Raw genomic sequence first — 50,089 nt, 5'->3', positions numbered from 1 at the left:
CCCCCCGCCCCGTCGTGCGCGGGCTACGCCCGCGGGGTCTTGATGGTGGCGCCCGCGACGAGGAAGACGATCGCCGCCGCCGGCTGGGCGGCGATCCAGACCGGACCGCTGAAGGGGAACGGGAAGACGGGGTTCCAGATCACCGCGATCGCCGCGAAGACGGGCACCCACCACCACTGACGCGCCTGCACCGCGAACCACAGCACGATCACGGCGAGGATCGCGACGACGAAGCGGATGAACAGGAACCAGTCGCCGCCGATCAGCAGCGGGGCCAGGAACAGCGCGATCGCGGCCAGCAGGCCGGGGGCGAGCGCGTTGCGCTGGAGCGAGGCGGCGGGTCGGTCGGCGCGGGTCATGCTCGAGCTCTCATGTGGCGGAGGATAGGGGATTCGAACCCCTGAGGGCTTGCACCCAACACGCTTTCCAAGCGTGCGCCATAGGCCACTAGGCGAATCCTCCAGGAGGCCCCGAAGGGCCGCCGACCATCCTACCCTGCCCGGCTACCCGGCCCGAACCGGTGCGGTGCCGGCATAGACGCTGCCGGGGCGGATCACCAGCGAACGCGGCGCCACGAGCGCCAGGATCCGGCGCCACGGCGACACCGAAGCCAGCAGCGCGGTGCGGACGGCGGCTGCCGCCTCGGCCGCCGCGTCGCCCATCCACTCCGAGCGCCGCCCGGCGCGGGAGTAGCTCGCCCGCTCGATCGCCCGCAGCACGGTGGACATGTCGGATGCCGGGGCCCCGTGATCCGCGATCAGCCTGTTCGCGAACGCGCGGGGAGTCTCGCTCGCGGGCACCGCGATGCCGACGTCGATCGCCGCCTCCTGCACGGACTGCCACGCGGCGGCGGCATCGCCCGCGCGGGCGGCCGCCTGCTGCTGGCGCCGGCGCAGCTCCCGAAGGAGGAAGGGCAGCGACAGCAGGAGCACGACGCCCACGACCATCCCGAGCGTCGGGAGCGGGTCGACCGGGGGACGCACCGAGCCCGCGCCGGCGCCCTGCTGCTGGCTCTCGGGGTCGATCTCGGCGGCGTCGCCGAGGGCGGTCGGCGTCGTCGTCGGCCGCGGGGCCCCGGTGCTCGGGTCGGTGGTCTGGCCGGGGAGGGTCGCGTCGGAGGAGAAGGTCGTGGGAACGCCCAGGCCCGACGTCGGCTCGAACGACACCCAGCCGACTCCCTCGAAGAACACCTCCGGCCAGGCGTGCAGCTGCGAGCTCATGACCGAGAACACCGGCTGGCCGTCGACGCTCTCGGTGGTCGGGTTGCCGGGAAGGTAGCCGACCACGACGCGCGACGGCATGTGCAGCGTGCGCGCCATGAGCGCGAAGGCCGACGCGAAATGGATGCAATAGCCCTCGCGCACGTCGAGGAACCGCGCCACGGCTTCGGCGCCGCTGCCGTCGAAGCCGTCTTCGACCGGCGACTCCAGCGAGTATGCGAAATCGCTGCCGCGGAACCAGCGCTGCAGCGCCGTCAGCCGGTCGTAGTCGGTCGGCTCGTCCGCCGTCACCTCGGCTGCCAGCTCGGCGATGATCGGCGGGATGTCGGCCGGCACCTGACTGGTCTCGTCCCGGGCCTGCGCGCCGACCGCCGAGGTTGCCCGCATCTGCTCCAGCGACGGCCGGGTGACCGCATAGTCGACCTGGTACGACTGGCCCTGCGTCGAGCCGTCGGTGGTCGCGACGGTGCGGTTGTAGGGCACCGCGCCCCACGGTCCGATCAGGCCCGACACGCCGACGGGCGAATAGGGCACCGGGGCCCACGGTGAATCGAGCTGGACCACGTCGATGTGCGCCGAGTAGTCGGTGACGCGGACGCCGTCCGCCGCCTCGACGCCGCCGAAGGCCCGGTCGCTCTCGAGCGACACCGTCTGCGAGCGGTCCGGCTTCCACGTGCCCCCCTCGAAGCGCGTCAGCGTCGTCGCCCGCAGATACGGGACGGTCGGGGAGTCGGTGCGCAGCCTCAGCACCTCGATCTCTTGCGGGCGCCGGAGGTCGTCGCCCAGCTGCAGGGTCGCGTCGATCCCGGGGCCCGCTCCGATGCCGGAGCCGGCCCGTGCGCCGGGCTGCGGCAGCACCGGCGTCGCGACGACCGCGATCACGATCGCGATCGCGCCGATGCCGACCGCCGTCGCCGGCACGCCGGCGGTGCGCTCGGCCTCGCGCTCCCGCGGCTTCTCGCGCGAGCGCGTCTCGGCACGGATGAGGAAGAGGATCGTCACGGCGAGGAAGACGAAGCCGACGACGTCCACGTCGCTCGGCGCGGCGATCGCCGGGATCAGCGACACCGCGATGATGCCGACGGACGCGAGCAGCGGCATCCGTGCGGTCACCACGACGTGATCCACGACGATCGTGAGGAGTCCCATCGCCCCGACCACCATGAACGCCAGCGCGAGGGTCGACTCCAGCGGTGCCGCGCCGACGGTGATCTCCTCCATCGCGGCCTCGACGAGGAGCGGCACGGTGCGCACGGTGTCGAGCGTGGGGATGACCCAGAGCAGCGCCGTCTCGCGCAGGAAGACGAGCGTCATGAACCCGACCCAGACGGCGGCCTCGATGAGGGTCACCGCGACGGCGGGGAGGCGATAGCGGCGTGCCCCGTAGCCGGCGGCGAGCACCAGCGCGGAGAGGAGGAGCGCGCCGACGAGCCACCAGCCCGGATCCACCACGCGCACCACCGGAAGCAGCGCCGCGAGCAGCGCCGCCAGGATCGCCAACGCCAGCAGCCGCTCGCCGCCACGGGCTCGCGTGCGGCGTCCCGCCTCAGCCGACGACATGATGCACCCCGCGTCCGACCGCGTTCGCCCACGCAAGGGCCAGGTCGCGCTCCGGGTCGATCGCGGCCACATGCCAGCCGTGATCGGCCGCGATCTCGAGGGCATCGCCGACCGGGGCGGCCGACAGCAGCACCGGCAGGGTGCTGTGGTGGGCGATCGGGCCGATGGCCGCGGCATCCGCCGGATCCAGGCGGCCGACGATCAGCACGACGGGACCCGTCGACACGCCCGCGAACAGCCGCGGCAGCCGGGGAAGCGCGTCATCGCGGCGCGCGGTGACGGTCGCGAACTGGACCAGCATGCGTTCGACGTCGGCCAGGTCACCGCCTTCGATGCGCTCGGTCAGGTCGCCCGACCCGAAGAGCGACGTGCCCTCCGTGTCGATCACCTCGACGGCGTAGCCGTCGCGCACGAGGCGGGCGACGGCCGAGACGCAGGCCGTGACCCCGGCCTCGAATCCCGGGTCTGCGCCCGGTGCGTGCAGCGCGTCGGTCGACCAGCGCAGCGCCGCACGGTCGAGCACGACGGCGGCCTCCGGCGTCGACTCCTGCTCCTCCTGCCGCACCATGAGCTCGTCGCGGTGCGCGGTGGCGCGCCAGTGGATGCGCCGCATCGAGTCGCCGGGGGCGTAGGGGCGGGCGACGAGGTTGTCGGACCCCTGGCCCAGGTGGTCGTTCGTGGTGTGGAGCACGCCGCCGGTCGCGCCGGCGTAGTCGATGAGCGGCGCCAGGTCGGTGACGGCGGGTGCCACGGTGACGGCGGTCCGCTGACCGAAGACGACCGTGCGACGCGCCAGGCCGAACGGGTCGGACGAGCGCACGGTGAGCGGGCCGAGGGAATGCACGCCGCGCTGCGTGCCGGTGACCGTGTAGGTGAGGTCGATGCTGCGCAGCCCGCCGCGCTCGCCGCCGCGCAGCCCGGATCCGAGCGCGGGGAACGCGCCCTCGGCCTTGCCGCGCAGCCCCTTGGGCAGCGTGTCGCGCCACGTGCCGGGCGCGGTCGGGAGCGCCGAGCGCACACCCACCCGCACCGCCACGCGCGACTCCTGCCCGACGGCGGCGACATCGGGTGAGAGCGAGCGGCTCACGGTGTCGGTGTGACGCCCCACGTACAGCGAGGCGATGCTCGCCGCCACGACGGCCAGCAGCAGCAGGCCGAAGTACATCAGCTCGACGAGGCCCGCCTCGTCGGCGACGATGAAGCACGCGATCGCGAGAATGAGCGCACCGGTGCCCCGGACGGTCAGGGGCCACACGCGTCTCATGACAGGCTCACTGGCGGGAGGCGATCGGCACCCGGACGCTCGCGGCGATGCGGTCCAGGATGGTGGCGATCGCGTCGGCGGCGCTCGCCGCCCGGGCGCCGCCTGCGGCGCGGGTCGGGATGAGCCGGTGCGCGAACACCGGGGCCAGCAGCGCGGTGATGTCGTCGGGGATGACGAAGCCGCGGCCGTCGAGGGCGGCCCACACCTTCGCCGCCCGCACCAGCTGCAGGGTGGCGCGCGGGCTCGCGCCGAGGCGCAGGTCGCTGTGGGTGCGCGTGGCCTGCGCGAGCGCCACGGCGTAGTCCTCGATCGCCGGGGCCACGTGCACCGCGCGCGCCCAGGCGATGAGCCCGGCCACCTCTTCGGCCGAGACGACCGGCGCGAGCTGGTCGAGAGGGTTCACGGTGTCGCGCTGGCGGAGCATGAGCGCCTCCGAGCGCGGATCGGGGTAGCCCATCGAGATGCGCATCATGAAGCGGTCGCGCTGCGCCTCGGGGAGCGCATACGTGCCCTCCATCTCTAGCGGGTTCTGGGTGGCGACCACCAGGAACGGGTCGGGCACGTAATGGGTGCGGCCGTCGACTGTCACCTGGCGCTCCTCCATCGCCTCCAGCAGTGCCGACTGCGTCTTGGGGGAGGAGCGGTTGATCTCGTCGGCGATGACGATGTTCGCGAAGATCGCGCCCTGCTTGAACTCGAACTCGCGCTCGACCGGGTTGTACACGCTCACACCCGTCACGTCGCCGGGCAGGAGGTCGGGCGTGAACTGGATGCGGCGCACCGTCGCGTCGACGGAGGTGGCCAGCGCCCGTGCGAGCATCGTCTTGCCCACGCCGGGCACGTCCTCGATCAGCAGGTGCCCCTCGGCCAGCAGGCAGACCAGCGCGCTGCGCACCGCGTCGGGCTTGCCGTCGATCACGCTGCCCACCGCGTCGAGGATCGCGTCGGTGACGCGCGCGAACCCCTCCGCCGTCAGCGCGCCGGCCGCCGAGGCGTCACCGGCTTCCATCGATCGGGCATCCGTCGCGGTGTCGACCATCGAGGCCTCCTGTTCCGCCTCCGCGGAGCCGGGTCGGGGGTGGCAGCGGGCGTCCTCGCCCACGGTTCTGATCCTAATCGCGGGGCGCGGGGGAGGGCACTGGGAGATCGCTGGATGCCGCGTCCCCGCGCGGTGCGGTCCGGCGGCGCGCGGCGGGGTCGTGCGGACGGGTTAGACTGGACGCAGCTCTCCGCGAGGCGGCATCCAGGCCAACTCCCCCAGGACGGAAACGTAGCAAGGGTAACCAGGCTCTGCCGGGTTCGCGGAGAGTCTTAATTTTTCCCCGCGCCTCCAGTTGCTCAGCGGCCGCCGGGTCAGCGACCGGCGGCGAAGGGGCCGTCGAGCACCGCCCACTGCAGCAGCATGATCGTCTTCGCGTCCTGGATGCGCCCGTCGCGGATCATCGCGAGCGCCTCGTCGATCGCGGGCTCGAGCAGCTCGATGTGCTCGCCCTCCTCCGCCAGCCCGCCGCGATCGCCGGTGCGCACCGAGCCGTCGTAGGGCGCCGCGAAGAAGTGCAGGCGCTCGGTGACCGAACCCGGGCTCATGTACACGTCCCACACGTGCTCCAGCTCGCCGATGTCGACGCCGGTCTCCTCCGCGGCCTCGCGCCGGATGGCGGTGGCCGGGTCGTCCTCGTCGAGGAGGCCCGCCGCCGTCTCGACGAGCACGCCGTCGGGGTGGTCGTTGACGTAGACCGGATAGCGGAACTGCCGGGTCAGCAGCACGGTGCGCCGGCGCGGGTCGTACAGCAGCACCGTCGCGCCGTTGCCCCGGTCGTACGTCTCGCGCTGCTGCGTCTCCCACTCGCCCGCTGGTCCCCGGTACTCGAGCGTCGTGCGCCGCAGCACGTGCCACGCCGAGGCGAGCACCTCGACGTCCGTGACGCGCACATCGGGGTTGCGGTCCAGATCGCGGCCGGTCCGGTCGAGGCCGGTCCTGCCGCGGTGGTCGGGGACGTCGATGCCGGGTCGCGAGGCTGTCATGGTCCGAGCGTAGGACGAGCGGGGACGGATGCCGGCGGCCCGGCGGCTTTGATCCGGCCGGTGCGCCTGGCCGCGGTGTCGCGCCCGCCCATAGGCTGGAGGGGTGGCGCAGAGCATCTACATCACGTCGGCAGAAGGCCACTCCGGAAAGTCCACGGTCGCGCTCGGGGTGCTCGACGCGCTGAGCCACGCGACTCCGCGCGTCGGCGTCTTCCGCGCCATCGCGCGATCCACGCTCGAGCGCGACTACGTGCTCGAGATGCTGCTCGACCACGACGGGGTCGACCTGCCCTACGACGAATGCGTCGGGGTCACCTACGACGACGTCCGGCAGGATCCGGATGCCGCGCTCGCGGCGATCGTCGAGCGCTACAAGGCCGTCGAGGCCCAGTGCGACGCGGTCGTCGTGCTCGGCAGCGACTACACCGACGTCGGCAGCCCCGCCGAGCTGGCGTACAACGCGCGCATCGCGGCCAACCTCGGGGCGCCCGTGCTGCTGGTGCTCGGCGGCCGCTCGGCCCAGAACGAGACGCAGCCCGAGGCGCTCGGCTCGTCGCTGGCGCGCACGCCCGCCGAGATGGGGCAGATCGCCGATCTCGCGCTCGCCGAGCTTGCGCACGGCCGCGCCAAGCTCTTCGCCGTCGTCGCCAACCGCGCCGACCCGGTGCGCGCCCACGAGACGGTCGCCGCGATCCGCCGGTCGGTCGACGCCCACGCGGGCGGGGGTGCGGCCTCGGCGACCACGACGGCGCCGGTGCCGGTGTGGGCGATCCCCGAGGACCGCTTCCTCGTCGCCCCCTCCATCCGCGGGATCATGCGCTCGGTCGACGGCGAGCTGCTCGCGGGCGACCCCGACCGCCTCACCCGCGAGGCGCTGGCGGTCGTCGTGGCGGGCATGTCGATGGTCAACGTGCTGCCACGGCTGCTCGAGGGAGCCGTCGTCATCATCCCGGCGGACCGCTCCGAGGTGCTGCTGGCGACCCTGCTCGCCAACGCGTCCGGCACGTTCCCGTCGATCTCGGGCATCGTGCTCAACGGCGGCTTCGAGCTGCCCGAGCCGGTGACGCGCCTCATCGACGGGCTCGGCTCGAAGGTGCCGATCATCACGACCGAGCTCGGCACGTACGAGACGGCCGTGCGCATCATGGGCACGCGCGGCCGGCTGGCCGCCGACTCGCAGCGGCGGTACGACACGGCGCTGGCGCTGTTCGAGCAGAGCGTCGACACCGACGAGCTCCTGGTCGCCTTCGGGCTCGCCCGCGCGACGGTCGTCACTCCGCTGATGTTCGAGTTCCAGCTCATCGAGCGCGCCCGCTCGCAGCGCAAGAAGATCGTGCTGCCCGAGGGCGACGACGACCGCGTGCTGCGGGCCGCGGCCACCGTGCTCAAGCGCGGCATCGCCGACCTCGTCATCCTCGGCGAGCCGTTCGAGGTGCGGGCGCGTGCCATCGAGCTGGGCATCGACATCCAGGGCGCCGAGGTGCTCTCGCCGCTGGACGCGGTGCACGTCCACAAGTTCGCCGAGGAGTACGCCCGGCTGCGGGCGCACAAGGGCGTCACGCAGGCGCAGGCGGCCGACACCGTCACCGACGTCTCGTACTTCGGCACTCTCATGGTGCACCTCGGCCTCGCCGACGGCATGGTGTCGGGCGCCGCGCACACCACCGCGCACACCATCCGGCCGGCGTTCGAGATCATCAAGACGAAGCCCGGCGTCTCGGTCGTCTCGAGCGTCTTCCTCATGGCGCTCGCCGACCGCGTGCTGGTCTACGGCGACTGCGCGGTCATCCCCGACCCGACAAGCGAGCAGCTTGCCGATATCGCGATATCGTCGGCCGCCACCGCCGCGCAGTTCGGCATCGATCCCCGCGTGGCGATGCTGTCGTACTCGACGGGGGAGTCCGGCACCGGCGCCGACGTCGAGAAGGTGCGCGAGGCGACGGCCCTCGTGCGCTCGCGGGCGCCGGAGCTGCCGGTCGAGGGGCCGATCCAGTACGACGCGGCCGCCGACGCCGCGGTCGCCGCCGCCAAGATGCCGGGATCGGCGGTGGCGGGGCGGGCCACGGTGTTCGTCTTCCCCGACCTCAACACCGGCAACAACACCTACAAGGCGGTGCAGCGCTCCGCCGGCGCCGTGGCGATCGGCCCGGTGCTGCAGGGGCTCAACAAGCCCATCAACGACCTGTCGCGCGGCGCGCTCGTCGACGACATCGTCAACACCATCGCGATCACCGCGATCCAGGCCCAGGGGGAGTAGCCGGTGCCCACGTCGCTGCGGGTGCCGAGGCATCCGTCGTCCATGTCCCGATTTCTCGCCTGCATGTCCCGAAATCGACCCCAGAACGCGCCTGGAATGGAAGAAATCGGGACATGCGCAGAGGCGGATGCCGTAACCGAGCTCAGAGGAGCAGCTGAATGACCCCGGTGCTCGTCATCAACAGCGGCTCGTCGTCGTTCAAGTACCAGCTGCTCGACATGGACACCGAGCGCACCCTCGCCTCGGGCCTCGTCGAGCGCATCGGCGAACCCGTCGGGGTCGCCCGGCACACGGTCTACGCCGCTTCCGGCGAGGGCCCCGCGCCGACCTTCCTCGACGCGACGCGCACGCGGGAGCTGCCGATCGCCGACCACACCGCGGGATTCGGGGTGATGCTCGACGCCTTCGCGTCCGACGGCCCGTCGCTCGCCGAGACGCCGCCGGTCGCCGTCGGCCATCGGGTCGTCCACGGCGGAGCGCGCTTCTTCGAGCCGACCCTCATCACGCCGCTCGTCGAGATCAACATCGACGAGCTCTCGGTGCTCGCGCCGCTGCACAATCCCGCCAACCTTGCGGGCATCCGCGCGGCGCGTGAGGCGTTCCCCGACGTGCCGCACGTCGCCGTGTTCGACACCGCCTTCCACGCCACCCTGGCTCCGGAGGCCTACACCTACGCGATCGACGCGGAGGTGGCTGCATCCCACCGCATCCGGCGCTACGGCTTCCACGGCACGTCGCACAAGTTCGTCAGCGAGGCGGCGGCCGCCTTCGTCGGGCGGCCGCTCGCCGATCTCAAGCAGATCGTGTTCCACCTCGGCAACGGCGCGTCGGTCACGGCGATCGACGGCGGACGCTCGATCGACACGTCGATGGGCTTCACGCCGCTGGAGGGACTCGTGATGGGCACCCGCTCGGGCGACATCGACCCGGCGGTGCTGTTCCAGCTCGCGCGCCGCGCCAGCATGTCGATCGACGACCTCGACGACCTGCTGAACAAGCGGAGCGGTCTGCTGGGCCTGGCCGGATCGAACGACCTGCGCGACATCCGGGCCGCGATCCAGCGCGGCGAGCCGCGCGCCATCCTCGCCTTCGAGGTCTACGTGCACCGGCTGCGGTCGTACGCCGGCGCCTACCTCGCGCAGCTCGGCGGCGCCGACGTCATCTCGTTCACCGCCGGGGTGGGCGAGAACGCCCCGCACGTGCGCGCCCGCGCCCTCGAGACGCTCGGCTTCGCCGGGGTCGAGATCGACCCGCAGCGCAATGAGAGCCCGGATCGCGGCATCCGGATCATCTCGACGGATGCCTCGGCCGTGACTGTCCTGGTGGTTCCGACCGACGAGGAGCTCGAGATCGCCCGTCAGGCGATGAGCATCGCCGGGGCGTGAGCGTCACGGGTGTCGACCGGACACCCGCCCGCATTACGCTTGCTGGACGGCCCGAGGACGCGCCGACGCACACCCACCCGCTCCCGGAGGTTCTGTGGCCCACGACGCCTTGCCCGATCTGACCGCCTTCGACGCCGTGCTGTTCGATCTGGACGGCGTCCTGACGCCCACCGCCGAGGTGCACATGCACGCCTGGCAGTCGATGTTCGAAGAGCTCTTCGCCGCATGGGACATCACCCCGCCGTACACCGAGCGGGACTACTTCGATCACCTCGACGGCAAGAAGAGGTACGACGGGGTCGCGAGCCTGCTGCGCTCGCGCGACGTCGAGGTGCCGTGGGGAGACCCGTCGGACGACCCGGCCGCCGACACCGTCTGCGGCATCGGCAACCGCAAGAACGCCGTCTTCGAGCGCGTGCTGCGCGCCGAGGGCATCGCCGCCTACCCCGGCTCGCTGCGGCTGCTCGACGTGCTGGGCGCCGCGGGCACGCCGGTCGCGGTCGTCTCGAGCTCGAAGAACGCCGAGGAGGTGCTCGCCGCCGCGGGCATCCGCGAGCGCTTCGCCGTCGTGATGGACGGCGTCATCGCCGAGCGCGACCACCTCGCCTCCAAGCCCGCACCGGACGTCTTCGTCGAGGCGGCGCGGATGCTGGGGGTCGACCCCGCGCGCAGCGCCGCGGTCGAAGATGCGCTGAGCGGCGTCCAGTCGGCGGCCGCCGGCGGATTCGCACTCGTCGTGGGCGTGGACCGGGGCGCGGGCGCGGAGGCGCTCGCGGAGGCCGGCGCCCATGTCGTGGTCCAGGACCTGGAGGAGTTCGTACGATGATCGACCGCGACCGCTTCCCCGTCGACCCGTGGCGGCTCGTCGAGACGTCGTTCGACCTCGCCGACGCCGGTGTGACCGAGACCCTGTTCGCCGTCGGCAACGGCTACCTGGGCCTCCGGGGCAATCACTCCGAGGGGCGCTTCGCCCACGAAGAGGGAACCTTCATCAACGGGTTCCACGAGACGTTCCCCATCCGGCACGCCGAGCAGGCGTACGGGTTCGCCGAGGTGGGCCAGACCATCATCAACGCGCCCGACGCGAAGGTCATGCGCGTGTACGTCGACGACGAGCCGCTCTCGCTCGACATCGCCGACCTGCGCCAGTACGAGCGCGTCCTCGACATGCGCGACGGCGTGCTGCGCCGCCACCTGCTCTGGATGACGCCCTCGGGCAAAGAGGTGCAGATCGACGTCGAGCGGCTGGTGTCGTTCGAGGAGAAGCACCTCGCGGTCCTCAGCGTCGAGGTGACGGTGCTCAACGCCGACGCCCCGGTCACGATCAGCTGCCAGCTCATCAACCGCCAGGACGGCGAGGACGTGTACGGCGGCACGCCGCTGGCGGCCACGCGGGCTTCCGCCAAGGCCACCTTCGACCCCCGCAAGACCGAGAAGCTGCACGAGCGCGTGATGCAGCCGCAGGAGTACTGGCAGGCCAAGCTCCGCTCCGCGCTGTCGTATCGCGTCACCGACTCGGGCATGACGATCGCCGTCGTCGCCGACCACGTCGTCGACACCGACAACGAGTACAGCGCCCGCACGCTGATCGAGCCCGACATCGCCAAGAACGTCTTCCGCGTACAGGCGCGCGCGGGGGTGCCCGTGCGGGTGACCAAGCTCGTGAGCTACCACACGTCGCGCGGCGTGCCGGCGCGGGAGCTCGTCGACCGCGGCCGCCGCACCCTCGACCGGGCGCTCGCGGTCGGGGTCGACGCGCTCCGCGCGCAGCAGCGCGCGTGGCTTGACGGCTTCTGGGAGCGCTCGGACGTGCGCATCGGCGGCCACGACGATCTGCAGCAGGCGACCCGGTGGTGCCTGTTCCAGCTCGCGCAGGCCGCGGCGCGCGCCGACGGCCTGGGCGTGCCGGCGAAGGGCATGACCGGCTCGGGCTACTCGGGACACTACTTCTGGGACACCGAGATCTACGTGCTGCCGTTCCTCGCGTACACGACGCCGCTCTGGGCGCGCAACGCGCTGCGCATGCGCTACCTCATGCTGCCGGCGGCACGGCGGCGCGCGTTCCAGCTCAACGAGGCCGGCGCCCTCTTCCCGTGGCGCACCATCAACGGCGAGGAGGCGTCGGCGTACTATGCCGCCGGCACCGCGCAGTACCACATCAACGCCGACGTCAGCTATGCGCTCGCGAAGTACATCCGCGCCACCGGCGACGACGAGTTCCTCTTCCGGGAGGGCGTCGACATCGCGGTCGAGACCGCACGGCTCTGGGCGACGCTCGGCTTCTGGCGCTCCAACGACGGCGTGCTGGACGGGGAGGGCGACACCTTCCACATCCACGGCGTGACGGGTCCCGACGAGTACACGACGGTCGTCAACGACAACCTCTTCACCAACGTCATGGCGCGCTTCAACCTGCGCTTCGCCGCCCGGACGGTGCGCGAGATGGCCGAGGTCGACGGCGACGTGTACCGGCAGATGGTCGATCGCCTGTCGCTGGAGCCCGGCGAGCCCGAGGCCTGGGAGCGGGCCGCCGAGGCCATGCACATCCCGTTCAGCCCGGGTCTCGGCATCCACCCTCAGGACCACGTGTTCCTGGAACGCGAGATCTGGGATCTCGAGAACACCCCGCCCGACAAGCGGCCGCTGCTGCTGCACTTCCACCCGCTGGTGATCTACCGGTATCAGGTGCTCAAGCAGGCCGACGTCGTGCTGGCGCTGTTCCTGCAGGGCAACCACTTCTCCGACGAGGACAAGCTCGCCGACTTCGAGTACTACGACCCGCTGACGACGGGCGACTCCACGCTGTCAGCGGTCGTGCAGGCGATCCTCGCCGCGGAGGTCGGGTACCAGGATCTCGCCCTGGAGTATTTCCGGCAGTCGATCTTCGTCGACCTCGGCGACCTGCACCACAACGCCGCGGACGGCGTGCACGTCGCGTCGGCGGGCGGTGTGTGGACCGCCCTGGTCTCGGGCTTCGGCGGCATGCGCGATCATTTCGGCGAGCTGTCGTTCGACCCACGCCTGCCCGCCGACTGGCCGTCGCTCGAGTTCGTGCTGCACTGGCACGGAACCCGCCTCGAGGTGACCCTGACGCGCGACGAGCTGCGCGTGCGCGCGGCCGACGGCGACCCGGTCGGCTTCAGCGTGCGCGGCGTCGGCTACGTCGTCGGCCCGGGCGAGGACACCGTGGTCGCGCTCGACGGCCAGGGGCCGGTGATCGCCGGTCGCCCGACGCTCCGCGAGCTCGGCGACGCACGGCGCGAGGACGGCTCGCTGCTGTCGGCGTCGGTGCCCACCGTCACCTCGGCGATCCCGATCGTGGTGGGTGCCGCCGACGTGGAGTACGGCGCCGACGTCTAGCGGCGCCCGTCGACGTCGGAGATCCGGCGGGAGAAGGACCGATTCGCCGCAATCCGTCCTCCTCTCGCCGGATCTCCTTCTTCCGCGGGCGAGCCCTCGTCCCAACCGCGCGCCGGCGGCTTCACGCGCCAGCGCGCCCGCCCGCCGGTGTCACGCGCGGGCGAAGAACTCCCGCTCGTGCGTCATCGACGTCGCGAACGCCGCGCTCATGCGCTGCCGCTCGCGGGGGCCGGCCCCGCGAGCGGCCGCGTCGGCGATCTCGATCGCGCGCGCGGTCGCGGCGGTGAACGCGGGGGCGGCGTACATCGCGAGCCAGTCGTCGTACGGATGCCCGTCGTGGCGCCGCGCCGCGAGCCGAACCCCGAGGTCGGTGTACAGCCAGAAGCACGGCAGCAGCGCCGCCACGAGTTCGCCGTAGGAACGTGCCGACGCGTGCAGGTGGTTCGTGTAGGCGAGCGTCTGCGGCGCCGGGGCGACGGTCGCCGAGCCCAGGTGCGCCTCGTGCAGCCGCCGCTCCTCGACGATCGAGGACTCCGCCGACCGCGCCCAGAAGGCCTGCTCCTCGGGCGTGGGGGCGAGCGCGCTCGCCGTCGCCAGCACGCGCGAGTACTCGCCGAGGTAGAGCGCGTCCTGCGCCAGGTAGCGCCGGAACGTCGCGCGGGGCAGCGTCCCGTCGCCGAGCCCGCGCACGAACGCCAGGTCGTCCACCTGCGCGCGCACGGCCGCGGCCTCCTCCCACGCCCGTGCGGTCCACGACTCGACGTCGGCCGAGGTGCGCAGCTCGTGGAAGTGATCGATCGGCCCGTTCCCCTCGCCCACGCGCAGCGCGTCGGCGTGCTCCAGCGCGCCGGTGAGCCAGGTCTTGGCCCGGTCGAGCGCCTGCGGCCAGGTCGCACCGCCCGCGCCGAGGGTCGCCATCGCCGACGAGAGCGAGCATCCCGTGCCGTGGTTGTTGCGCGTCGCGACACGGGCGCCGGCGATCTCGCGCACGCCGCCGCCGGGGGTGACGATCGCGTCGGGGCAGTCGGCGCCGGCGAGGTGCCCGCCCTTGAGCAGCACGGTGGTGCCGGTCTCGGCTGCGAGCGAGCGCGCGTCCTCGACCGCCTGCGCCCACGTCGTCGCCCGGGCCCGCCCGGCGAGCACCGCGAGCTCCGCGAGGTTCGGGGTGACGAGATCGACCTCGCCGGTGAGCCGGCGCAGGGCGTCCTCGGCCGCCGGATCGAGCAGGCGATCACCGCTCGTGGCCACCATGACCGGATCCAGCACCACGACCGGCGGGCGCACGCGACCGAGCCAGTCCCGCACCGCGGCGATGATGTCGGCCGACTGCAGCATGCCGATCTTCACCGCGTCGATCTCGACGTCGTCCGACACGGCCTCGAGCTGGGAGACCAGGAACGCCACCGGCGGCACGTGCAGCTCGCGCACGCCGCGCGTGTTCTGCGCCACGAGCGCGGTCACGACGGCCATGCCGTACCCGCCGAGGGCGCCGATCGACTTGAGGTCGGCCTGCACGCCGGCTCCGCCCGTGGGGTCGGTGCCCGCGATGCTGAGCACGCGCGGGATCGTCGCCCGGCGCCGGGCGGCGATGGGCGCGACGACGGCGGTGTCGGTCATCGCGTCACCGTCGCAGCCTCGAGCGCGAGAGCTGCCGCGGCCTCGAGCGCGGACGCGTCGGCCTCGAGCGCGGGCGCGTCGGCCGCCTCCCGCAGGGCGCGGGTCGCCGCCGCCGGGTCTTCGGCCCCGCAGATCGCCGACACCACGGCGATTCCGGCCGCGCCCGCGGCGCGAAGGCCGGGAATGTCGTCGATCCCCACCCCGCCGATCGCGACGCACGGCAGCGGCGAGCCGTCGGCGAACGACGCGAAGCCGTCGACCCCGAGTGCCGGCGGATGGTCGGGCTTCGTCGAGGTGGGCCGGATCACCCCGACCCCGAGGTAGTCGAGGGTGCCCGGAGGGAGAGCGGATGCCGCCTCCCGATGCCCAGCGGAGTTCGCGGTCCAGCCCACCACCGCGTGCGCGCCGAGCAGGCGCCGGGCGGTCTCGGGCGGGAGGTCGGTCTGGCCGAGGTGCACGCCGTCCACGCGTGCGCCGGCGTCGCGCGCGGCGACGGCGACATCGACGCGGTCGTTCACGACCAGCAGGCAGCGGCGGTCCACGACGTCCGAGAGCACCAGCGCCTGGCGCAGCAGCTCGCGCGCGGTGACGGACTTCGCCCGCAGCTGCACGACGTCGACCCCCGCACCGGCGGCGGCGTCGACCACCTCCCGCAGCCGGTCGAAGGGCAGCCGGTCGTCGGTCACGAGGTGCAGCGCGAGGCGCGCGCCCGGCCCGCTCATCGAAGCGCCGGCGCGTCGGCGACGCGCGCGTCGAGTTCGGCCGGTGCCGCGGCCACGGCGTCGAGGGCGTCGAGGAAGGCGACGGCGAACGATCCCGGGCCCTTCGCCTGGGACGCCGCCCGTTCCGACGCGACGGCGTAGAGGGCGGATGCCGCCACCGCCGCCTCCAGCGAAGTGCACACGCCGACGAGCCCCGCCATGACGGCGCCCAGCGAGCAGCCGCCACCGGTCACCCGGGTGAGCAGCGCGTCGCCGCCGTGGACCCGGATCGCCCGCTCGCCGTCGGTGATGAGGTCGACGGGACCCGACACTGCGACGACGCCGCCCGTGCGGAGCGCGAGGGTCCGCGCCGCGGCGGCTGCGGCATCCGTCCCGTCCGTCGCGTCGACCCCGCGACCGCCGGCGGCCTCGCCCGCCAGCGCGAGGATCTCGGAGGCGTTCCCGCGGATGATCGCGGGGCGGTGGTCGAGCAGCTCGGCGGCGAGGGCCGTGCGCACCGGCAGCACACCGACCGCCACGGGGTCGAGCACCCACGGGGTGCCGGCGCGGACGGCCTCGCGGGCGGCGTCGCGCTGCTCGGCGGTCGGGGTGCCGAGGTTCACCAGCACGCCGTCGGCGATGCCGGCGAACAGCCCGGCCTCGCCGGGGATGTCGCACATCGCCGGGGCGGCGCCGACGGCGAGCAGCGCGTTGGCGGTGAAGTTCGTCACCACCGTGTTGGTGATGCACTGCACCAGTGGGGCGTTCTCCCGCAGCGCCGTCAGCGCGGCGGCGGGGGAGAGGCGGTCGGACAGGTGGTCTTCGGCGCGCGCGTTCATCGCGACATCCCTTCGCTCGCATGATCGAGATCAGGTTCGACGGGTGTGCTCTCAGCCCGCTCGCGCGGGCACCCCGTGTCACTGCCGAGCAATCTAGCAGGCGATCCCGGCCGTCGAAGGGCGTGTTTCGGGCGGTCGCGGGCGATCGAAGCGCGCGGTCGCGATGCGGTGCGCGGAGCCCGGCAGCGCCCTCGTGACGCCGGGTCGACCGCGCGGTCGCGATGTCTGCCCCACGCCGTAGGCTGGGGGAGTGACCACCGCCCTCTATCGCCGCTACCGACCCGAGTCGTTCGGCGAGATGATCGGGCAGTCGCAGGTCACCGAGCCGCTCATGACGGCGCTGCGGGGTGACCGGGTGGGTCACGCCTACCTGTTCTCAGGCCCCCGCGGGTGCGGAAAGACCACGTCGGCCCGTATTCTCGCGCGTTGCCTCAACTGTGCGCAGGGTCCGACCGACACCCCGTGCGGCGAGTGCGACAGCTGCGTCGAGCTCGGTCGTGGCGGCGGCGGATCGCTCGACGTCGTCGAGATCGACGCCGCCAGCCACAACGGCGTCGACGACGCCCGCGACCTGCGCGAGCGGGCGGTGTTCGCTCCTGCGCGCGACCGGTTCAAGATCTTCATCCTCGACGAGGCGCACATGGTCACGCCGCAGGGTTTCAACGCCCTGCTGAAGCTCGTCGAAGAGCCTCCCGACCACGTCAAGTTCATCTTCGCCACGACCGAGCCCGAGAAGGTCATCGGCACCATCCGCTCGCGCACCCACCACTATCCGTTCCGCCTCGTGCCGCCCGCCGCCATGCTCGAGTACGTCGAGCAGCTGTGCGCCACCGAGGGCGTCGAGGTCGAGGCGGGCGTGCTGCCCCTGGTGGTGCGCGCGGGCGGGGGATCGCCGCGAGACACGCTGTCGCTGCTCGACCAGCTCATCGCGGGGTCCGATGCCGCGGCCGGATCCGACACCGTGCGCGTGCAGTACGCCCGGGCCGTCGCGCTGCTGGGCTACACCCACGCCGAGCTGCTCGACGAGGCCGTCGACGCGTTCGCCGCCGCCGATGCGCCCGCCGCGTTCGCCGCGGTCGACCGGGTCGTGCAGACGGGTCAGGACCCCCGCCGGTTCGTCGACGACCTGCTCGAGCGACTGCGCGATCTCATCGTCGTCGGCGCCACCGGCCAGGGCGCGGCCGCCGTGCTGCGCGGCGTCTCGAGCGACGACCTCGCGCGCATGCAGCGCCAGGCCGACGCGTTCGGTCCGTCCCGCCTCTCGCACATCGCCGACCTGGTCATCGCGACGCTCGACGACATGACCGGCGCGACCTCGCCGCGGCTGCAGCTCGAGCTGATGGTCGCCCGCGTGCTCGCGCGGGGAGCGGATGCCGCAGCCCCCGCTGGTGCGCCCGTGACTGCGGTCCCGGCCGCCGCCGTGCCCGCCGCGAGCGCCCCCGCCGCGCCGGCGGCCACACCGCCCGCTGCGGTCGCGCCCGCCGTCGGAGCCCCGACGGCTGCCGCTGCCGCCGGCGGAACCCCGACGCCCGCCGTTGCCGCCGCACCTCCCTCGGCCGCGCGCGAACGTCCGACGCCGGCGCCCGCCCCGGCGGCGCCCGCGCCGGTGCCCTCGGGTCCCGTGACCCTGGAGCGCCTGCAGGAGGCGTGGCCGCAGGTCCTCGGTCGCCTCGGTGACGTCAGCCGCTCGTCGTGGATGCTCGCCTCGGCCGCGCGCATCGTCGCCCTCGACGACGACGTGCTCACCCTGGCGTTCTCGAGCCAGGGCGACGTCGCCAAGTTCAAGCAGCTCGCCGCCGGCAAGGGGCCGAGCGAAGACCTGCGTCAGGCGATCCTCGCCGTGCTCGGCATCCGCGTGAAGTACATCGCCCGGCACGACCCCGCCGGCGGTGGGGGCGGCGCCGGGGGCTCCACGCCGGGCGGGCCCGGTGTTCCGCCCGCGGGCGCGTCACGCGAGCCGCAGGCCGCCCCGCCGGCCGCAGAGCCCGCGCGCTCCGGCGCTCCGGCGTCCGCGGTCGGGTCGTCGCCTTCCGCCTCGTCGGCGTCGGCGACCTCGCGTCCCTCAGCTGCGGCAGCGCCTCGGCCCTCGGCATCCGCTCCGCCGGCCGCCGCGCCCGCGCCTCGCGCGTCGGCGCCCGCGGCGCCGCGAGGTTCCACGGCCGGGGCGCCGGGTGCACCTCGGGGTGCGGCATCCGTTCCCGCCGCCGCGGCGCCCGTGACCGACTGGGCCGTCGCGCCCATCCCGTCCGACGACGACGCGCCGCCGCCCGACCCGGGTCCCGCCGCGATGCCGGCGATGGCACCGGGACAGTTCGCGGTCGACGACGAGCCCGAAGAGGCCGCGGCCGCCTCGCAAGGGCGCGTCGCGACCCTCGCCCCTCCCCGCGAGGGCGAGGTTCTCGCGCCCGCGGAGGTCGCCCCGTCGCTCGAACGCGACGACGACGAAGACGAGCTCTCCGAGACGGATGCCGCAGCCGACGTCCCGGTTCCCCCGACGGTGGCTCCGCCGCTGGCGCCGGTCGTGACCACGCGCAACGGGGGCGTGCAGCGCTACGGCGAAGCGGTCGTGCGGCAGGTGCTCGGCGCCACGTTCGTGCGCGAGGAGCCCTACGAGCCGCCGACGAGGTTCAGCTAGCCCATGTACGACGGCATCGTCCAAGATCTGATCGACGAGTTCGGCCGCCTTCCGGGCATCGGGCCGAAGTCCGCGCAGCGGATCGCGTTCCACATCCTGCAGACCCCGAACTTCGACGTGTCGCATCTCGCCGAGCTGCTCCGCGACGTGCGCGAGAAGGTGCGCTTCTGCGAGGTCTGCGGCAACGTGTCGGAGCAGGAGCGCTGCTCCATCTGCCGCGACCCCCGGCGCAACCAGACGCTCATCTGCGTCGTCGAAGACGCGAAGGACGTCGCCGCCATCGAGCGCACGCGCGAGTTCCGCGGGCTCTACCACGTGCTCGGCGGCGCGATCAGTCCCATCGCCGGAATCGGCCCCGACGACCTGCGCATCACCCAGCTCATGCAGCGGCTCGCCGACGGCACCGTGCAGGAGGTCATCCTCGCGACCAACCCCAACCTCGAGGGCGAGGCGACGGCGACCTACCTCAGCCGGCTGCTCCACACTCTCGAGATCGCGGTGACGCGCCTCGCCTCGGGGCTTCCGGTCGGCGGCGACCTCGAGTACGCCGACGAGGTCACGCTCGGCCGGGCGTTCGAGGGACGCCGCTCGGTGTGAGCCGCGGGGCCCCCGCGCTGTGCGAGCCGCCCGGGCCGTGCGGGCCGTGCGGGCCGTGCGAGCGCCCCGCGCTGCGGGCCGTGCGAGCGACCCGCGCCGCGCGCGGGGAGGAAGGCGCAAGCTGACGATGTCGGATCCCCGTCGTAGATTGGCGGTCGACCGCATCGCGCGCGGCGTCCTCGTCGCGCAAGCTGTGACGGTGACGACCTGGCACCACGCCCGCGGGCGGGCCCCGCACTTCCCTCGGAGACGCACCCATGAACACCTCGCAGCGCTTCGACACGCGGGCCTGGCTCCTGTTCGCCGCGATGGCGGTGCTGTGGGGCATCCCCTACCTCTTCATCAGCATCGCGGTGGAGACGTACTCCCCGGCCGCCGTCGTGGCAGGCCGCACCTTGCTCGGCGGACTGCTGCTGCTCCCGTTCGCGCTGCGGCAGAAGGCGCTCCGGCCCGCGTTCGCCAAGATCGGCTGGGTGCTGCTGTTCGGCGCCATCGAGATGGCCGGGCCCTTCCTCCTCCTGGGCCACGCCGAACAGACGCTGCCGTCGGGGCTCACCGGGCTCCTGGTCGCCACCGTGCCGCTCTTCGCCGCCATCATCGCGCTGGGCGGCGGAGACCGATCGGTGCTCAGCCCGGCGCGGGCGATCGGGCTCCTGATCGGGTTCATCGGCGTGTTCGTCATCGTCGCCGGCCCGGGTCTCGCCGTGGAGGGCGGGGGCGGCCTCATCGCGGTCGGCGAGGTGCTCCTCGTCGCGCTGCTGTACGCCATCGCCCCGTTCGTGATCGCGACCAAGCTGCGCGACGTGCCGGCCCTGGGCTCGATCACCCTGGCGCTGTTCGCGGTCGGATTGTTCTACACGCCCATCGCGTTCCTGACGCAGCACCAGGTGCCGACGGTCGAGAGCACGGTGTCGCTCGTCGCCCTCGCGGTGCTCTGCACGGCCGTCGCGTTCATCGTGTTCTTCGCGCTGATCGCCCGGGTCGGGCCGGTGCGCGCGCCGCTCTTCACGTACGTCAATCCCGTCGTCGCGATCCTGCTCGGCACGATCATCCTGAACGAGCCGCTGACGGTGGGGCTGCTGATCGGCTTCCCGCTCGTCATCGCCGGCTGCTGGCTCGCGGCCACGGGCGGCACGCTGCGGGCGCGCAAGTCCGAGGCCGACCTGCCGCCGATCGCCCCGAGCTGATCACGCGCCCGACCCGGCGCCGGCGTGCGGCCGCGGCATCCGATGTCAGCGGAGCACCTCGACGAGCACGATCCACGACACGAGCAGTGCGGTGACGATGGCGACGATCGAGCCGATCGCGAACCACACCAGACCCACCGGCTGGCCGGCCGCGAGCATGACGCCGCCGGCCAGGTACGCCGCCGGTGCGACGAAGCCGACGAGGGCTTTCACCCACCGGAGGCGATTGGCCGGATGCCGGTTCGCGAAGATCTGCCGCGACGCCTGCACCTGGAACGCCCCGGCGCCGACCGCGAACGCGATCATCGCCACACCGTAGGCGACGGGCCCGACCTCGGGGATGAGTCCGATCGCAGAGCCCACGAGAGCCAGCACGAGCCCAGCGATCCCGGCCGCGAGGCGGGCCGTGAGCGAGGCGGCCTTGATGATGTCGCCGATGTTGACGCTGGCGGCGACGATCACGAGACCGGCCAGCGCGGCCGTCGCGCCCACCATGGCCACGTTGAAGTCCGACCACGTCTCGATCTGCTCCATGCTCGGATGCTAGCGACGACGCGCCCCGGTGCCCAGGATCGGAACCTTTCGCCGACACGCCGGCCCGAGGCTGCCGCACGCGGCGTGTCGCCGCAGAGTTCCGATGTTGTGCCGCGCCTCGGGTCGGCCCTGTCACATGGCCGGGGGCGCATGAGCGCGTCCGTAAGATGGGACGTCGGGTGCGGCATCCGTTCTCGCCCACCCCTCGAGACACGCGTGGAGACTCATCGTGGCGCTGATCGTCCAGAAGTACGGCGGATCGTCGGTCGCGGATGCCGAGAGCATCAAGCGCGTCGCCAAGCGCATCGTCGACGCCCGCCGGGCCGGTCATGACGTCGTCGTGGCCGTGAGCGCCATGGGCGACACGACCGACGAGCTGCTCGACCTCGCGGCCCAGGTCGCGCCCATCCCCGCGCCGCGCGAGCTCGACATGCTGCTGTCGAGCGGTGAGCGCATCTCGATGGCCCTTCTCGCGATGGCGATCCACTCGATGGGGTTCGAGGCGCGGTCCTTCACCGGCAGCCAGGCCGGTATGATCACCACCGCCGACCACGGCTCGGCGCGCATCGTCGACGTCACCCCGATCCGGCTGCGCGAAGCGCTCGACGAGGGCGCCATCGTCATCGTCGCCGGGTTCCAGGGTTTCAACCGCGACACCCGTGACATCACGACGCTCGGCCGTGGCGGCTCCGACACGACGGCCGTCGCCCTGGCCGCCGCGCTGAACGCCGACGTCTGCGAGATCTACAGCGACGTCGACGGCATCTTCACCGCCGACCCGCGCGTCGTGCCGAAGGCCCGCAAGCTCGGCGTCGTCTCGGCCGAAGAGATGCTCGAGCTCGCCGCGAACGGCGCGAAGGTGCTCTACATCCGCGCCGTCGAGTACGCGCGCCGCCACGGCGTGCTGATCCACGCCCGCTCCACGTTCAGCTCGAGCGTGGGGACCTATGTGCTCGGCCCGGGGATGAGCATCCCCGACGGCCAAGAGGGAGAAGAGATGGAAGAGCCCATCGTCGCCGGAGTCGCCACCGACCTCGGCCAGGCCAAGATCACCGTCATCGGCGTGCCCGACGTCCCCGGCAAGGCGGCCGAGATCTTCAAGGTGGTCGCGAAGTCCGGCGCGAACGTCGACATGATCGTGCAGAACGTGTCGGCGGCCACCACCGGCCGCACCGACATCTCGTTCACCCTCCCGAAGACCGACGCGGCGACGGCGCTGAAGGCGCTCGCCGGGGATCAGCCCGAGATCGGCTTCGAGAGCCTCGTGCACGACGACCAGATCGGCAAGCTGTCGGTCGTCGGCGCGGGCATGCGCACGCACTCGGGCGTCTCGGCGACCCTCTTCGAGGCGCTCAGCGTCGCGGGCATCAACATCGAGATGATCTCGACGTCCGAGATCCGCATCTCGGTCGTGGTGCGCGGCGATGACCTCGCCGAGGCCGCCCGCGTCGTCCACACGGCGTACGGCCTCGACGGCGACGTCGAAGCGGTCGTGCACGCCGGCACCGGCCGCTGATCCACATCTGACGAAGACGGATGCCGCGGCCCGCGGCATCCGCTCCTCATCGGCGTCCGCTCGCGTCACCGCCCAGCAGGCCGGCCACGAAGGCTTCGACGATCTCGTCCGTCGACGTGTCGGGGTCGATCGACACCGTGAGCCGGTCGAGGATCAGGCCCTCGATCGCGTAGTGGAAGAGCGCGATCTCGAACGCCCCGCCCGGGAGCCCCGCATCCCGGTTGAACGCCACGTCGGCGGCGAAACCCGTCCGCATCCAGTCGCCGAGCGCTGCGGCGATCCCGGGGGAGCGCGCTGCTTCGAGCCGCAGCGTGAACAGCGCCAGGGTGACCTCGCGCTCCGACGTCAGCCGTCGCACGATGTCTCTCGTGTAGTCGGCGAAGAGTGCGGGGTCCGGCGCGCGGTCGCGCCACTGGGCATGAACCGCGGGATCGGGCGCGAGGCGCTCGCCGATCCGCTCCACCAGCGCGCCGACGAGCGCGTCCCTGGTGCGGAAGTAGTTGGAGGCGGTCCCGGTGGGCACCGCGGCGCGCGCGTCGACCGCCCGGTGCGTCAGCCCTCGCATCCCTTCCGCGGCCAGGACGGCGATGCCGGCGTCGGCCAGCAGCCGGCGTCTGTCCTCATTGCGTGCCATGCAGCCACGCTAGCGCAACCACGACATATGTCGTAGTCTCGATAATCACTACACATGTCGTGAAAGGACTTCCATGCGCGAACTCGTCTACTACGCCGCCGTCTCGCTGGACGGCCGCATCGCTGCGCCGGACGGGGCTTTCGACGCCTTCCCGATCGAAGGCGACCACATCGACGCCATCAACGCCGAGTGGGCCGACACTGTCCCCGGGCCGCTGTACGACGCGCTCGGGCTGACCGCGCCGCGCGGTCGCTTCTCGACGGTCCTCATGGGCTGGAACACGTTCGCAGCGGGGCTGCCGTTGACAGACGATCCCTACCCCCACCTCGAACAGATCGTCTTCTCGCGAACGCGCACTGCCGCCGACGTCGGCGCGGGCGTGCGCCTCACCGCCGACGACCCTCGCGGTGTGGTCGCGGACCTCAAGGCCCAGGACGGCGCAGACATCTGGCTGTGCGGCGGGGGAGTGCTCGCCGCACAGCTGCGTGACCAGATCGACCGGCTCGTGCTGAAGGTCAATCCCGTCGTGTTCGGCGACGGCCTGCCGCTCTTCGCCGGCGGCTACGCTCCCGACGTGTTCGTGCGCGAGCGCTCGCGTGCGTTCGACTCCGGCGTCGTGATGAACGAATACCGACGGGCCTGACACTGCGTCGCGGGCGGCGGGCCTGTTCGCGCCCGCCGCCTGCCGCGCGAAACGGCAGGAATCGCGCGCACCGTGGCCGTCGCGGGCGGTAACACCCGCGTCCCCGCCGGAGCGGCGGCGGTAGAATCGCCCAAACCCCGCGCGTCCGACGGCGTCCGCGCGTCCGCTCCACGCTTGTGCCCACGCTGAGGAACACCATGACCCGCATCTCTGACTCAGGAATCTCCGTCGCCGTCGTCGGCGCCACCGGCCAGGTCGGGACGGTCATGCGCGAGATCCTCGCCGAGCGCCGCTTCCCGATCCGCGAGCTGCGTCTGTTCGCGACCGCCCGCTCCGCCGGCACCGCCGTCGAGTTCGGCGGCCAGACCGTGATCATCGAAGACGTCGCGACCGCCGACCCGTCGGGCATCGACGTGGCGCTGTTCTCGGCCGGTGCGACGGGCAGCCGCGCCCACGCCCCGCGCTTCGCCGAGGCCGGCGCCGTCGTCATCGACAACTCCAGCGCGTGGCGCATGGACCCCGAGGTGCCGCTCGTCGTCAGCGAGGTCAACCCGCACGCGATCGCGAACCCGCCCAAGGGCATCATCGCCAACCCGAACTGCACCACGATGGCCGCGATGCCGGTGCTCAAGGTGCTCGACGCCGAGGCAGGCCTCGAGCGCCTCATCGTCTCGACCTACCAGGCCGTCTCGGGCTCGGGTCTCGCCGGCGCGCAGGAGCTGCTCGGCCAGGTCGAGGGCGTGCTCGCGCAGGGCAACACGATCGACCTCGTGCACGACGGCTCGGCGGTGGACTTCCCGCAGCCCGAGAAGTACGTCGCTCCGATCGCCTTCGACGTCATCCCCCTCGCAGGCAGCATCGTCGACGACGGCTGGAACGAGACCGACGAGGAGAAGAAGCTCCGCAACGAGAGCCGCAAGATCCTCGAGCTGCCCGACCTGCGTGTCGCAGGCACCTGCGTGCGCGTGCCGGTGTTCACCGGGCACTCGCTCTCGATCCACGCCGAATTCGCGCGCGACATCACGCCCGACCGCGCGCGCGAGATCCTCGCCGCCGCTCCCGGCGTGGTGCTCGAAGAGGTCCCGACGCCGCTGCAGGCGGCGGGCAACGACCCGAGCTACGTCGGCCGCATCCGCGCCGACCAGTCCGCGGCCGAGGGCAAGGGCCTCGTGCTCTTCATCTCCAACGACAACCTCCGCAAGGGTGCGGCGCTGAACGCCGTGCAGATCGCCGAAGTCGTCGCCGCGAACCTCGGCGTCCACGCCTGACGCGACCTTCTCGAGCGAGCGGATGCCGGGGCCCCGGCATCCGCTCGCTTTTCGTCTGCGAAAGAACAGGCGGACTTTCGGCCATCGAGCGGCCGCCCGGTCGGGGGTGCTTTCGGGCGGAACTAGAATCGTCTGGTGACCGCATCGCCCTCCGACGCCCTTCCCAGCCCCGACGACAGCGACCTTCCCACCGGAACGGTCGATGTCCTGCTGATCGGCGGCGGCATCATGAGCGCCACCCTCGGCACGCTGCTGCAGGAACTGCAGCCCGATCTCAAGATCGCCGTGTTCGAGCGTCTGAGCGACGTGGCGCTCGAGAGCTCGAACGCGTGGAACAACGCGGGCACCGGTCACGCGGCGCTGTGCGAGCTCAACTACATGCCTGAGGGCAAGGACGGCTCGGTCGACCCGGCCAAGGCGATCTCGATCAACGAGCAGTTCCAGCAGAGCCGGCAGCTGTGGTCGTCGCTCGTGGAGCAGGGGGTGCTCGACTCGCCGTCCACGTTCATCAACTCGGCTCCGCACATGACCTTCGTGCGCGGCGAGAAGGACGTGGCGTACCTCAAGAAGCGCTACGAGGCGCTCAAGGACGAGCCGCTGTTCGCCGGCATCGAGTACAGCGAGGACTCCCGCGTCATCAACCAGTGGGCGCCGCTGCTCATGCAGAAGCGCCGCAAGGGCGAGCCGTTCGCGGCCACCCGGGTGCCCGCGGGCACGGACGTCGACTTCGGCGCGCTGACGCGTCAGCTGTTCGACCACCTCGCCGAGAACGGCGCGGACGTCCGCACCAACACCGAGGTGCGTCGCCTCAAGCGCCTCGCCGACGGCACGTGGCGCGTCAAGTACCGCCGCACGGTCGGTCGCACGCCGGGCGAGATCCGCGCGAAGTTCGTCTTCGTCGGCGCCGGCGGTTGGGCGCTGAAGCTGCTGCAGCGCTCGGGCATCCCCGAGATCTCGGGCTACGGCGTCTTCCCGATCGGCGGTCAGTTCCTCAAGACCTCGAACCCTGCGATCGTCGCCCAGCACAAGGCGAAGGTGTACTCGCAGGCGTCGGTGGGCGCTCCGCCCATGTCGGTCCCGCACCTCGACACCCGCGTCGTCGACGGCGAGGCGTCGCTGCTGTTCGGCCCGTTCGCGACCTTCAGCCCCAAGTTCCTCAAGACCGGCTCCTGGTTCGACATCGTCGGCCAGGTGCGGCCCGGCAACCTCGGCCCGATGCTCAAGGTGGCGTGGGACAACCCGAGCCTCATCACGTACCTCGTCGGCGAGCTGGTGAAAAACCACGCCAAGAAGGTCGACAGCCTCCGCGTCTTCATGCCCACCGCGAAGGACGAGGACTGGACGCTCATCCAGGCCGGCCAGCGGGCGCAGGTGATGAAGAAGGACCCCGAGAAGGGCGGCATCCTGCAGTTCGGCACCGAGGTCGTGACCGGTGCCGACGGCACGATCGCCGGCCTGCTGGGTGCGTCCCCGGGAGCGTCGACGGCGGTGTCGATCATGCTCGGCCTGCTGAAGACCTGCTTCCCCGACCGCATCGACGCCTGGGAGCCGCGCCTGCGGGAACTCATCCCGAGCTACGGCGAGACGCTCAACGCGCGGCCCGCCGTCGCGCAGGAGTCGCTCGGCGAGACCGCCCAGACCCTCGCGCTGACGGCCTGACGCCACCATGCGGCTGTGGTCGGTGCATCCGTCGATGCTCGACCGCCGGGCGCTCATCGCCGGATGGCGTGAGGCGCTGCTCGCCCAGCGCGTGCTGATCGGCGGCACGCGCGGCTACACGCAGCATCCTCAGCTCGTGCGCTTCCGTGCGTGCGCCGAGCCGCTCGAGGCCATCGGGCACTACCTGATGGCGCTGCAGCACGAGGCCACCGCACGCGGCTACGCGTTCGACCGCGCACGCGTGCTGCGACCGGATGCCGCGACCCCCGGCATCCGCGTCACCACGGGGCAGCTCGCGTTCGAACTCGCGCATCTGCGCGCGAAGGTGGCGGTGCGCGACCCGTCGTGGCTGCCGCGGCTGCCCACGACCGCGACGGCGGCGCCGAGCTTCGTGCCCGTCCCGGGGCCGGTCGAGGAGTGGGAGCGCGGCACGCTCGAGCCGTAGCGGCGTTTCCACCCGGGGTGCTCCGAGGCAGAGCCGGTGCGTCCCGCGGCGCGGGCGGGACCCTTCCGCGAGTCGGGCTGGGGGCCGCCACGCACTACGCTCGGTTCGTGGCCAAGCTCTACTTCCGCTACGGCGCGATGAACTCCGGAAAGTCGACGTCGCTCCTGCAGGCCGCGTACAACTACGAGGAGCGCGGCCAGCACGTGCTGCTGGCCAAGCCGGAGATCGACACGAAGGGCGCCGATCAGATCGACAGCCGCCTCGGCGTCAAGCGCACGGTCGACTTCCTCATCGCTCCCGGCGACGATCTGCGGGCGCTCTTCGCCGAGCACCGCGCACGGGTGAAGCGGGATGCCGCGGCCGCCCTGGTGCCCGAGTCCGATGAGCACGAGGTCGACGTCGCGTGCCTGCTCATCGACGAGGCGCAGTTCCTCACGCGCGAGCAGGTGGACGACCTGCTGCGGATCGTCGTCTTCGACGGGGTGCCCGTTCTCGCCTACGGCATCCGCACCGACTTCCAGACGCAGGCGTTTCCCGGATCGGCGCGCCTCCTCGAGCTGGCGCACAGCCTCGAGGAGCTCAAGACCATCTGCCGTTGCGGGCGCAAGGCGCTCTTCAACGCGCGCCTGGTGGGCGGCCGCTTCGTGTTCGACGGCGATCAGGTCGCCATCGACGAGCTCAACGCCGACCGCGTCACCTACGAGTCGCTCTGCGCCGAGGATTATCTGCGGGCCTCCGGCGGGCGCCTGCAGTAAGCCCTCGACGCGGAACGGTCACGCCGTCTCGGGCGCACGCCGACCACGGCGGGGGAGCGGCACCAGCATCGAGGTCGAGCGCTGGTACTGGCGGTACGCGGGGTACTTCGCCGCCGAGATCGACTCGGTGAAGACTGTCGAGCCGATGAACAGCACCGTCAGCAGAGCAGGGCCGGCGATGGTCCAGTTGAGCCAGCCCCCGCCGTCGGCCACGAGCGCGACGGCGCCGAGGGCGTAGAACGCCCACCACTGCGCCTGCTCGAAGAAGAAGTTCGGGTGCCGGCTGTAGGCGAAGAGCCCGGTGGTGACGAAACCCGGCTCGAGGGTTCCGCCGGCGGCTTTCTTCGCGCGGTGGAAGTTCCACTGCTGCTGGTCGGCGACGGTCTCGCCGACGAGGAACGCGGCGAAGAGCAGAGCGAACGCGGCATCCCATCCGGTGAACGGCGTCGGATGCTGCCACGCGATGTACGCCGGCAGCGAGATGAGCACGAGCAGCGCGCTCTGGAACAGGACGATGAAGAGGAGGTTGAACACCTGGAACTGCCACCGCGTCATGCGGCCGCGCAGGATCGCCCAGCGGTAGTCCTCCATGCCGGTGTAACCGCCCTTGCGGGCGAAGTTGAACGTGAGGCGCACGCCCCACGCCGTCACCAGCACGGCCATGACCAGCAGTCGGGTGGCATCGAGCCCCGCCAGCAGCGCGGCGCCCGCGAAGATCCAGACGTACACGACCGGGACGATCGACCAGAGCCGGTCGATCCATGACGTCTCGTTGGTGAGGAGCGAGGTGATCCAGCAGAACGCGGCCGATACGCCCGCGACGATGAGGACGAGGAGGAGCGGATCCATGTGGTCAGAGTAGCGCCCGCCTCGGTCGATTCGCGTCATCCGGGTTGTCTGTGGTCCGACCACAGGCTATCGTGGTCAGACCACACGATGCCCTTCAACGAGGAGGGCAGCGGATCCGACATCGACGAGGAGATCCGTGGCAGGCACACCCGCTTCCGTTCCCGCGGTCGCTCCGGCACTTCCCCCGGCGCGTGCGTGGCGCGTCGTACTCGAGAAGATCGAGACCGACCTGCTCGACGGCACCCTTCAGCCCGGCGATCGCCTCCCCCCCGGAGCGCGAGCTCGCCGCCACGCTCGGCGTCGGTCGCTCGAGCGTGCGGGAGGCGCTGCGCGTGCTCGAGGTGATGGGGCTCATCCGCACCGGCACGGGGTCGGGTCCGACATCGGGCGCCATCATCATCGCCACCCCCGAGGGCGGCATGTCGGCCCTGCTGCGGCTGCAGGTCGCGGCCCAGGGCTTCCCCTTCGACGACGTCGTCGCCACGCGCCTCGTGCTCGAGTCGGCGGTCGTCGAGGCGCTCGCGTCCGACCCCGACCGTTCGATGGAGCGCGCACGTCGCGTGCTCGAGGCGATGGACGGCCTCGACCTCACGGCGCAGGAGTTCCTCGCACTCGATGCCCAGCTGCACCTCGCTCTCGCCGAGGCCTCGGGCAACGTCGTGATCGCCGCCATGATGGCCGGACTCCGCACGGCGATCGAGTCGTACGTGCAGGCGGGAGCCGCCGGTATCGCGGAGTGGGATGCCGCGGCCGCCCGTCTGCGCCGCGAGCACCACGCCATCCTCGATGCCGTGGACGCGGGCGACGGCGCCCGTGCCCGCGCGCTCGTCCACGACCACATCGCCGGCTACTACGCCGCCGCGGGTCTCGCCCGCCCGCAGGCCGTCGCCGATCTCACCCCACCCCTGAGCTGACCCCCGAGAGGTATCCATGGTCACCCGACAGTTCCCCAGGCCCGCCGAGCTCCTCGAGCTGATGCAGTTCAAGAAGCCCGAGCTCGACGGCCGCAAGCGCCGCCTGGAGGGCGCGCTGACGATCTACGACCTGCGCACCATCGCGAAGCGCCGCACTCCGAAGGCGGCCTTCGACTACACCGATGGCGCGGCCGAGGGCGAACTGTCGCTCTCGCGGGCGCGTCAGGCCTTCGAAGACGTCGAGTTCCACCCCGACGTGCTGCGCCCCGCCGAGAACGTGGACATGTCCACCGAGATCCTCGGCGGGCCGTCCGCGATGCCGTTCGGCATCGCCCCGACCGGCTTCACGCGCCTCATGCAGACCGAGGGCGAGATCGCCGGGGCCGGGGCGGCAGGTGCCGCCGGCATCCCGTTCACGCTCTCGACGCTGGGCACGACGTCCATCGAGGACGTCAAGCGCGCCAACCCCCAGGGGCGCAACTGGTTCCAGCTGTACGTCATGCGCGACCGCGAGATCTCGTACGGACTCGCACGCCGTGCCGCCGCCGCCGGCTTCGACACCCTGCAGTTCACCGTCGACACCCCGGTCGCCGGCGCGCGCCTGCGCGACAAGCGCAACGGCTTCTCGATCCCGCCGCAGCTGACGCTCGGCACGATCATCAACGCCATCCCGCGGCCGTGGTGGTGGTACGACTTCCTCACCACGCCGAAGCTCGAGTTCGCGTCGCTCTCGACGACCGGCGGCACCGTGGGCGAGCTGCTGAACGCGGCGATGGATCCCACCATCAGCTACGACGACCTCGCGATCATCCGCGACATCTGGCCGGGCAAGATCGTGGTCAAGGGCGTGCAGAACGTCGCCGACTCGAAGCGGCTCATCGATGCCGGCGTCGACGGCATCATCCTGTCCAACCACGGTGGACGTCAGCTCGACCGGGCGCCGATCCCGTTCCGCCTCCTGCCGGAGGTCGTGCGTGAGGTCGGCAAGGACGCCACCGTCATGGTCGACACCGGCATCATGAACGGCGCCGACATCGTCGCCTCGATCGCCCTCGGCGCGAAGTTCACCCTCATCGGCCGCGCGTACCTGTACGGCCTGATGGCCGGTGGCCGCCAGGGCGTCGACCGCACGATCGCGATCCTGCGCAGCGAGATCGAGCGCACCATGAAGCTCCTGGGCGTCTCGTCGATCGCCGAGCTCGAGCCCCGGCACGTCACGCAGCTGACGCGCCTCATGCCCCTGGCGGGGGCCCCGGCCGAGGCGGTGGCGGGCGGCGCGCCGCGCGTGCGGGTGACGTCGGGCACGGCTGCTCGCGCTCCGAAGTCGACGGCGAACGGGAAGACGGATGCCGCGGCCTCCCGCCCCGCGCGGACAACGGCGGCGAAGAGCACCGGCGCGAAGAGCTGACGCGTTTCGTTTCGTCGCTGCGCTCCCCGCTCAACGACCGGGCTCAGGCTCCGGTGGTTGAGCGCGCGAGGCTGCTCGCCTGTCACGACGTGTCGCTCACCGCGGCAGATTGTGACAGGGGAGCGGCTCTTGTCGTGCTGAGGGTTGCTCGCCTGTCACGATGTGCTGCGCGGGGCAGCAGGTGGTGACAGGCGAGCGGATGCCGCGTCAGACGCGGACCGGAAGCGTGGGGATCAGCTGCTCCAGGTACGCGACCGTGTCTTCCCAGCCGTCGACCGCGTGACAGCGCACCCCCATCGCGAGGACGGGGTAGTCGTTGCCCTCGGGGTCGAGGCGGTCCCCGACGAAGAGCATGTCGTCGAGGTCGATGCCGGTCTGCTCGGCGAGCTGACGCATGCCGTACGCCTTGTCGATGCCCTGCTCGGTGATGTCGACGGACGTCGACCCACCCGAGCGCACCTCGAGGTCGGGGAGGAGGGCGGCGACGGCGGCGCGGAGCGCATTCTTCTTCTCGCCCGTGGGATCCCACGCCATCTTCGCCGGGACGGGAGCCTGCTGGCCGAGGGCGGAGAACGTGATCTGCGAGCCGCGGTCCTCGAGGATGTCGCCCCAGGTCTCGGACTCCCACAGCCCGAGACGGCGGGCCTCGCCCTCGACGGCGGCCAGGGCGCGCGCCTTCTGGTCGTCGGTCAGGGACCGCTTGTAGACCGTGACGACGTCGTCGTCCGACAGCCGGTAGTACTGCGTGCCACAGGTGGGCAGCAGGTGCAGCCGGGCGCGCGCCTCGGACGAGGCGTCCGGAAGGCGGTCGACGACCTGTGCGGTGAACTGCGCGAGCTGCCCGCCCGAGATGATCGCCACCTCGACGCGCTCCGCGAGGGCGACGAGCAGGTCGCCGATGCGGGGGTCGATCGCGCTCTTGGACGGCGCGAGCGTGTCGTCGAGGTCGAACGCGACGAGGAGAGGGATGCTGTCTGCCACCGGGACCGCTCCTTTCATGGCAGAGGCTCCGCCTTCCGGCGGAGCCTCTGTGTGGTCGGGGTGACAGGATTTGAACCTGCGGCCTCTTCGTCCCGAACGAAGCGCGCTACCAAGCTGCGCCACACCCCGTTTTGCAACCCTCCGAGTCTAACCGATCGTCAGGGGTGCTGCTGACCATGGCCGGCGCGACGCCACGATGGACGTGCCGACGCTGAGCAGGGCGATCGCCAGCGCCGCGGGCAGGCGGAGGGCGGACGGATCGGTGCCTGTTGCCGCGAGCGCGGCGGGCGGCGCCGCAGCGGGCGCGGGCGGCACGGGCGTCGCGGGCGGAGCGGGCGACGGAGGAGCCGCCTCCGGCGCCGGTGCCGGCGGTGGCGGGGGCGGGGGCGCGACCACTGCGACCTGCGTCGGCTCGCCGAAGCGCTCCGTCCATGCGAAGTCGGGGCCGAGGTGAGCGGCGACGGCGGGGCTCTGTTCGCCCGCTCGGATGCTCCACACGGCGGTGTAGTGGCCGGCCGCCGTCATCGGCCAGTCCGACGTCACGGTGTAGGGCAGCGTCGGCCCGGTCACCGGGTCGGTGGCGAGCTGCAGCGTGCCGGCGATCTGCGCGTCGGGCGGGATCGCCGAACCGGGCACCGGCTCGGTCTCGGTGCGGTAGACGACCGCGTTCGCCACCACCGGCAGGAAGGACCCGTCCTCGGCGCGCGGCCAGGCGCCGTCGGAAACAGCGAAGGCGACCTCGTCGACATAAGGGCTGTTGATCTCGCCCGGCGCGGCGACCCGCGTCGAGATCGCAGGGGAGAACGGCGGGATGCGGGGCGCCGCGTCCGCTCCTGCCACGTCGAACTGCACGCGGCCGGCGGGTCCAGCCGTTTCCTGACCGCCGGGTGTCGTGTAGTGGCGCACCGCGGCCGCGAGCCCCGCGTCGAACCGCCCGACACCGGAGACTGCGTAGGGCCGGCCCTCGACGGGTGGTGCCGCGCGGATCGCGTAGGCCGAACCGGTGACTGCACCCTCCTGCACGGGAGCGCCGGAATCGGCGAAGACGGCGTTCGTCAGCGTGATCGTGCCGGTCGCGGGGCTGGTCGCGTCGACCCGCACCGTGCCGCTGCTCGGGTCGGCGGCATCCGTCGTGAACACCAGGCTGCCGCTCGCAGACGCGGGGCCGGCAGCGACCCGGGATGCCTCGTCGTAGAAGGCGACGGCACGTTCCTGAACGGCGCGGTCATGCTGCGGGGCGAGCGCCGACATCGTCCAGTGGATCGCGCCGGCGAGCGAGTCGCCCCGGTAGCCGAAGGCGTGGAGGGTCTCGTCGCGGTTGGCGGTCGCCTTGACCGCCCAGGCGACGGCCGCCGCTTGCACGGGGTCGTTCGTCTGCCCGTACGACGTCACCAGATGGTTGATGCCGGCGAGCTGCTGCGGCGCGAGGCCGGCGGCCGAGCCGCTGACACCGTGGTCGACGCTCTGCCCGGTCGGAGCCGGCGCGCCGGGCGTGATGCAGTAGGTGTGCACCCCGCCCACCAGCATCGAGCCGTGCCAGCCGTAGGCGGAGACGGGCGCCCAGGTGCCGAAACCGGCGCCCCGCTCGGCGGCGCCGGCGGGTGTCGGTGCCAGGAGTTCGATGCCGACGAGGAACAGGAAGACGACCGCGATCAGCGCGAAGGCGGGGCGAGCGGGCTTCGCGCGCCCGCGCCGACGGGAGAGCGGACGCGCCGGCAAGGTGACCGCGCGCATGCTCATTCGGCCGGCTCGACGACGGGCACGAGCGGTGCGTGACGCCCGAAGTGGGGAATCCGGGTCGTCTCACCGTCCGCGTCGCCGGTCGTATGCGCGAAGGGTGCTGCGATGGCCGTGATGGCGAGAGCGATCAGCAGCGCCAGCAGCCTCAGTCGCCCGGACAGGCCCATCCCGTGCAGCGCCGTCGTGGTGACGAGCATGTTCCGGAACTGATCGAGGTGCGGCGGAGTGGAGCGCGAAGCAGTCATGCAACGAGGATCGACCGAGCCGAAGCCGCTCGCCGCCGGATGGAGGCGAACTGTGGAGACGGCGTCGTGCGACGCGGCTGGGGAGGAACGGACGCCGAGCCGGAGCCGGCGTTACGCCCGGGGGACGAGCGTCAGGACCGACGCCTCCGGTCGGCACGCGAAGCGGACCGGAGCGTAGATGGAGTGCCCCAGTCCCGCGCTCACATTGAGCGGCACGGTGCGGCCGAGATGCGTCCACTCGCTGAGCCCTCGCGCCTGCTTCAGCGGGATGTCGCAGTTCGCCACGAGCGCGCCGAATCCCGGCACGCGCACCTGGCCGCCGTGGGTATGCCCGCCGAAGATCGCGTCGGCACCCAGGTCGACGAACGCGTCGAGCACGCGGCGGTACGGCGCGTGCGTCACGCCGATGGTGAGGTCGGCCGTCTCGCGGGCGCGCTGCTCGGCGACGAGGCCGGGGAGCGCATCGAGGTCGTCCCAGTGACGGTGTGCGTCGCTCACCCCGAACGCCGCGATACGCAGGCCCGCGGCATCCAACGATCCCACCGCGTTGTTAAGGTCGAGCCAGCCGAGCTCGTCGGTCAGGTAGCCGTCGAGGGCATCGGTGTCGAGGGGCTCGGGCTCGTTCTTCACCTTCGACGGGCCCGTGAAGTACTTGAACGGGTTCCTCGGCGACGGGGCCGCGTGGTCGTTCGAGCCGTGCACGAAGACCCCGGGGATGCCGCGCAGCGGATCGAACGCCGCACGCAGTCCGCGGAGGCCGTCGACGTGGCCCATGTTGTCGCCGGTGTTGACGATGAGGTCGGGCTGAAGCTCGGCCAAGGCGGCGATCCACTGCTGCTTGCGGTGCTGCCACGGCGCCATGTGCGCGTCTGACAGGTGCAGCACTCGCAGCGGCGTCGCCCCGGCGGGCAGCACCGGCACCTCGTGGAACCGCACCGTGAAGAGGTACCGCTCGATGGCGATGCCCCAGACCGAGGCCGCCGCGCCGACCGCCCCCACCGTGCCGAGCACGGTGAGGGCGGAGCGGGATCGTGTGGACGGCACTAGCCGTTACCGCCGCCGCCGCGGCCGCCGTTGCCGCCACCGCCGCAGTTGCCGGCGGCGTAGTCGACGGCGATCGTGGTGTTGCGGTTCACGACGCTTCCGACCGCGGGGTTCGTGGCGGTCGCACGGGTCTGCGTGCCGAGGCTCGCGTCCGTCGTGCACGCGCCGTCGCTGGCATTGCCGAACCCGGCGCTCCGGAGCGCGCGTTTGGCATCCTCCAGCGTGCGGCCCGAGACATCGGGCACGGCGATGCCCTCCCCGTTGCTGGGGTTGATCGTCACGGTGCTGCCGCCGGCGACCTTCCCCGCTCCCGGGTTCTGCGCCGCCACCACGCCGGCCGGCTGGTTGGAGTCGACCGGTGCGCCCACCTCGACCGTGAAGCCCGCGTCGGTCAGGATCTTCGTCGCCTCGTCGACCGTCTTGCCGATGACGTCGGGGAGATCCGTCAGCACCTGCTTCGTCAACTCCGAATCCGGAGCCGCGAAGCGGTCGCCGCCGTATGCGTCGTTGGCCGCGCCCTGGACGTTCCTCGTGATGGCGTAGCGGATGTCGGAGAGGCGACTGCCGTTGTAGTACGTCTTGAAGATGTCGCCGCCGCCCTGGACGTTGCCGGCCCAGGTCGCCGTGGCGACCTTCGTGCTCGACTCGACGAGCCACGACTGCAGCTCCTCGTGCGTTCCGGTCTTTCCGATGAGCGGCACGCCGTCGCGCGGGTTGCCCTGGCTTCCGGTTCCGCCGTTCATGACGCCCTGCAGGGCGTACGCGGCCGTCGCGGCCACGCGCGGCTCGAGCACCTGGTTGCAGGTGCGCTCGGGCTTCGGAAGGTCGTTGCCGTCGGCGTCGGTGACGCGGTCGATCACCTGCGGCTGGCAGTAGATGCCGTTGTTGGCGACGGTGGCATACGCCCCCGCGATCGCGAGCGGTGACACGCTCGCGGTGCCGATCACCGAGTTCAGCGTGTTCATGTCGACCGGCTTGTTGGTGTAGGCGTCGATCACGCCCAGCTTCGTCGCCACGTTGGCGATGTCGCAGTAGTCGAGCTTCTCGGCCATCGCCAGGTAGCCCGTGTTCAGCGACGAGGCGGTGAACTGCATCGGGGTGCCGAACCGTCCGCGGTCGCCGCCGAAGTTGCCCGTGGGCTTCACAGCGCCCGTCCCTCGGGTCTCGCCGCAGTACGTCATGTTCTTGAAGACGCGCAGCGTGCCGTTGAGCGTCTCGTTGACCGACTTGCCCTTCTCGAGCCAGTCGAGCAGCGTGAAGAGCTTGAACGTCGATCCGGCGCTGAAGCCGGTGGAGTTGCCGAACGTCTGGTCTCCCGCCCACACCTGTGCGGAGTAGTTCCAGTCGTTCGCGAACGCCGCGTCCTCGCTGAAGGTCGTGCTCTGCGCGATCGCCAGGACGCGGCCCGTGGTCGCTTCGATGCTCGCGGTGGTCGACCCGAATCGGCCGGTCGAGGGCACGGTCGTCCCCTGCCGCATCTCGATCGCCGTCGGGGCGCTCGCGGCCATCGCCTGCTCGGCAGGCGTCTGGATGCGGGGATCGAGCGTCGTGTAGACGTTGAGCCCACCGCGCTGCAGGGTCTCGAGCCGCTCGTCCCTGGTCTCGCCGAAGACGGGGTCGTTCTGGATGACGTACTTGACGTACTGGCAGAAGTACGCGGCACCTCCGGCGTTCGCGCAGCCCGTCTTGGGCTCCACGATGCTCGGGGTGATCGGCCAGACCGCGGCCTCGACGTACTGCTCACGCGTGATCTTGCCGTCGTCGAGCATGCGGCTGAGCACGTACAGCTGACGCACCTTCGTGGAGGTGTAGCCGTCCGCGGCAGCGAACTTCTGCTCCTCGGTGATGTCGCCCGACGCGACGAGCGCGTCGAGAGACGCGAGGTTCGCGCCTTCATCGATGACGCCGTCGGGCGCCTTGTTGAAGGTGGTGCCGTCGGAGCCGTAGATCGAGCCGCCGGCCTTGTCGATGCGGTAGCTGTTCGGGTTCTGCACCATGCCGGCGAGGGTCGCCGCCTGCGCCACCGTGAGGTTGGCGGCGGTCGTGGCGAAGTAGCGGCGGGCAGCGGCCTCGATGCCGTAGGTGATGCCGCCGAAGTTCGCGATGTTGAGGTAGCCGAGCAGGATGTCGTTCTTGGAATACTTCTGCTCGAGCGAGATCGCGTAGCGCATCTCCTGCAGCTTGCGCGTGTAGCCCTCGGCGCCCTCCGCCGTGGTCGCGTCGGTCCAGCAGTTGAGGAGCGCCTGCTCGCGGCTCGTCTTCACCTTCGGCTGTCCGGTCGCCTCGTCGATGACGGCCTCGCCGGCCTCGTTGGTCTCGTACTCGATCTCGGCGTTCTGCTCGCACTTCTGGATCAGCACGTTCTTGACGTACTGCTGGCTGATCGACGAGCCACCCTGCGTCTCGGACGCGCCGCCGGCGTTGGACAGGAGCGCGCGCGTGGTGCCGATGAGGTCGATGCCACCGTGCTGGTAGTAGCGCGGGTCCTCACTGGAGAGGAGCGCGTCGTACATGACGGGGTTGATCTGGTCGAAATCGACCGGGGTGCGGTCCTGCTCGAGGAACTGCGTCATCAGCTGCGCCTGCCCGGTGGCCGGGTCGGTGTAGTAGAAGTTGCTCGGAAGCATGAGCTTGTCGATCTCGAGCGAGCTCGGCAGGTTGTCGAACATCGTGATCGCGCGCTCAGCCGCGGTGCTCGTGATCGCGACCGCGGGGGTGACGGTCGCCGCGATGAGGACACCGGCTGCGGCACTGAGGCCGACGAGCCCGGCGAGTCCGCCGAACACACCGGTGGCCGTGCGTTTGGTATCAGGCATAGGGTTGATCGTAAGGGAACTAGCTGGGCGATTCCCCGACGGGCGCGCGCCCGCGGAGGTGTTTCACAGGCCCACCAGCCCTTCACCACCGCCCCAGCCCCGCATCCCCGAGGAGTCGCGATGACGACGTGGGAGTACCTCACCACGCCCCTTCTGATCCACAACACCGCCGCCATCCTCAACAACTGGGGCAAGCAGGGCTGGGAGCTCGTCCAGGTCGTGCCCGGCCCCGAGGGCGGGCTCGTCGCGTACTTCAAGCGCCCGTCCGGCGGCGGTCAGCAGAACGCCGGATTGGATGCCGCGGCCCAGGCTGCCAAGCAGTTCGAGGAGGCGTGAGCATGGCCCTCAGCGAGCGGCTCGCCGAACTCGGCATCGCACTCCCCGACGTCGTCCCTCCGGTCGCCGCGTACGTGCCCGCGAAGGCGCACGGCGACCTCGTCTACACCGCCGGTCAGCTCCCCATGGTCTCGGGCGCCCTGCCCGCGACCGGGAAGGTCGGCGAGGGCGACGGACTCGTGCCCGCCGACGACGCCAAGGGCTACGCGCGACAGAGCGCCCTCAACGCGATCGCGGCCGCCGCGGCCGCCGTCGGTGGGGTCGACCGGCTCACGGGCGTGCTGAAGGTCACCGGCTTCGTGGCATCCGTCCCCGAGTTCACCGGACAGCCGGGCGTCATCAACGGCGCGAGCGAGGTGCTCGGCGAGATCTTCGGCGACGCCGGCAGGCACGCACGTTCCGCGGTCGGCGTCCCCGTGCTCCCGCTCGACGCCCCCGTCGAGGTCGAGGTCGTCTTCACCTTCGCCTGATCGACGGTTCCCGCCGACGACGACAGAGCGGATGCCGCAGCCCGGGGCTGCGGCATCCGCTCTTCTTGTCGGACTACTTCACCTGCGCAGAGATCACCGACATGACGGCCGTGTCGGCGAGCGTGGTCGTGTCGCCGACCTCACGGCCCTCGGCGACGTCGCGCAGGAGACGGCGCATGATCTTGCCGGAGCGCGTCTTGGGCAGCTCGCCGACGATGTAGACGTCGCGCGGGCGGGCGATCGGCCCGATCTGCTCGCCGACCCACAGTCGGAGCGACTGCGCCAGGCCGTCGGGGGAGTGGGCGTCGAGGTAGGACTGCTTGATGATGACGAAGGCGACGACGGCCTGACCCGTCGTCTCGTCCGAGGCCCCGACGACGGCGGCCTCGGCGACCGCCTCGTTGCCGACGAGGGCCGACTCGATCTCGGTCGTCGACAGGCGGTGGCCCGAGACGTTCATGACGTCGTCGACGCGGCCGAGCAGCCACACGTCGCCGTCGTCGTCGAGGCGCGCGCCGTCACCGGCGAAGTAGAAGCCCTGCTTCTGGAACTTCTCCCAGTACGTCTCGACGAAGCGCTCGGGGTCTCCCCAGATGCCGCGGAGCATCGAGGGCCAGGGCTCGGTGACGACGAGCAGGCCGCCGTTGCCGTTGCCGACGTGGGTGCCGTCCTCGTCGACGACGTCGATCGAGATGCCGGGGAGCGGCACCTGGGCGGAACCGGGCTTCGTCTCGGTGACCCCCGGGAGGGCCGAGATCATGATCGAGCCGGTCTCGGTCTGCCACCACGTGTCGACGATCGGAGCGGTCTTGCCGCCGATGATCTTGCGGTACCACATCCACGCCTCGGGGTTGATGGGCTCGCCCACCGAGCCGAGCAGGCGCAGCGACGACAGGTCGAACTGCTTCGGGATGGCACGGCCGAGCTTCATGAACGAGCGGATCGCGGTCGGGGCCGTGTAGAGCACCGTGACCCCGTACTTCTGCACGATCTCCCACCAGCGACCCGGGTGCGGGGCATCCGGCGTCCCCTCGTAGAGCACCTGCGTCGCGCCGTTGGCCAGCGGGCCGTACGTGACGTAGGTGTGCCCGGTCACCCAGCCGATGTCGGCCGTGCACCAGTAGACGTCGGTCTCGGGGTGAATGTCGTGCACCACCTTGTTGGTGAACGCCGACTGGGTGAGGTAGCCGCCGGAGGTGTGGAGGATGCCCTTCGGCTTCCCGGTGGTGCCCGACGTGTAGAGGATGAACAGCGGGTTCTCGGCGGGGAAGGCCTGCGCCTCGTGCTCGCCGGAGGCCTGGGGCACGACGTCGTGCCACCACAGGTCGCGGCCGTCGGTCCACTCCACCTCGTTCTCGCCGCGCTTGACGACGAGCACGTGCTCGACCGTCTCCTGCACGCCCGTGCCGCGGTCGCCGAGGGCCAGGTCGACGGCGGGCTTCAGAGGTGAGACCTTGCCCTTGCGGTAGCCGCCGTCGGCGGTGATGACGAGCTTCGCACCGGCGTCGTCGATGCGGGCGCGCAGGCTGTCGGCCGAGAACCCGCCGAAGACGACGGAGTGGATGGCGCCGATGCGCGCCACAGCCAGCATCGAGGCGATCGCCTCGGGGATCATCGGCAGATAGATCGCGACGCGGTCGCCCGCGCCGACGCCGAGGCCCTCGAGCACGTTCGCGAGGCGCTTCACCTCGTCGGTGAGCTCGGCGTAGGTCACCCGGCGCTCGTCGCCCGGCTCGCCCTCCCACAGCAGCGCCACGCGGTCACCGTTGCCCGCTTCGACATGGCGGTCGAGGCAGTTGTAGGCGACGTTGAGCTCGCCGTCGGCGAACCACTGCGCGAACGGCGGGTTCGACCAGTCCAGCACCTCGGTGAAGGGCTTGTGCCAGTGCAGCTCGCGCGCCTGGTCGCCCCAGAACCCCAGCCGATCCGTGCGAGCCCGTTCGTAGAGCTCGGCGGTGGCGACGGCGTTGTCGGCGAACTCCGGGGTAGGCGCGAAGCGCCGGTCCTCGTTGAGGAGGTGGTCGATCTGGCTGCTGGCGGTCTGCGTGATCGGGTTCTGTTCGCTCATGGGAGCGCGCTCCTTTGCGGGCTGGGTCGAGGCCGAAGGGTGCCGGCGAGTCTGCCAGGAAATGTAGTCAGACCCGCCCGAACCGACTACCCCCGATAGTAGGTGCCGCCGGAATCTTGGACCCGACCGATATATCAGTGAGAATCCTCTCCTTTTCGTTTTGTCAGTACCCCTACCTCGCATATGCTGACCGGTGGCCGAACATCGATTCTGGCATTGCGGCGCCCGACGTCACCCCCCGAATTCGGGCCCGCGCACGGCGGCATCCCATTCCCCCCATGGGATGCCGCCTTCTTTTTCCCCGGCTGTCGTGCGCGCTGCGCGGTGGCCCTTCCTCCACAACGGCGGTCGGCGGCGCGCTCTCCACCGATGAGCTGAGCCGGCTCACCGGTGGCGCTCCTCGCTCCTAGCGTCGGGGACATGTCCGCTCCCTTCATCGCCCGTCCGCGCTCCGAGGCGATGGCGCGCACGGTGGCGGGAGGGCGAGCGGATGCCGCGACCCGGCCGGCGACGACGGCCGGCGGTGCGCGGGAGGCCGGGGTTCTCGGGGCATCGGTGGCCGGTGTGCAGCGCCTGGCGGAAGAGCAGCGCCGCGACGCCTTGGATGCGCAGCGTCGCGACCCGGCGGATGAGCGGCGTCGCGACCCGGCGGATGAGCGGCGTCGCGACCCGGCGGAGGGCCGCGCAGCGGGGGCGGCATGGGTACCCGCGCGTCCCGGATCCACGGGGGCGGTCGCGGCCGCTCCTGGTGCTCGCGACCCACGACGTGACGAGCCGGGACAGGCTCCCGCGGCTTCGCCCGGCGTGCCGGCGGTGCCGATGGTGCGCCGGGACATGTCGGAGCGGCATCCGGTGCTCGCTCCGCTCGCGGCCTACCTCGACGACGCCCGCGTCACCGACCTCTTCATCAACGGCGCGTCGGGCCTGTTCGTCGATCGGGGGGAGGGGGCGGTGCCTGCCCGCGAGTGGCGGGCGACCGAGGACGAGGTGCGTGATCTCGCGGTGGCGCTCATCGGGCTGGGCGGGCGGCACATCGACGACGCGGCTCCGTGCGTCGACGTGCGACTCGACCACGGCATCCGCGTGCACGCCGTCCTGCCGCCGGTCGCGCCGGAGGGCACGGCGATCTCGATCCGCGTCCCCCGGCTCGAGGTCCCGACGCTCGACCACCTGCACGGCACCGGCATGTTCGGCGCGCATGAGCGCGAGCGCCTGCGCGGGGCGGTCGCCGAGCGGGAGAATCTGCTGATCACCGGTGCCGCCGGCGCGGGCAAGACGACGCTGCTCGCGGCGCTCCTCGGCGAGTCGCCGGCGCACGAGCGGATCGTGACCATCGAGGACGTCGCCGAGCTGCGGATCGCACACGCCCATCACGTCCGGCTCGAGGCGCGCCAGCCCAACCTCGAGGGGAGCGGGGGAATCGGACTCGCCCGCCTGGTCCGCGAGGCGCTGCGCATGAGACCCGACCGTCTCGTCGTGGGCGAGTGCCGCGGCGACGAGGTGCGCGAGCTGCTCGCGGCGCTCAACACGGGCCACGACGGGGGCGCGGGCACGGTGCACGCCAACAGCCTGAGCGACGTTCCGGCGCGGCTCGAGGCGCTCGGCGCCCTCGCGGGGCTCGACGACCATGCGCTCGCGCGGCAGGCGGCCAGCGCCATCGGGCTCGTCATCCACGTCGAGCGGACGACGGGCGGCGGCCGTCGTGTCGCGGGCGTCGGCCGCCCCGTCGTGGATACGACAGGGCGGCTGGCGATCGAGGAAGTGCGATGGGCGGCGTGACTGCTGCGGGGGTGTGGCCGATCGTTGCGGCCCGCCGCGCACACCGCCCTCGCCGATCGGCATCCGCGACCTCGACGACGGATGCCCCGGCCGCCGTGCTGCGGCTCGCCGTGCTGCTGCAGGCGGGAGTCTCGCCGGCGCGGGCGTGGGCGCACCTGGCCGCCACGGGCGACCCGGTCGCGGCCCGGGTCGAGGCGTCCGTCTCCCGGGGTTGGTCGTTGCCCGCCGCCATCGCGGCGATCGGCGGCGACGACTGGCGCGACGTCGCGGTGGCCTGGCGCGTGGCCTCGGTCGTCGGCGCACCGCTGGCCGAGTGCCTCCGGAGCCTGGCGAGCGCGCTCCGGGATGCGCAGGAAGCGGCAGACGACGTCCGGGTCGCGCTCGCAGAGCCGGCCGGTACCGCTCGCCTCATGGGCTGGCTGCCGCTGGTGGCCGTCGCGCTGGGTGCGGCACTCGGGTTCGACACCTTCGCGACCCTGCTCGGGCAACCGCTCGGCATCGCCTGCCTCGCAGGAGGCGCGGTGCTCATCGTCCTCGCCCGGCGGTGGACGTCGCGGCTCGTCGCCGGTGCGCGCGGCGCGCATGTGGTTCCGGGACTGGACGCCGAGCTCATCGCCATCGCACTGAGCGGGGGAGTCTCGATCGACCGGGCGCGCACCGTCGTGAGCGAGGCCCAGGAGCTCGCCGCATCCGCGCCGACCGGTCCGGCGTCTCCCGCGACGGCACCGCCGGCCGTCGCTGCGGCGATCGCCGGTGCCCGTCCCGGCCCGCATGACCCGGCGCGGCGGGGCCGGCCCGGGCCGCGTCACCGGCCCGTCGATCTGCGGCCGGCCGAGGAGCAGGCGCGCGATCCCGAAGGGGTCGACTCCGTGCTCGCCCTGTCGCGCTCGGCGGGCGTGCCGGCCGTCGAGCTGCTGCGCGCGGCCGCCGCGCACGCGCGTCATCGAGCTCGTGTCGAGGGGCGCCTCCGGGCGGCGCGGCTGTCGTCGCGGCTGCTGATCCCGCTCGGCGTCTGCACGCTGCCGGCGTTCCTCCTGCTCGGCGTGGGGCCCATGCTGCTCAGCGTCATGTCGACGATGTCGATCTCGCTGTGACGGCGTCGATCCGCCGGCATCCCAGACCGTGCCCGCATCCATCCCGACCGAACGGAGACTGTCATGTCCTCTCCCCGCACCATCCACCGCATTCCGCGCCTCACGCGCCGTCGTGCCGAGCGCCTCTTCCTTCCGAACGATCCCGACGACACCGGCGCCGCCACGGCGGAGTACGCGATCGCGACCATGGCCGCCGTCGCGTTCGCCGGGCTCCTCGTCGTCATCATGCGCAGTGACGAGGTGCGCGGCATCCTCACCGAACTCGTGCGCCGCGCACTCACGGTGGCCTGATGCGACCGCGGCGGGGCGACGACGGCGGCGCGGTCGTGGCCGAGTTCGCGGTCGCGCTTCCCGCCGTGGTGCTCGTGCTCGTCGTGGGGGTGGGGGCGCTCGCCGCGGCGGGCCGTCAGGTGAGGCTGCAGGACGCGGTCGCCGACGCCGCGCGCCTCAGCGCTCGCGGCGAGTCCGAGGCGCGGGTGCGCGGTGCCGTCGTCGACAGCGTGGCCGGGGCATCCGTCGCCATCGCGCCGCGGGGAGACCTCGTGTGCGTCACCGCATCGGCGCCCGCCCTCTTCGGCCTGAGGGTGAGCGCCGCGGGATGCGCGCTGGCGGGCGGCCTGTGAAGCCCCGACGCGCCGAGGGTCGTTGATGCCGGGCAGCACGGCGGCGATCGGGGTCGTGGCGGCCACCGCGATCCTCGCGACGTCGCTCGCGGCCCTCGGCGGCGCGGCGGTCGTCGGCCAGCGGCTCGCTGCCGCCGCTGACGCCGGCGCCCTGGCCGCCGCCGACACGGCATCAGGGGCGATCACGGGGGTTCCGTGCGAGCGTGCGGCCGAGGTCGCAGCAGAATTCGGCGCCGGGCTCGAGTCCTGTCAGCTCGACGAGCTGATCGCGACGGTGACGGTGACCATGCCGTTCGCGGGGCTCACGGCGCGCGCGTCGGCGCGGGCCGGCCCACCGCCCTGATCCGGTCTCACAGCCCTCGTACCGGGAAGTGGCGTGTATGGTTTGCGTCGAAGAAAGGACGCCCCCGTTGGCAGAAGGCAAGAAGCTCGTCATCGTCGAGTCACCGACGAAGATGAAGTCGATCCAGGGCTACCTCGGCGATGGCTACGAGGTGCTCAGCTCTGTCGGTCACATCCGAGACCTCGCAGACAAGAAGAGCATCCCGGCCGACAAGAAGGAGGCCTACGGGAAGTACTCGATCGATATCGACAACGGCTTCGATCCCTATTACGTCGAGAGCGAGCGCGGCAAGAAGACCGTCGCCGAGCTCAAGCGCGCGCTGAAGGGGGCGGACGAGCTCCTGCTCGCCACCGATGAAGACCGCGAGGGCGAAGCCATCGCGTGGCACCTGCTCCAGACGCTGAAGCCCAAGGTCCCGGTCAAGCGCATGGTGTTCCACGAGATCACCAAGGACGCCATCCAGGCCGCCGTCGGCAACACGCGCGAGCTCGACCTCGCGCTGGTCGACGCGCAGGAGACCCGCCGCATCCTCGACCGCCTCTACGGCTGGGATGTCAGCCCGGTGCTCTGGTACAAGGTGCAGCAGGGCACCTCGGCCGGCCGCGTGCAGTCGGCCGCGACGCGCCTCGTGGTCGACCGCGAGCGCGAGCGCATGGCGTTCGTGTCGGCGTCCTACTGGGACATCGAGGCGCTCGCCGCGCCCAACCGCCCGCAGGGCCTCGACGAGTCCTTCGCCACCCGCCTCGCCCGGGTGGACGGTGCGGTCCTCGCGCGCGGCACGGACTTCGACGACCGCGGTGAGCTGAAGAAGGCGGTGCTGGTCCTCGACGAGGCCCAGGTGCGCGAACTCGCGGCCGCGATCGAAGCGGCGGCCGAGGCATCCGTCACCGCCCTCGAATCCAAGCCCGGCACGCGCAGCCCCAAGCCCCCGTTCACGACCTCGACCCTCCAGCAGGAGGCCGGTCGCAAGCTCTCGATGAGCGCCAAGCACGCCATGGGCGTCGCGCAGCGGCTCTACGAGAAGGGGTACATCACTTATATGCGCACCGACTCGACGGCCCTGTCGACGCAGGCCGTGCAGGCCGCGCGCGAGCAGGCGGTCGCGATGTACGGCGACAAGTCGGTGCCGCCGAACCCCCGCAGCTACCGCAACAACAGCAAGAACGCGCAGGAGGCGCACGAGGCGATCCGTCCGTCGGGTGAGACGTTCCGAACGCCCTCCGAGGTGTCGGGGCAGCTCGACCGCGACGAGCTGCGCCTGTACGACCTCATCTGGAAGCGCACCATGGCCAGCCAGATGTCCGACGCGAAGTACGAGACCACGACCGTGACCCTCGAGGTCTCGGCGGGCGGCCGCCGCGCCGAGTTCACGGCATCCGGAACCGTCTACACCTTCAAGGGCTTCCTCGAGGCGTACGAGGAGGGCCGCGACGAGAAGCGCGGCGACAGCGACAAGTCCGACGACCAGTCGCTGCCGGCGATGGCCGTGGGCGACGTGCTGCGGCTGCGCGATGTCGAGCCGAAGGGGCACGCGACGAGCCCGAAGCCGCGCTACACCGAGGCCAGCCTCGTCAAGGCGCTGGAGGAGAAGGGCATCGGCCGCCCGTCCACGTTCGCGAGCATCATCGACGTCATCCTCAACCGGGGTTACGTCACCAAGCGCGGGCAGGCGCTCATCCCGAGCTGGCTCGCGTTCAGTGTCGTCCGCCTGCTCGAGCAGCACTTCGCCGACCTGGTCGACTACGACTTCACCGCGGCTCTCGAAGACGACCTCGACGCGATCGCGCGCGGCGAGCAGAAGCGCCAGGACTGGCTGCGCGAGTTCTACTTCGGCTCGGGCGACCACGTCGGCCTGCGGAACATCGTCGACAACCTCGGCGAGATCGACGCCCGCGCGCTGAACTCCACCCCGATCGGCGACGTCGCGACGCTCCGGTTCGGCAAGTACGGCCCGTACCTCGAGGTGGCCGACAAGGAGAAGCCGGATGCCGAGCCGCGGCGCGTCAACATCCCCGAGGATCTGGCGCCCGACGAGCTGACTCCCGCCCGCGCGCAGGAGCTCATCGACGCCCCCGTCGCCGGGGACCGCGTGCTCGGCGAGAACCCCGCCACAGGCAAGCTCGTCGTCGTGAAGGACGGCCGCTTCGGTCCGTACGTGCAGGAGACCGACCCGCCGGCCGAGGAGGTCGTGGACGAGGAGACCGGCGAGGTCGTCGCCGTCGAGCCGGAGCCCGCGCCGAAGAAGCGCGGGGCGAAGAAGGAGGCGGCGCCCAAGCCCCGCACGGCCTCGCTGTTCAAGTCGATGTCGGTCGACACGATCGACCTCGACACGGCGCTGAAGCTCCTCGATCTGCCGCGCACCGTGGGCATCGATCCCGAGACCGAAGCCCCGATCACCGCGCAGAACGGCCGCTACGGCCCGTACCTCAAGAAGGGCACCGACTCGCGCACGCTGCAGAGCGAGCAGCAGATCTTCGACATCACGCTCGAAGAGGCGCTGGCCGTCTACGCCCAGCCGAAGTACGGCGGGCGCGGGGCGAGCTCGGCGCTCAAGGAGTTCGAGGCCGACCCGACCAGCGGCAAGCCGATAAAGCTGAAGGACGGCCGCTTCGGCCCGTACGTCACCGACGGCGAGACGAACGCGACCATCCCGCGCGGCGAGGATGCGATGGAAGTCACGTTCGAGCGTGCCGTCCAGCTGCTGGCCGACAAGCGGGCGAAGGGACCGGCGAAGCGCCCGACGCGCCGCGCCACGACCCGCAAGCCCGCGGCCAAGAAGTGACGGCGGGCGGCGCATCGGATCCGGCCGCCGCGACCGAGGGGCGGCCGGCGGCACGCGGGCTGTTCGTCACGTTCGAGGGCGGTGACGGCGTCGGCAAGACGACGCAGGCGGCACTTCTCGACGAGTGGCTGACGGATGCCGGACGCACGGTGGTGCGCACGCGCGAGCCCGGTGGCACCGAGGTCGGGCTGCTGATCCGCGACATCGTGCTGCACCACCGGGGCGAGATCGCACCGCGCGCGGAGGCGCTGCTGTACGCCGCCGACCGCGCGCACCACGTCGAGACGCTGGTGCGTCCGGCGCTCGCCCGCGGCGACGTCGTGATCCAGGACCGCTACATCGACTCGTCGGTCGCCTATCAGGGGGCCGGACGCGTGCTCGGCCGCGAAGAGGTGCGCGACCTCTCGCTGTGGGCGACGGGCGGGCTCCTGCCCGACGTCACCGTGCTCCTCGACCTCGACCCGGCCGCGGCGCGGCTGCGGCTCGACGCCGACGACAAGCCCTTCGACCGGCTCGAGGCCGAGAAGGAGCACTTCCACGCCCGGGTGCGTGAGGAGTTCCTCACGCTGGCGGCCGCCGAGCCCGAGCGCTTCCTCGTGCTCGACGCCGCGCGCCCGTCGCACGAACTGGCCGCAGACGTGCGGGCGCGCATCGCAGGGCTGCTCGCCTGACCCCGGTCTCGCGAGGCGTGCCGGAGCGCGCGGCTGTGGAGCTGCTGTGCCCGGCAGGCGGCGTCGGGGGCGGCGGTTAGGCTGGGCGGGATGGATGCCGCGACCCCGCCCGCGCCCGCGCATGCGCCCGAGGCGCGCGGGGCTGTTGCCGACGGCGTGCCGTGGGGTGACGTGTGGGGGCAGGACGCCGCGGTCGCCACGCTGCGGGAGGCGGCATCCGATCCGGCGTCCATGACGCACGCCTGGCTCATCACCGGGCCGCCCGGATCGGGCCGCTCGACGCTCGCCCACGCGTTCGCCGCCGCGCTCATCGCCGAGCCGGGCGACGAGCGCACCATGCAGCAGGTGCTCGCCGGCACCCATCCCGACCTGACCGCCCTGCGCACCGAGGGCGTGATCATCTCGATCAAGGACGCACGGTCGCTCGTCGAACGCTCCTACTTCGCGCCGTCGCTCGGGCGGTACCGCGTGATCGTCATGGAAGACGCCGACCGCATGGCCGAGCGCACCTCCAACGTGCTCCTCAAGGCGCTCGAAGAGCCGCCCGAGCGCACCGTGTGGGTGCTGTGCGCGCCGAGCGACGCCGACCTGCTGCCCACGATCCGCTCGCGCGTGCGCACGCTGCGGCTGCGCGAGCCCGATGTCGCCGACGTCGCCGAGCTCATCGTGCGCCGCAGCGGCGTCGACCCGGCGATCGCCGAGCAGGCCGCCCGTCATGCGCAGCGGCACATCGGCATGGCCCAGCGACTGGCGACGGATGCCGCGGCCCGCGCCCGCCGCGATGCCACGCTGCGCGGCGTGCTCGCGGTGCGCGGGGTCGGCGACGCGGTCGAGGTCGCGGGCGCCATCGTGGCAGCCGCGACCGACGACGCGAAGGCGCTCACGGCCGAGCGCGATCAGGCCGAACGCGCCACGTTGCTGCGGACCCTCGGCATCGCCGAAGGCGCCGCGATCCCGCCCGCAGTGCGGTCGCAGCTGTCGGCCCTCGATGACGAGCAGAAGCGGCGCGCCACGCGCAGCCTCCGCGACGGCATCGACCGCGTGCTGACGGATCTCGAGTCGATGTTCCGCGACGTGCTCATGATCCAATTCGGTCGCGACGGCGACCTCATCAACCGCGAGCTCGAGAGCGATCTGCGCGCCCTCGCGACCGCGTGGGCGCCCGAGCGCACGCTGACCGTCGTCGACCGCATCGGGGTCACACGCGAGAACCTCGAACTCAACGCCGCTCCCGCGCTCGCCCTCGAGAGCATGCTCGTCACCGTGGCGAGCGGAAGGACCCCGTGAACCCGACGCCTCTTCACCGATCGTCTCGAGCCGGCCGCCCGCTGCGCCGCGCCCGAGTGGCGGCCGTGATGGCGAGCCTGGTGGCCGCCACCCTCATGCTGAGCGGTTGCCTCTCGGCCATGATCCCCGACGCCGCGCCGCGGCCGACGACGAGCAAGACGCCCGTCACGGCGGGCGTCCCGGCCGAGCTTCTGCCCTACTACGGGCAGACGCTCGACTGGTCCACCTGCTACGACCTCTTCGACTGCACGACCGTCACCGCGCCACTGGACTGGGCCGACCCCTCGAAGGGCGACATCGAGCTCTCGGTCATCCGCAGCCGCCCCGAGGGCACGGCGGAGCCGATCGGCTCGCTGCTCACGAACCCCGGCGGGCCCGGTGCGAGCGGCGTGGAGCTCATCCGCGACTCCGTGGGCTTCGCCGTGAGCGAGCCCGTACGGCAGCAGTACGACGTGATCGGCTTCGACCCCCGCGGCGTCGGCGAATCCACGGCCGTGTCGTGCTTCGACGCGTCCGACATGGACGCCTACCTCTTCGA

At 72.0% G+C, this 50,089-nt stretch carries 43 protein-coding genes, 2 tRNA genes, 1 other RNA gene and 1 riboswitch (1 of these 47 cut by a window edge); of the genes, 27 read left to right on the top strand and 19 right to left on the bottom strand.

All coding sequences use genetic code 11. The features are described 5' to 3' along the window. Positions 1–23 precede the first annotated feature (23 nt). The 5 genes from R8Z57_RS02095 to R8Z57_RS02075 form a co-directional block, all read right to left on the bottom strand. Positions 24–359, bottom strand: a complete 336-nt coding sequence (locus R8Z57_RS02095) for a DUF6804 family protein (RefSeq protein WP_318352094.1) — start codon at positions 357–359, stop codon at positions 24–26. Positions 360–374: 15 nt separating this feature from the next. Beyond that, a tRNA-Ser gene (locus R8Z57_RS02090) sits at positions 375–462 on the bottom strand. Positions 463–503: 41 nt separating this feature from the next. After that, complete coding sequence (locus R8Z57_RS02085; RefSeq protein ID WP_318352093.1) at positions 504–2,780, bottom strand: DUF3488 and transglutaminase-like domain-containing protein; 2,277 nt, start codon at positions 2,778–2,780, stop codon at positions 504–506. Continuing rightward, positions 2,767–4,044 carry a DUF58 domain-containing protein gene (locus R8Z57_RS02080; RefSeq protein ID WP_318352092.1) on the bottom strand — a complete coding sequence of 426 codons (1,278 nt, stop codon included), beginning with the start codon at positions 4,042–4,044 and terminating at the stop codon, positions 2,767–2,769. Before R8Z57_RS02080 ends, R8Z57_RS02085 begins: the two co-directional genes overlap by 14 nt. 7 nt (positions 4,045–4,051) lie before the next feature. Continuing rightward, positions 4,052–5,053 carry a MoxR family ATPase gene (locus R8Z57_RS02075; RefSeq protein ID WP_318352709.1) on the bottom strand — a complete coding sequence of 334 codons (1,002 nt, stop codon included), beginning with the start codon at positions 5,051–5,053 and terminating at the stop codon, positions 4,052–4,054. A 211-nt stretch (positions 5,054–5,264) separates the two neighbouring features. Between R8Z57_RS02075 and ffs the strand changes: the two genes are divergently transcribed. Then, positions 5,265–5,361, top strand: an RNA gene (ffs, locus tag R8Z57_RS02070) — signal recognition particle sRNA small type. A gap of 36 nt (positions 5,362–5,397) precedes the next feature. Here ffs and R8Z57_RS02065 read toward each other — a convergent pair. Next, on the bottom strand, positions 5,398–6,069 hold the full coding sequence (locus R8Z57_RS02065; protein WP_318352091.1) for an NUDIX domain-containing protein: 672 nt from the start codon (positions 6,067–6,069) through the stop codon (positions 5,398–5,400). A gap of 103 nt (positions 6,070–6,172) precedes the next feature. Here R8Z57_RS02065 and pta point away from each other — a divergent pair, with 103 nt between their 5' ends. The 4 genes from pta (at position 6,173) to R8Z57_RS02045 (ending at position 13,071) form a co-directional block, all read left to right on the top strand. Continuing rightward, positions 6,173–8,326, top strand: coding sequence for a phosphate acetyltransferase (gene pta / locus R8Z57_RS02060; protein WP_318352090.1), 2,154 nt, complete (start codon positions 6,173–6,175; stop codon positions 8,324–8,326). Positions 8,327–8,484: 158 nt separating this feature from the next. After that, positions 8,485–9,711, top strand: coding sequence for an acetate kinase (locus R8Z57_RS02055; protein WP_318352089.1), 1,227 nt, complete (start codon positions 8,485–8,487; stop codon positions 9,709–9,711). A gap of 94 nt (positions 9,712–9,805) precedes the next feature. After that, positions 9,806–10,537: a beta-phosphoglucomutase family hydrolase gene (locus tag R8Z57_RS02050; protein WP_318352088.1), complete on the top strand. Its 732-nt coding sequence runs from the start codon at positions 9,806–9,808 to the stop codon at positions 10,535–10,537. Beyond that, positions 10,534–13,071 (top strand): glycoside hydrolase family 65 protein, encoded by a 2,538-nt coding sequence (locus tag R8Z57_RS02045; protein WP_318352087.1) that lies wholly within the window; start codon positions 10,534–10,536, stop codon positions 13,069–13,071. Before R8Z57_RS02050 ends, R8Z57_RS02045 begins: the two co-directional genes overlap by 4 nt. Positions 13,072–13,221: 150 nt before the next feature. Here R8Z57_RS02045 and thiD read toward each other — a convergent pair whose 3' ends face one another. The 3 genes from thiD to thiM all read right to left on the bottom strand — a co-directional run bounded on the left by thiD (position 13,222) and on the right by thiM (position 16,228). Beyond that, positions 13,222–14,688 (bottom strand): bifunctional hydroxymethylpyrimidine kinase/phosphomethylpyrimidine kinase, encoded by a 1,467-nt coding sequence (gene thiD / locus R8Z57_RS02040; RefSeq protein ID WP_318352086.1) that lies wholly within the window; start codon positions 14,686–14,688, stop codon positions 13,222–13,224. Next, a complete protein-coding gene (thiE, locus tag R8Z57_RS02035) occupies positions 14,685–15,410 on the bottom strand; it encodes a thiamine phosphate synthase (RefSeq protein WP_318352085.1) in 726 nt (241 codons plus the stop codon). Before thiE ends, thiD begins: the two co-directional genes overlap by 4 nt. Further along, positions 15,407–16,228: a hydroxyethylthiazole kinase gene (gene thiM, locus R8Z57_RS02030; protein WP_318352084.1), complete on the bottom strand. Its 822-nt coding sequence runs from the start codon at positions 16,226–16,228 to the stop codon at positions 15,407–15,409. The genes thiE and thiM overlap by 4 nt, the downstream gene beginning before the upstream one ends. After that, positions 16,219–16,314, bottom strand: a riboswitch (TPP riboswitch). (Overlaps the previous gene by 10 nt.) Positions 16,315–16,478: 164 nt before the next feature. Between thiM and R8Z57_RS02025 the strand changes: the two genes are divergently transcribed. The 3 genes from R8Z57_RS02025 (at position 16,479) to R8Z57_RS02015 (ending at position 20,647) form a co-directional block, all read left to right on the top strand. After that, complete coding sequence (locus R8Z57_RS02025; RefSeq protein WP_318352083.1) at positions 16,479–18,863, top strand: DNA polymerase III subunit gamma and tau; 2,385 nt, start codon at positions 16,479–16,481, stop codon at positions 18,861–18,863. Between the two features lie 3 nt (positions 18,864–18,866). Further along, positions 18,867–19,460 (top strand): recombination mediator RecR, encoded by a 594-nt coding sequence (recR, locus tag R8Z57_RS02020; protein WP_318352082.1) that lies wholly within the window; start codon positions 18,867–18,869, stop codon positions 19,458–19,460. 257 nt (positions 19,461–19,717) lie between these two features. Further along, entirely contained in the window at positions 19,718–20,647 is a 930-nt protein-coding gene (locus tag R8Z57_RS02015; protein ID WP_318352081.1) for a DMT family transporter, read from the top strand. Between the two features lie 45 nt (positions 20,648–20,692). On the opposite strand, the gene R8Z57_RS02010 is transcribed toward R8Z57_RS02015, so the two are convergent. After that, positions 20,693–21,181 (bottom strand): hypothetical protein, encoded by a 489-nt coding sequence (locus R8Z57_RS02010; RefSeq protein WP_318352080.1) that lies wholly within the window; start codon positions 21,179–21,181, stop codon positions 20,693–20,695. 229 nt (positions 21,182–21,410) lie between these two features. Here R8Z57_RS02010 and R8Z57_RS02005 point away from each other — a divergent pair, with 229 nt between their 5' ends. Further along, positions 21,411–22,697 carry an aspartate kinase gene (locus tag R8Z57_RS02005; RefSeq protein ID WP_318352079.1) on the top strand — a complete coding sequence of 429 codons (1,287 nt, stop codon included), beginning with the start codon at positions 21,411–21,413 and terminating at the stop codon, positions 22,695–22,697. Between the two features lie 46 nt (positions 22,698–22,743). Here the strand turns inward: R8Z57_RS02005 and R8Z57_RS02000 are convergent, their stop codons facing one another. Next, positions 22,744–23,331, bottom strand: a complete 588-nt coding sequence (locus R8Z57_RS02000; RefSeq protein ID WP_318352078.1) for a TetR/AcrR family transcriptional regulator — start codon at positions 23,329–23,331, stop codon at positions 22,744–22,746. A gap of 73 nt (positions 23,332–23,404) precedes the next feature. Here R8Z57_RS02000 and R8Z57_RS01995 point away from each other — a divergent pair, with 73 nt between their 5' ends. The 5 genes from R8Z57_RS01995 to R8Z57_RS01975 all read left to right on the top strand — a co-directional run bounded on the left by R8Z57_RS01995 (position 23,405) and on the right by R8Z57_RS01975 (position 28,101). Further along, the gene (locus R8Z57_RS01995) at positions 23,405–23,974 is read left to right on the top strand and encodes a dihydrofolate reductase family protein (protein ID WP_318352077.1); all 570 of its coding nucleotides are present in this window, start codon (positions 23,405–23,407) and stop codon (positions 23,972–23,974) included. 197 nt (positions 23,975–24,171) lie between these two features. Beyond that, positions 24,172–25,242, top strand: coding sequence for an aspartate-semialdehyde dehydrogenase (locus tag R8Z57_RS01990; RefSeq protein WP_318352076.1), 1,071 nt, complete (start codon positions 24,172–24,174; stop codon positions 25,240–25,242). 135 nt (positions 25,243–25,377) lie between these two features. Further along, the gene (locus R8Z57_RS01985) at positions 25,378–26,901 is read left to right on the top strand and encodes a malate:quinone oxidoreductase (RefSeq protein WP_318352075.1); all 1,524 of its coding nucleotides are present in this window, start codon (positions 25,378–25,380) and stop codon (positions 26,899–26,901) included. Between the two features lie 7 nt (positions 26,902–26,908). Further along, positions 26,909–27,346 (top strand): pyrimidine dimer DNA glycosylase/endonuclease V, encoded by a 438-nt coding sequence (locus tag R8Z57_RS01980; RefSeq protein ID WP_318352074.1) that lies wholly within the window; start codon positions 26,909–26,911, stop codon positions 27,344–27,346. Positions 27,347–27,453: 107 nt separating this feature from the next. Next, the gene (locus R8Z57_RS01975) at positions 27,454–28,101 is read left to right on the top strand and encodes a thymidine kinase (protein ID WP_318352073.1); all 648 of its coding nucleotides are present in this window, start codon (positions 27,454–27,456) and stop codon (positions 28,099–28,101) included. An 18-nt stretch (positions 28,102–28,119) separates the two neighbouring features. On the opposite strand, the gene R8Z57_RS01970 is transcribed toward R8Z57_RS01975, so the two are convergent. Continuing rightward, the gene (locus R8Z57_RS01970; RefSeq protein WP_318352072.1) at positions 28,120–28,950 is read right to left on the bottom strand and encodes a DUF1295 domain-containing protein; all 831 of its coding nucleotides are present in this window, start codon (positions 28,948–28,950) and stop codon (positions 28,120–28,122) included. A gap of 191 nt (positions 28,951–29,141) precedes the next feature. Here R8Z57_RS01970 and R8Z57_RS01965 point away from each other — a divergent pair, with 191 nt between their 5' ends. Next, entirely contained in the window at positions 29,142–29,864 is a 723-nt protein-coding gene (locus tag R8Z57_RS01965) for a FadR/GntR family transcriptional regulator (protein ID WP_404810341.1), read from the top strand. 16 nt (positions 29,865–29,880) lie between these two features. Then, positions 29,881–31,272, top strand: a complete 1,392-nt coding sequence (locus R8Z57_RS01960; protein ID WP_318352071.1) for an alpha-hydroxy acid oxidase — start codon at positions 29,881–29,883, stop codon at positions 31,270–31,272. A gap of 207 nt (positions 31,273–31,479) precedes the next feature. Here R8Z57_RS01960 and R8Z57_RS01955 read toward each other — a convergent pair whose 3' ends face one another. The 6 genes from R8Z57_RS01955 to R8Z57_RS01930 form a co-directional block, all read right to left on the bottom strand. Continuing rightward, positions 31,480–32,253, bottom strand: coding sequence for an HAD-IIB family hydrolase (locus R8Z57_RS01955; RefSeq protein WP_318352070.1), 774 nt, complete (start codon positions 32,251–32,253; stop codon positions 31,480–31,482). A 52-nt stretch (positions 32,254–32,305) separates the two neighbouring features. Further along, positions 32,306–32,382 (bottom strand) — tRNA-Pro (locus R8Z57_RS01950). Between the two features lie 18 nt (positions 32,383–32,400). Next, positions 32,401–33,993 carry a hypothetical protein gene (locus tag R8Z57_RS01945; protein WP_318352069.1) on the bottom strand — a complete coding sequence of 531 codons (1,593 nt, stop codon included), beginning with the start codon at positions 33,991–33,993 and terminating at the stop codon, positions 32,401–32,403. Beyond that, complete coding sequence (locus tag R8Z57_RS01940; protein ID WP_318352068.1) at positions 33,990–34,238, bottom strand: hypothetical protein; 249 nt, start codon at positions 34,236–34,238, stop codon at positions 33,990–33,992. Before R8Z57_RS01940 ends, R8Z57_RS01945 begins: the two co-directional genes overlap by 4 nt. Before the next feature lie 111 nt (positions 34,239–34,349). Then, positions 34,350–35,282, bottom strand: a complete 933-nt coding sequence (locus R8Z57_RS01935) for a metallophosphoesterase (RefSeq protein WP_318352067.1) — start codon at positions 35,280–35,282, stop codon at positions 34,350–34,352. After that, positions 35,282–38,098 carry a transglycosylase domain-containing protein gene (locus R8Z57_RS01930; protein ID WP_318352066.1) on the bottom strand — a complete coding sequence of 939 codons (2,817 nt, stop codon included), beginning with the start codon at positions 38,096–38,098 and terminating at the stop codon, positions 35,282–35,284. The genes R8Z57_RS01935 and R8Z57_RS01930 overlap by 1 nt, the downstream gene beginning before the upstream one ends. A gap of 120 nt (positions 38,099–38,218) precedes the next feature. Here R8Z57_RS01930 and R8Z57_RS01925 point away from each other — a divergent pair, with 120 nt between their 5' ends. Together R8Z57_RS01925 and R8Z57_RS01920 are read left to right on the top strand one after the other, a co-directional pair. Further along, positions 38,219–38,434: a DUF4177 domain-containing protein gene (locus tag R8Z57_RS01925; protein ID WP_318352065.1), complete on the top strand. Its 216-nt coding sequence runs from the start codon at positions 38,219–38,221 to the stop codon at positions 38,432–38,434. 2 nt (positions 38,435–38,436) lie between these two features. Next, positions 38,437–38,904 (top strand): RidA family protein, encoded by a 468-nt coding sequence (locus R8Z57_RS01920; RefSeq protein ID WP_318352064.1) that lies wholly within the window; start codon positions 38,437–38,439, stop codon positions 38,902–38,904. Between the two features lie 73 nt (positions 38,905–38,977). Here R8Z57_RS01920 and acs read toward each other — a convergent pair whose 3' ends face one another. After that, positions 38,978–40,972 carry an acetate--CoA ligase gene (acs, locus tag R8Z57_RS01915; protein ID WP_318352063.1) on the bottom strand — a complete coding sequence of 665 codons (1,995 nt, stop codon included), beginning with the start codon at positions 40,970–40,972 and terminating at the stop codon, positions 38,978–38,980. 819 nt (positions 40,973–41,791) lie between these two features. Here acs and R8Z57_RS01910 point away from each other — a divergent pair. The 9 genes from R8Z57_RS01910 to R8Z57_RS01870 all read left to right on the top strand — a co-directional run. After that, positions 41,792–42,751 (top strand): TadA family conjugal transfer-associated ATPase, encoded by a 960-nt coding sequence (locus R8Z57_RS01910; RefSeq protein WP_318352708.1) that lies wholly within the window; start codon positions 41,792–41,794, stop codon positions 42,749–42,751. Beyond that, positions 42,739–43,845: a type II secretion system F family protein gene (locus tag R8Z57_RS01905; protein WP_318352062.1), complete on the top strand. Its 1,107-nt coding sequence runs from the start codon at positions 42,739–42,741 to the stop codon at positions 43,843–43,845. Before R8Z57_RS01910 ends, R8Z57_RS01905 begins: the two co-directional genes overlap by 13 nt. 63 nt (positions 43,846–43,908) lie before the next feature. Next, positions 43,909–44,136 (top strand): DUF4244 domain-containing protein, encoded by a 228-nt coding sequence (locus R8Z57_RS01900; protein ID WP_318352061.1) that lies wholly within the window; start codon positions 43,909–43,911, stop codon positions 44,134–44,136. Beyond that, positions 44,136–44,468, top strand: a complete 333-nt coding sequence (locus R8Z57_RS01895; RefSeq protein ID WP_318352060.1) for a TadE family type IV pilus minor pilin — start codon at positions 44,136–44,138, stop codon at positions 44,466–44,468. Before R8Z57_RS01900 ends, R8Z57_RS01895 begins: the two co-directional genes overlap by 1 nt. A 25-nt stretch (positions 44,469–44,493) precedes the next feature. Then, complete coding sequence (locus R8Z57_RS01890) at positions 44,494–44,811, top strand: Rv3654c family TadE-like protein (protein ID WP_318352059.1); 318 nt, start codon at positions 44,494–44,496, stop codon at positions 44,809–44,811. A 67-nt stretch (positions 44,812–44,878) separates the two neighbouring features. Continuing rightward, positions 44,879–47,593 carry a type I DNA topoisomerase gene (topA, locus tag R8Z57_RS01885; protein WP_318352058.1) on the top strand — a complete coding sequence of 905 codons (2,715 nt, stop codon included), beginning with the start codon at positions 44,879–44,881 and terminating at the stop codon, positions 47,591–47,593. Beyond that, positions 47,590–48,264, top strand: coding sequence for a dTMP kinase (gene tmk / locus R8Z57_RS01880; protein ID WP_318352057.1), 675 nt, complete (start codon positions 47,590–47,592; stop codon positions 48,262–48,264). The genes topA and tmk overlap by 4 nt, the downstream gene beginning before the upstream one ends. Before the next feature lie 90 nt (positions 48,265–48,354). Continuing rightward, the gene (locus R8Z57_RS01875; RefSeq protein WP_318352056.1) at positions 48,355–49,551 is read left to right on the top strand and encodes a DNA polymerase III subunit delta'; all 1,197 of its coding nucleotides are present in this window, start codon (positions 48,355–48,357) and stop codon (positions 49,549–49,551) included. Positions 49,552–49,619: 68 nt separating this feature from the next. Then, on the top strand, positions 49,620–50,089 hold the 5' portion of the coding sequence (locus R8Z57_RS01870) for an alpha/beta hydrolase (RefSeq protein WP_318352055.1). It continues 1,045 nt past the right edge of the window; the window shows 470 of its 1,515 coding nt (coding positions 1–470); the start codon lies at positions 49,620–49,622; its stop codon lies beyond the right edge, outside the window.

The sequence above is a fragment of the Microbacterium sp. M3 genome, from assembly GCF_033548675.1.
Classification (GTDB): domain Bacteria; phylum Actinomycetota; class Actinomycetes; order Actinomycetales; family Microbacteriaceae; genus Microbacterium; species Microbacterium arthrosphaerae.
Note: the sequence above shows the minus strand (reverse complement) of the source record. Positions and strands in the feature narration are given on the sequence as shown.

Excerpts from the sequence above, each read along its gene's own strand:
- acs (WP_318352063.1), bottom strand. The coding sequence starts at position 40,972 with ATGAGCGAACAGAACCCGATCACGCAGACCGCCAGCAGCCAGATCGAC.
- R8Z57_RS02010 (WP_318352080.1), bottom strand. The coding sequence starts at position 21,181 with ATGGAGCAGATCGAGACGTGGTCGGACTTCAACGTGGCCATGGTGGGC.
- R8Z57_RS02055 (WP_318352089.1), top strand. The coding sequence starts at position 8,485 with ATGACCCCGGTGCTCGTCATCAACAGCGGCTCGTCGTCGTTCAAGTAC.
- R8Z57_RS01990 (WP_318352076.1), top strand. The coding sequence starts at position 24,172 with ATGACCCGCATCTCTGACTCAGGAATCTCCGTCGCCGTCGTCGGCGCC.
- thiD (WP_318352086.1), bottom strand. The coding sequence starts at position 14,688 with ATGACCGACACCGCCGTCGTCGCGCCCATCGCCGCCCGGCGCCGGGCG.
- R8Z57_RS02095 (WP_318352094.1), bottom strand. The coding sequence starts at position 359 with ATGACCCGCGCCGACCGACCCGCCGCCTCGCTCCAGCGCAACGCGCTC.
- R8Z57_RS01875 (WP_318352056.1), top strand. The coding sequence starts at position 48,355 with ATGGATGCCGCGACCCCGCCCGCGCCCGCGCATGCGCCCGAGGCGCGC.
- R8Z57_RS01920 (WP_318352064.1), top strand. The coding sequence starts at position 38,437 with ATGGCCCTCAGCGAGCGGCTCGCCGAACTCGGCATCGCACTCCCCGAC.
- R8Z57_RS02045 (WP_318352087.1), top strand. The coding sequence starts at position 10,534 with ATGATCGACCGCGACCGCTTCCCCGTCGACCCGTGGCGGCTCGTCGAG.
- R8Z57_RS01960 (WP_318352071.1), top strand. The coding sequence starts at position 29,881 with ATGGTCACCCGACAGTTCCCCAGGCCCGCCGAGCTCCTCGAGCTGATG.
- thiE (WP_318352085.1), bottom strand. The coding sequence starts at position 15,410 with ATGAGCGGGCCGGGCGCGCGCCTCGCGCTGCACCTCGTGACCGACGAC.
- R8Z57_RS01910 (WP_318352708.1), top strand. The coding sequence starts at position 41,792 with ATGGTGCGCCGGGACATGTCGGAGCGGCATCCGGTGCTCGCTCCGCTC.
- R8Z57_RS02080 (WP_318352092.1), bottom strand. The coding sequence starts at position 4,044 with ATGAGACGCGTGTGGCCCCTGACCGTCCGGGGCACCGGTGCGCTCATT.
- recR (WP_318352082.1), top strand. The coding sequence starts at position 18,867 with ATGTACGACGGCATCGTCCAAGATCTGATCGACGAGTTCGGCCGCCTT.
- R8Z57_RS01930 (WP_318352066.1), bottom strand. The coding sequence starts at position 38,098 with ATGCCTGATACCAAACGCACGGCCACCGGTGTGTTCGGCGGACTCGCC.
- R8Z57_RS01890 (WP_318352059.1), top strand. The coding sequence starts at position 44,494 with ATGCCGGGCAGCACGGCGGCGATCGGGGTCGTGGCGGCCACCGCGATC.
- R8Z57_RS01970 (WP_318352072.1), bottom strand. The coding sequence starts at position 28,950 with ATGGATCCGCTCCTCCTCGTCCTCATCGTCGCGGGCGTATCGGCCGCG.
- R8Z57_RS01900 (WP_318352061.1), top strand. The coding sequence starts at position 43,909 with ATGTCCTCTCCCCGCACCATCCACCGCATTCCGCGCCTCACGCGCCGT.
- R8Z57_RS01895 (WP_318352060.1), top strand. The coding sequence starts at position 44,136 with ATGCGACCGCGGCGGGGCGACGACGGCGGCGCGGTCGTGGCCGAGTTC.
- R8Z57_RS01995 (WP_318352077.1), top strand. The coding sequence starts at position 23,405 with ATGCGCGAACTCGTCTACTACGCCGCCGTCTCGCTGGACGGCCGCATC.
- thiM (WP_318352084.1), bottom strand. The coding sequence starts at position 16,228 with ATGAACGCGCGCGCCGAAGACCACCTGTCCGACCGCCTCTCCCCCGCC.
- R8Z57_RS01940 (WP_318352068.1), bottom strand. The coding sequence starts at position 34,238 with ATGACTGCTTCGCGCTCCACTCCGCCGCACCTCGATCAGTTCCGGAAC.
- R8Z57_RS02065 (WP_318352091.1), bottom strand. The coding sequence starts at position 6,069 with ATGACAGCCTCGCGACCCGGCATCGACGTCCCCGACCACCGCGGCAGG.
- R8Z57_RS02085 (WP_318352093.1), bottom strand. The coding sequence starts at position 2,780 with ATGTCGTCGGCTGAGGCGGGACGCCGCACGCGAGCCCGTGGCGGCGAG.
- R8Z57_RS02015 (WP_318352081.1), top strand. The coding sequence starts at position 19,718 with ATGAACACCTCGCAGCGCTTCGACACGCGGGCCTGGCTCCTGTTCGCC.
- R8Z57_RS01945 (WP_318352069.1), bottom strand. The coding sequence starts at position 33,993 with ATGAGCATGCGCGCGGTCACCTTGCCGGCGCGTCCGCTCTCCCGTCGG.
- R8Z57_RS02000 (WP_318352078.1), bottom strand. The coding sequence starts at position 23,331 with ATGGCACGCAATGAGGACAGACGCCGGCTGCTGGCCGACGCCGGCATC.
- R8Z57_RS01905 (WP_318352062.1), top strand. The coding sequence starts at position 42,739 with ATGGGCGGCGTGACTGCTGCGGGGGTGTGGCCGATCGTTGCGGCCCGC.
- R8Z57_RS01980 (WP_318352074.1), top strand. The coding sequence starts at position 26,909 with ATGCGGCTGTGGTCGGTGCATCCGTCGATGCTCGACCGCCGGGCGCTC.
- R8Z57_RS02075 (WP_318352709.1), bottom strand. The coding sequence starts at position 5,053 with ATGGAAGCCGGTGACGCCTCGGCGGCCGGCGCGCTGACGGCGGAGGGG.
- R8Z57_RS01925 (WP_318352065.1), top strand. The coding sequence starts at position 38,219 with ATGACGACGTGGGAGTACCTCACCACGCCCCTTCTGATCCACAACACC.